This window comes from Paenarthrobacter sp. NPDC089988 (assembly GCF_044748465.1).
Lineage (GTDB): Bacteria > Actinomycetota > Actinomycetes > Actinomycetales > Micrococcaceae > Arthrobacter.
On sequence record NZ_JBIVGD010000001.1, the window covers coordinates 186,653 to 241,994 of the forward strand.

Below are 55,342 nucleotides of genomic sequence, written 5' to 3' on the forward strand. Positions count from 1 at the left end.
CCTACGGCTGGAACGAGAACAAGGGTTACGCCACGGCCGCGCACCGGGAGAGCATCCGCGTACAGGGACCCAGTGCCTACCACAGGACCAGTTGGCACTTGACTGGTCCCGGCGACGCCTGAGGTCGCGTAACTGCGCCAATGCCGGTGAGTGGCACTTCGCGTCCGGCCAATGGTGCAAGATGGAACCATGAGCGCCGAAGACCTTGAGAACTACGAAACCGACATGGAGCTCCAGCTCTACCGCGAGTACCGGGACGTTGTTGGCTTGTTCAGCTACGTTGTCGAAACCGAGCGGCGCTTCTACCTGGCCAACCATGTGGATCTCCAGGCCCGGAGCGCGGACGGGGAAGTGTACTTCGACCTCACGCTGCAGGACGCCTGGGTGTGGGACGTTTACCGCTCGGCACGCTTCGTGAAGAACGTCCGGGTCATCACGTTCAAGGACGTCAACGTCGAGGAACTCCCACGCAATGAGGATCTTGCCCTGCCCAAGGACGGCGACCTGGGAGATCTCGGCAACTAGGCCTACGCCGTTGCACTACTCCTCCACACCACCCGTCTCGGCGGTGTTACCCACATAGCGTGGACTGTGCCTGCCTCCGCCGGAAACCAGCCGTGATGCTGGAAGCGGAGGTGGTGCTCATGCGAGCAAAAGACATTCTTGGCAGGGAAGGCGAGGCGCTGGCCGCCGCGTTCCTCGAGGGCCAGGGCATGCAGGTCCTGGATCGCAATTGGCGGTGCTCCGAGGGTGAAGTGGACATTGTTGCCTTGGACGGGAAAACCCTCGTAGTCGCAGAGGTGAAGACGCGGCGCAGCCTGGCCTACGGACATCCCTTTGAAGCGGTGGGTCCGGAGAAACTCGCGCGGCTGCACCGGCTCGCATCACGGTGGGTGCGCGAGCACGGGCACCCCTCGCTGGGACGCCGGATCGATGTTGTGGGCGTGGTCCACGATGGCACCGGCGAAGCGCAGCTTGAGCATCTGCAAGGTGTCGGCTGATGGCCGTTGGACGCAGCTACGGAGTTGCCTTAGTGGGCCTTAACGGCTACATCGTCGAAGTCGAGGCTGACATCGGCCAGACACTCCCGGCCTTTGTGATCCTCGGCCTGCCGGACGCCTCGCTCAACGAAGCCAAGGAACGGATTCGTTCAGCCGCGCAGAATTCCGGCATTCCCCTTAGCAGGCGGAAGATCACGGCGAACCTGATCCCGGCCTCCTTGCCGAAGCGGGGATCGGGTTTCGACCTCGCCATCACCATGGCCGTCCTTCGGGCAGCTGAGGACATCCGGTCCATCAGCGGCACGGTTTTCATTGCGGAGCTGGGGCTGGACGGACGGTTGCGCCCTGTGCGTGGAATCCTCCCTGCCGTCATGGCTGCCGTTGAGGCAGGGTTTCCGGAGATCGTGGTTGCGGAGGCCAATGTCGCAGAGGCCAGGCTGGTGCCGGGTGCCAGCGTCAGGGGGTACAAGACCTTGGCACGGTTGGCCCTTGACTTTGGGGCGGACCCCAGGAACCTGGCGCTTGACTTTGATCCCGCCGGTGACGACGCCGCGGAAGACGAGGGGTTCCTTGAAGATCCGGTGCCTGACCTCCGCGACGTAGCGGGACAGGCTGAGGCCCGCCGGGCATTGGAGGTTGCTGCAGCGGGCGGACACCACATGCTGCTGACGGGGCCACCCGGTGCGGGAAAGACCATGCTGGCGGAGCGGCTGCCCGGGCTGCTTCCGGACTTGTCTGACACGGCATCCATGGAGGTCACCGCCATCCATTCACTCGCTGCCATCCGATCATCCGCGGTCCGGCTGATCCGCAGGCCTCCTTTCGAGAACCCGCACCACAGTGCGACGCCGGCGGCCATTATTGGCGGAGGCTCCGGCCTTCCCCGGCCAGGAGCGGCTTCCCGTGCCCACCGTGGCGTCCTGTTCCTTGATGAGGCGCCGGAGTTCGACCGCCGTGTCGTGGACGCCCTGCGCCAGCCGCTGGAGAGTGGGGAATTGGTTATCCACCGATCGGCCGGCACGGCTGCGTACCCTGCCCGTTTCCAGCTTGTCCTCGCCGCCAACCCGTGCCCGTGCGGCAAGGCCTCAGGCAAGGGAGTGGAGTGCAGTTGCACGGCGATGATGCGGCGACGCTACTTTGGCCGGCTCTCCGGCCCGTTGTTGGACCGGGTGGATATCCAACTGCAGGTGGAACGCGTATCGCTGGCCGATTTCGGACAGGCCGGGTGTGAGGAAACCACCGCCGTGGTGGCTCGACGCGTGACCGCGGCCAGGAACCGACAAACCTGCCGTCTTGGCCCCCTCGGGTTCGAAACCAATTCCCAGGTTCCAGGCCGTATCCTCCGGGGTGACCTGCGGCTGGGCCCAGCAACAACACGGGTCCTTGATGCCGCCCTGGAACGTGGCCTCCTCACAGCACGGGGGTATGACCGGGTGCTCCGCCTGGCATGGACCCTCGCGGACCTCGACCAAAGCGACGTGCCCCACACAGACCATATCGGACAGGCCCTGGGCCTCCGCCAAACGAATTCAACAAGCTGATGACGCGGAACTCCTGAAAGGAAGCAAACCTTGGGCGTAGTGGGAAACATGGACAGTGAACGGATTGCCAGGGCTGCTTTGTCTCGTCTGATGGAGCCGCAGGATTCGGTGGGTCTGGCACTGGTTCATGCCGTAGGCGCCTTGGATGCGCTGGGCATCGCAACCGGTGAGTTGACTGCGGGCGCTGCTGTTGAGCGTGAGGTCACGGCGCTGCTTTCACAGGACGGGAACCTGGCCTCCTGGCCGGGCTTGGGTGCGAGCCTGCGCCGATGGGCGCCCAGGGTCCCGGACCTTGCACCGGAACGTGACCTGGAGACCATGAAACGGCTCGGCGGGCGTGTGGTTGTTCCAGGAGACGAGCTATGGCCTGGTCAATTGGCGGACCTGGGCTTGCAGGAACCGCTGTGCCTTTGGTGGCGGGGACAGGAAGAGCCCGTCGCTCCAGCACGGCAGAGCATTGCGTTGGTGGGATCGCGGGACAGCACGAGCTATGGTGCATCGGTGACGGGAGACCTCGCCTATGGCTTGGCCCAGCGGGGCTTCACGGTGATATCGGGCGGTGCGTATGGGATTGACGCCCATGCGCACCGGGGGGCCTTGAATGGCGGGGCGGCGGCCATCCCCACCATCGCCGTCATGGCCGGGGGAGTGGACCGCTTCTACCCTGCAGGCAACGAAGACCTCCTGAGGACTGTCGCCAACCGAGGGGCCGTGATGGCCGAGGTGCCACCGGGCTCGGCCCCAACCCGCTACAGGTTCCTGCAACGCAACCGCATCATTGCCGCTTTGGCTTCGGTCACGGTGGTGGTGGAAGCCCGGTGGCGATCAGGAGCACTGAACACCGCCCATCATGCCGAAACCCTCGGGCGAGTGGTGGCCGCAGTCCCGGGCTCCATCCACAGCGCCAATTCGGCAGGTTGCCATCGCCTGCTGCGGGACGGTGGTGCCGTATGCGTGACGGACGTAGGCGAGATCGCCGAACTCTCAGGCCGGAGCGGCGAGGAATTGGCTGGAGACAAGGAAGGGCCTAAGCAGCCACACGATGGCTTGTCGCTCGAGGACCTCATCCTCCTGGACGCCCTGCCGCTGCGTTCCAGCAGTTCGGTGGAGAAGCTTGCGGTTGTTGCCGGGCTCAGTCCCGATGCCGTCAGGGCCGGGTTGGGACGTTTGGGACTCCTGGGCTTGGCGGGTTCCGAGAGAGGCGCTTGGAAACGGACGCGGGGCTCATGAACCGCTGCGGCGGTCGGCGTTGTCCTGCGCCCCAGGCACGGCGTTGTCTGGCAAAGTTGGAGGGTGGACCGAGAAACCTTGCCAGAAGCATTGTCGCAGGCTGCCGGCGGCTTCGAACGGTATTTGCGTGCGGAGCGGGCGCGCTCCGGGCACACCGTCCGCGCGTACCTGTCCGACGTTGACAGCCTGCTGGGGTTCGCGGCCTCGGAAGGGGTGACGGAACTGCCACAACTGGAGCTTGGCACTCTCAGGCGGTGGCTTGGTGCCCAAAGCGAATCCGGAATGGCCCGGTCCACCTTGGCGCGGCGCGCAGCCACGGCGCGGTCCTTCACCAAGTGGGCCCTGCGGGAGGAATTTATCAGCAAGGACCCTGCCTTACGGCTCCAGGCGCCCAAGCGCGCCAAGACACTGCCCGGAGTCCTTCAGGAACAGCAAGTCACCAGGATCGTCAGTGACCTCGGAGAGGCGGCCGCCCAGGGAGGTCCCATGGCAGTCCGCAACCGCGCCATGGTGGAACTCCTCTATGCAACAGGCGTGCGCGTCGGCGAGCTGGTGGGCTTGGACATCGATGATGTCGATCCGGACCGGCGCACGCTCAGGGTCCTGGGCAAGGGAAACAAGGAACGAACGGTTCCCTTCGGCGTCCCGGCGGCCGTGGCACTCGATGACTGGTTGCGCAGAGGCAGGCCTGGGGTGGTGACGTCAGGCAGTGGTCCTGCGCTGTTCCTCGGCGTCAGGGGGAACCGGGTGGATCCCCGCCAGGTCAGGAGCGTGGTGGGCGAGCTCCTGCAGGCACTGGGAGATACCTCGGCCACCGGACCCCACGCACTGCGCCATAGTGCTGCCACACATCTGCTCGACGGTGGCGCGGACCTCCGGGCGGTCCAGGAAATCCTTGGTCACAGCAGCCTGGCCACCACGCAGATCTACACCCACGTCTCCGTGGACAGGCTGCGGAAGAGTTATCAACAGGCGCATCCGCGGGCTTGAATGACGGCAAAATGCCGGCACGGGCGCAGGCGCATTACCTGCACTGGCGGAAAAGGAACGTGTACGGCAAAATGAAAGCACCACGGGGAAACCTTCAATTTATGGTTGAGGGTTGAATCTGTGCCAGAATCGAGCAAATGCGTTCATCAGTTTGGGGAATGGCAGCGGATAAATAAATAGCTTGCACAAAGGTCTTGAGGGTTCATCGCAAGGTCAACAGCAACATCCGGCAGAGGTCGTTGGGGAAGACGTACCTACAGCTATGGAGGATGGAATGTCTGTTGCAACAACCCGCGGTGTCCTGTTCGTGCACTCGGCGCCTACAGCGCTGTGCCCGCACGTCGAGTGGGCCATTGGATCGGTCGTTGACAAGCGAACCGATCTTGAGTGGACCCCGCAACCTGCTGCGCCCGGAATGTTTCGCGCTGAGTTGTCCTGGACCGGCAAGCCCGGCACCGGGGCCCAGTTGGCGTCCGCTCTTCGAGGCTGGGCACACCTTCGCTATGAAGTGACCGAAGAGCCGAGCCAGGGTGTTGATGGGGCCCGTTGGTCACACACTCCCGAACTTGGGATCTTCCATGCAGTCACGGACGTCCACGGAAACGTCATGGTCACGGAGGATCGTATCCGCTACGCCTACGAGTCCGGCGCGGGTGACCCCTCAGCGGTTTACCATGAGCTCTCGCTTGCCCTCGGCGAAGCCTGGGACGAAGAGCTGGAACCGTTCCGCCATGCAGCCGAGGGTGCTCCTGTCCGTTGGTTGCACCAGGTGGGCTAGACAGGACTCCACCGCACCCCCATAGCAGAAAGCAGGGCCCCACCGAAAAAGGTGGGGCCCTGCTTGCGTCGGAAACTCCTAGGCGTTCCGCACGGCTATGACCGCGTTGTGGCCGCCAAAGCCGAACGAGTTGCTGAGGGCAACGATGTCGCCGGAGGGCAGGTCCCGCACGGACGTCACGACGTCGAGCGGGATTTCCGGATCCTGGTTCTCCAGGTTGATGGTTACCGGTGCCTTGCGCTCGTAGACGGCCAGGACCGTCAGCACCGCTTCCACGGCTCCGGAGGCGCCCAAGAGGTGGCCCATCTGGGACTTCGTAGCCGAGACGGCCACATTGTCCACGTGTGTACCAAGGGCCGCCCGCAGCGCCGTGTACTCGGGCTTGTCGCCAACAGGAGTGGACGTTGCGTGCGCGTTGACGTGGACCACGTCTTCAGCTTGGATGCGGCCGTCAAACATGGCGGCCTTCAGGGCGCGTGTGGCCCCCAGGCCTTCGGGGTCGGGAGCGGTGATGTGGTACGCGTCAGCCGTGACGGAGGTTCCGGCAAGCTCGGCATAGATGCGTGCGCCGCGGGCGATCGCGTGCTCTTCGGCTTCCAGCACCAAAGCGCCGGCGCCTTCGCCCATGACGAAGCCATCGCGGTCGATGTCGTAGGGGCGGGAAGCCCGCTCGGGATCGTCGTTCCGGCGGGATAGCGCCTGCATGGAGGAGAACGCGGCTAGCGGCATCGGGTGGATGGCCGCTTCCGCGCCACCGCACATGACCACATCAGCTTTGCCTGAGCGGATCAGGTCCAGGCCGAGATGGAGGGCTTCGGTTCCGGAAGCACACGCCGAAACCGGGGTGTGGGCACCAGCGCGCGCGCCGAGGTCAAGGCTCACGGCAGCGGCTACGCCGTTGGGCATCAACATGGGAACAGTCATGGGCAGCACCCGGCGGGGACCCTTTTCCTTCAGGGTGTCCCAGGCATCCAGGAGGGTCCACACGCCACCGATTCCGGTGGCGAAAGCGACGGCGAGGCGGTCGTGGTCGATGTCGTCGATTCCTGCGTCAGCCCAGGCTTCGCGGGCCGCAATGACGCCGAACTGCGTGGAGGGGTCCATGCGCTTGGCTTCGACGCGGCTGAGGACTTCCAGGGCCGGCGTCGAGCACCTGGCAGCAAAGTGGACCGGGAGGTCGTACTTGGAAACCCACTCGTCCCCGAGCGTGTGGGCACCGGAGACCCCTTTCAGCGCGTTCTGCCACATTGTGGGAACGTCGCCGCCGATGGGAGTGGTGGCCCCCAGACCGGTTATGACTACTTTGCGTGCCATGCGATCACTCTCTGTCGGATGAGCCGACCCGGCTGCAGCTTGGTGCGGGGGCGGCAAAAAATCTTTGGGCGGTAGTGCGGCTGTGCCGGGCGCAGGATCACGTACCCTGGCCCGGCACAGCTGGTATCAGGACTAGGCCTGTGCGTTGGCGATGAAGCTCACGGCGTCGCCGACGGTCTTGAGGTTCTTGACCTCTTCGTCGGGGATGCGGACACCGAACTTTTCTTCGGCGTTGACCACGATGGTCATCATGGAGATGGAGTCGATGTCCAGGTCCTCGGTGAAGGACTTGTCCAGTTCGACGGCTTCGGTAGCGAGGCCGGTCTCTTCGTTGACGATTTCAGCCAGGCCGGCCAGGATTTCTTCGTTGCTAGCCATGATCGGCTCCTTTTCTTGTTTTGCCGGCTGCTGCCGGAAAGGGGGTCAAACCGCGGTTACGGTTTGGGTTTGTAAGTCATATTCAGTTGGTTGGAGGGCATCGGCCGGTCCAGGACTACGGCAGAACGACCACCTGGGCGCCAAAGACCAGTCCGGCGCCGAATCCGATCTGCAAAGCCAGGCCACCGCTGAGTCCAGGGTTTTCCTGAAGCAAACGGTGGGTGGCCAAGGGGATCGACGCGGCGGACGTGTTGCCTGCCTGGGCAATATCGCGTCCGATCATGACAGTCTCCGGAAGCTTAAGCTTCTTGACCATCTCGTCGATGATGCGCATGTTGGCCTGGTGCGGGATGAAGGCGGCGAGGTCGCCTGCCTCGATTCCCGCGGCATCCAGTGCCTGCTGCGCAACTTTGGCCATCTCCCAAACAGCCCAGCGGAAGACCGTTTGGCCGTCCTGGCGGAGTGTCGGCCATACATCCTGGGTGGCCGAGATGATGGCGAGGTCGTCGGTTTCGTCCGAGTGGCGGGCCGATTCGCCCAGCTTCTTGACGTCTTCCAGCGAGTGGGTCATGCCAATGGCGTCCCACTTGCTTCCATCGGAGCCCCATACGGAGGGTCCAATGCCGGGGGTGTCGGAGGGGCCGACCACTACGGCGCCGGCTCCGTCACCCAGGAGGAAGGAGATGGTGCGTTCATGGTTGTCGATCACATCGGAGAGCTTCTCCGCGCCAACCACCAGGACGTAGGTGGCTGCACCCGAGCGGACCAGCGCGTCAGCCTGGGCAACGCCATAGCAGTAACCCGCGCAGGCGGCGGAGATGTCGAAGGCGGGTGCCGGCGTCGCGCCCAAACGGTCGGTGAGCGCAGCGGCCGCCGAAGGTGTGGCGTAGGGGTGGGTGACGGTGGAGACAATGACCGCACCGAGCTGTGACGGTTCAATGCCGGCCTGGGCGAGTGCTTCGCGGGCGGCGCCTTCAGCCATGTCGATGACGCTGACGCCTTCGGCGGCCCGGTGGCGCGTAATGATGCCGGTGCGCTGGCGGATCCATTCGTCCGAGGAATCGATCCATTGGCAGACGTCGTCGTTGGTGACAATGACGTCCGGCCGGTAGGCACCGATGCCCAGGATCCGGGTGTTCTCCTGGACCGGAGCCTGCTTCAGTACGGGCGTGCTCATGCCTCTCCCTCCAATTCAGCGAACAGCGCCAGGGCCGCGGACAGATCTTCGGGGGTCTTGACGGCCACGGTCTTGACACCGGGCATGCCGCGTTTGGCGAGGCCTGCAAGGGTGCCGGCCGGAGCCAACTCGATGACGCCCGTGACGCCGCGTTCAACCAGGTTTTCCATGCAGAGGTCCCACCGGACCGGCCGGGATACCTGGGCGATAAGGCTTTCGACGGCCGCCGAACCTGCCGTTACTTCCTTGCCGTCGTAGTTGGACAGCAGGGGAACCGTGGGGTCCTGCGGGGACAGCGACGGTTTGAGGGCGTCCAGCGCACTGACTGCGGGAGCCATGTGCGAGGTGTGGAAAGCGCCGGCGACCTTCAGGGGAATGACGCGGGCTTTCGGGGGCGGATTTTCCGCGAGGGACTTGAGCTGCTCAAAGGTACCCGCAGCGACGGTCTGGCCTGCGCCGTTGACGTTGGCTGGCGTTGCGCCGGAGGCTTCGATTGCGGCGAGGACCTCCACGGGGTCTCCGCCCACTACGGCGCTCATGCCGGTGGGGGTGACGGCCGCCGCGGCCGCCATGCTGTTGGCACGTTCGCGGACGAAGGTCATGGCTTCCTCGTCGGTGAGGACGCCGGCCAGTGCGGAGGCGGTGATTTCGCCTACGGAGTGGCCGGCGAGCACGACGGGAAGGGTGTTCAGTTCAACATCGAACAGTGATTTCGCCGCAACGAGGCCCGCAGCGACGATCAGCGGCTGGGCAACCGCGGTGTCCTTGATGGTCTCTTCATCGGAGGTGGTTCCGTGGGCCTTGAGGTCGATGCCTGCGATCTCGCTCAGGGCGGCCAACTGGCCTTCAACGGAGGGGAGTTCCAGCCAAGGGGCCAGGAATCCTGGGGTCTGGGAGCCCTGTCCAGGGCAGACGATTGCAAGCACGTATCCAGCTTTCCAAATTGCCACGTGATCCACTGGTGTTTCGGTACACCAAGCTCACTGGGTCAGTTTGTAGGAAGTCTACAACGGTTCAGTTCTGTGAACGCGATGCATGACGCTCGGGTGCAGCCTTCGGCTGGGCCGAAAGCCGGCCAACCACCAGGGCTGTTTGCAGCACGAATGCCTCCCTGGGAAGCAGCGGATCCCAGCCCGTCACGTCGCAGACACGCTTCAAACGGTAGCGCACGGTGTTGGCATGGACGAACAATTCGCGGGCGGTGGCTTCCAGTGAATGGCCCAGTTCCAGGTAGGTCCCCAGAGTTTCAACCAGGCCGTTTGAGGCTGCCAACAAGGGCCGGTAGATATTCTTGATCAGCGAACGGCGGGCAGCGTCGTCACCTGACACAACGCGCTCCGGGAGGAGATCATCCGCAGCCACTGGCCTCGGTGCCGAGGGCCACGCCCGGGCAGCGGTCAGCCCCGCGAAAGCCGCCTGGGCAGAGCTGCTGGCCTCCAGCAACGATCCCGCTTCCGGGCCGTAGACCACCGCTCCGGGGGCAAACAATTCACTCAGTTTGACGTAGGCGCTGTCACGGTCCTGGACCCCGCCGAGGATCAGGATCAGGCGGTCGCCTTGGATACCCACCAACGCGTCTTCCGCGAAGCGTCCGGCCGTGCGGCGGAGCTCGCTGACGTAGCTGGCGCTGGGTTCCGACGGGGAATTGCCCACCATAACCGTGAACCGCTCCTGTGCCTTCCAGCCCAGGGCGGCGATCCTGGACCTCAGGGCGTCGGTGTTTTCGCCCCTCAGGATGGCGTCAACGATCAGGGCTTCCAGGCGGGTGTCCCAGGATCCACGGGATTCCGCGGCGCGGGCGTAGACGTCGGCGGCGGCGAACGCGACTTCGCGCGAGTAGCGCAGCACTGCTTCGCGAAGGGAAGGCTGGTCCGGTTCCGGTGCGATGACGGGCACCTGGTCCTCCACGACTTCCACCACGATGCGGATCAACTGCAGGGCCTTTTGAAGGCTGATGGACCGCGTCAGTTCGGTGGGCGCGTTGCCAAAAACGTCAGTGAGGATCCAGGACGGCGAACTGGGCCGCTCGTACCAGGTCACGAATGCGGCGATGCCGTTCTGGGCCACGAGGCCAAGGGCTGAACGCTCATCCGAGCTCAAGCGGCTGTACCACGGGAGCGATTTCTCGAGCTGCCGCATGGTGGTGGTGGACAATTGCCCCACATTGGCGCGGAGTTGCCGCAGCGTTTCGGCCTTTTCCGGCGACATAGCCGCTGCTGCTGCCTTGCGCTTGGTTGTGGTCTTGGTGGGCTCTGCCATGGAATGAGCATACGGTGCATCCCGGGCAAGCTCCATTTGTGCGAAGGCTACAACTTGCAGTGGTCGCGGGGGCGGTGTAGCACTGCTGTGTTAAAGCCCGACGGCGGCCCTCACCTTTCGGTGAAAGCCGCCGTGCGGTTGGTGCTTGGTGACTTGTGGCCCAGCTTGTGGCTAGGCGTCGCCGCCTGCCCCGCCGGTAGTGCCGGCGTTGACATCCAGGAGCCGGTACTTCCCGATGGCCGTTTCCACTGCGTCAGCTGCGACTTCGCCCTTTGCCGCGAGGAGTTGCAGGGTTTTGGTGACGATGGAGTGGGTGTCGTTTTTGAAGTAGCGGCGTGCGGCTTGGCGGGTGTCGGAGAAGCCGAAGCCGTCTGCTCCGAGGGAGGCGAAGTCGTTGGGGATGTATTGGCGGATTTGGTCGGGGATGGCTTTCATGTAGTCGGAGACGGCGATGACGGGTCCGTGGTGGCCGTTGAGTTGTTCGGTGATGAAGGGGGTGGGAGCGGGTTGGCCGGGGTTGAGGAAGGCGTGTTCGTCGGCGGCGAGTCCGTCGCGTCGGAGTTCGTTCCAGGAGGTGACGGACCAGACGGTCGCGGCGACGCCCCAGTCTTCGGCGAGGATGCGGGCGGCGTCCAGTGCCCAGGGGACGGAGACGCCGGAGGCGAGGATTTGGGCGGTGGGCCGGTTCTGGTCCCCGTTGGTGGCCTGGGGGGCGTCTGCGAGTTTGTAGATGCCTTTGAGGAGCCCGGTGGTGTCGAGGTTGTCGGGTTCGGCGGGTTGGGTGATGGGTTCGTTGTAGACGGTGAGGTAGTACATCACGTTTTTGTCCGTGCTGTTTTCGCCGTACATGGTTTCGAGGCCGTGGCGGATGATGTGGCCGATTTCGTAGCCGTAGGCGGGGTCGTAGGTGCGCACGGCGGGGTTGGTCGCGGCGAGCAGGGGTGAGTGTCCGTCGGCGTGTTGGAGTCCTTCGCCGGTGAGGGTGGTTCGTCCTGCGGTGGCGCCGATGATGAAGCCGCGGGTCATTTGGTCCGCGGCGGCCCAGAAGGAATCGCCGGTGCGTTGGAAGCCGAACATGGAGTAGAACACGTAGATCGGGACCAGGGGTTCGCCGTGGGTGGCGTAGGAGGTTCCGGCGGCGGTGAACGCGGCGACGGCTCCGGCTTCGTTGATGCCGGGGTGGATGAGTTGGCCGGCGGGGGATTCTTTGTAGGCCAGGACGAGGTCGCGGTCTACGGAGAGGTAGTTCTGGCCTTTGGGGTTGTAGATTTTCGCGGTGGGGAAGAACGCGTCCATGCCGAAGGTGCGGGATTCGTCCGGGACGACCGGGACGAGGCGGTTGCCGAAGTTTTTGTCCCGCATGAGGTCTTTGAGGAGCCGGACGAAGGCCATGGTGGTCGCGGCTTGTTGTTTGCCGGAGCCGCGTTTGGCGATCTCGTAGGACTTGGTTTCGGGCAGGGTCACGGGGGTGTGGGAGGGGCGGCGTTCGGGCAGGAACCCGCCGAGGGCCTTGCGGCGTTCCATGAGGTACTGGATTTCGGGGGCGTCCATGCCGGGGTGGTAGTACGGGGGCCGGTAGAGGTCCGCGTCAAGTTGTTCGTCGGTGATGGGGATGCGCAGGTGGTCGCGGAAGGCCTTGAGGTCTTCCATGGTCAGTTTCTTCATTTGGTGGGTCGCGTTGCGGCCCTCGAAGTGCGGTCCCAGGCCGTAGCCCTTGACGGTTTTGGCGAGGATGACGGTGGGTTTGCCCTTGAACTCCGTTGCTGCCTTGTACGCGGCGTAGACCTTGCGGTAGTCGTGGCCGCCGCGTTTGAGGTTCCAGATCTGCTCGTCGGTGAGGTCCGCGACCATGTCCTTGGTTTGCGGGGTGCGGCCGAAGAAGTGTTCGCGGACGAACCCGCCGGATTCGGCTTTGTAGGTTTGGTAGTCACCATCGGCGGTTTCGTTCATGAGCTTGACCAGGGCGCCGTCGGTGTCGTTCTCCAGGAGGGTGTCCCATTCGCGACCCCAGACGACCTTGATCACGTTCCAGCCCGCGCCGCGGAAGAACGCCTCGAGCTCCTGCATGATCTTGCCGTTGCCGCGGACGGGTCCGTCGAGGCGTTGGAGGTTGCAGTTGATGACGAAGTTCAGGTTGTCCAGGTTCTCGTTCGCGGCGAGCTGGAGCAGGCCACGGGATTCGGGTTCGTCCATTTCCCCGTCACCGAGGAACGCCCAGACCTGCTGGTCGGTGGTGTCCTTGATCCCGCGGTTGTGCAGGTACCGGTTGGACTGGGCCTGGTAGATCGCGTTCATCGGGCCGATACCCATCGACACGGTCGGGAACTCCCAGAACTGGGGCATCAGGCGCGGGTGCGGGTAGGAGGACAGGGCATGGCCTTCCTTGGACTTCTCCTGCCGGAACCCGTCCAGATCCTCCTCGCTCAACCGGCCTTCCATGAACGCCCTGGCGTACATGCCCGGAGATGCGTGGCCCTGGAAGAACACCTGGTCCCCGCCCGAGGGGTGGTCCTTGCCGCGGAAGAAGTGGTTGAACCCCACCTCATACAACGTCGCGGCCCCGGCGTAGGTGGAGATATGCCCGCCCACACCAATATCGGCCCGCTGCGCCCGGTGCACCATCACGGCCGCGTTCCACCGCATGTACGCCCGGTACCGGCGCTCGAACTCCTCGTTGCCCGGGAACACCGCTTCCTGGTCCACCGGGATCGTGTTCACGTAATCAGTGGTCGTCACCATCGGAACACCCACGCTCCGGGCACCAGCACGCTGCAACAACGAACGCATAATGTACTGCGCCCGCTCCGTACCCTGCTCCGCGATCAACGCATCAAGGGACTCAATCCACTCCGCGGTCTCTTCCGGATCACGATCAGGCAACTGGGCAGTCAACCCACTAAGGATGTGTGAGGTCTCTTCTCCTGCAGCCACGTCCAACCTTCCTTTAGGCGCATCCATCGGCGCCTCAGGTCCGGCAGGGTAACTGCCCGTCGTGAACGCGTCGTGTGCGACATCTCGGTTTCAAACAGCCCGGTCCGATGCGCCGGGCAGGTCTTGTGAGCGCGTGGCTGCCCGATGGAATCCCTCGGGGCGATCGCCCTGCAGCCAATGCACTCATGGCCACTCTAGCTTTGACGGCGCTGGTATGCGTAGCCGCGGGCCCGGACGGGCGTTGTATGTCACACCCCGGCGCGTTCCGTGACGGATGCCACGCGATTGTCACGGCTTCGAAACACGCCGGGTGGTGCGGAATATGGTGGATCGCAGGGACAATGGCTTGAAGCACGCGCCCAAAGGGTGTTGGCTGTTAGTAATGGAAGTCACTTCAAAAGGAGGAAACGTGAGCGAGGCCGACGCCGCCACATCGGTAAATGTGGCGGAAAGATTGGGTTTCAAAGATGGGGATCTGATTCAGGAACGCGGCTACGACGACGACGTCGATTTCGACTTGCGTGACGACATTGAAGATGTCACGGGTTCAGAGCTGCTGGATGAAGACGACCACGATGTCGTCGACGCTGTGATTTATTGGTGGCGCGACGGCGACGGAGACCTGGTTGATGCGCTGATGGATTCGCTCACCACCCTCAAGGAAGGCGGCGTGGTGTGGGTGCTGACACCGAAGTCAGGCCGCGAGAACTACGTTTCACCTGCTGACATCCAGGATGCCGCCCCTACGTCCGGTTTGCACTTGACCACGTCGGCCGGGGTTTCCAAGGACTGGAGCGCCACCCGCCTGGTGGCAAAGAAGAACAAGTGACGGAAGTCCAGGAATCTTCCGCCCTCTCGGTAGTCCCCGAGGTTGGCCTGCCGGCCCCGGACTTCGAGTTGTCCAACCAGTACGGTGAGCCGATCCGGCTTTCGGATTTCAGGGGCCGCAACGTAGTAGTGGTGTTTTACCCATTCGCTTTTTCCGGCATATGCACAGGCGAGCTCTGCGAAATCCGCGACAACATTGGGTCCTTCGAGGATTCCGATGCGACGGTGCTGGCTGTTTCCGTAGACAGCAAATTCGCGTTGCGGGCCTACGCCGAGAAGGAAGGCTACGGATTCGATCTGCTGGCAGACTTCTGGCCTCACGGCGCCGTTGCCCGGCAGTACGGGGTTTTCGATGCGCAGAGCGGAATGGCGCTGAGGGGCACGTTCATCATCGATACCGAGGGCATCGTGCGCTACGTGGTGGTTAATCCGCGTGGCCAGGCGCGGGATCTCGCGGAATACCGCGCAGCCCTGTCGGCGCTTTCGAGGACATAGCGTGGCCAGCGCACGGCCGGGGGTGGGCATGACGGGCTTTGCCAGCATGCCGCCGGTATCCGCCGATGCTCTGGCCCCGGACGAGGTGGCTGCCCTGAAGGATGCCTCCGCTGTCCTTGCCGGCAAGCGGCTGGCCATGCTCACCGGTGCCGGACTCAGTACCGACTCCGGCATTCCGGATTACCGTGGTCCGGGCTCGGCTCCGAGGAAGCCCATGACCTACCAGGAGTTCATTGCCAGTGTGGAGAACCGCCGCCGGTACTGGGCCAGGAACCATCTTGGATGGTCGCATCTGCGGCACGCGGATCCGAACGCTGGCCATGCCGCAGTCGCCTTGATGGAGCAACGCGGTCTTTTGACCGGCCTCATTACCCAGAACGTTGACAGGCTCCATGAGGACGCAGGAAGCGTCAATGTAGTGGACCTCCATGGGCGGTTCGACCAAGTCATCTGCCTCGACCACGGACATACGTTTTCCCGGAAGCTGCTGGCGGCCATCCTCGAGGAACTCAATCCTGGTTTCGTGGAGGCCGCCCTGGAGGCCGGTGTAGTCGAAATGGCCCCCGACGCCGACGCAACCATCGAGGATCCGGCCTTGATCACGTCCTTCGTGGTGGCAGTGTGTCCCGTATGCGGCGGAACCCTGAAGCCCGATTTCGTCTACTTCGGCGAGAACGTCCCCAAGGACAGGGTGGATCGGGCCTACGCCATGGTGGACAGCGCGGACGCCTTGCTCGTGGCCGGGTCGTCGTTGACCGTGATGAGCGGACTGAGGTTCGTCCGGCATGCGTCCCAAGCGGGCAAGCCGGTGGTGATCATCAACAGGGGAACCACCCGTGGAGACGGGTTGGCAACGCTCAAGCTTGATCTCGGCGTCAGCGGTGCCCTGGAGTATTTGTCCCGTGATTTGCCTGATCTGCCGGACCCTGGGAGCACGATTGGTGTTTCCACCGGATGATCAGGTAAAGTCGTTGTTCGTTGGCTGGAGCGGCAAGGAAAGAAAGCCGCCGAAACCAAGGTAAGGGTCTTTAGCTCAGCTGGTAGAGCGCCACGTTTACACCGTGGATGTCATCGGTTCGATCCCGGTAGGACCCACCAAGCAACCCCGTCATTTCACACTGATAAGTGGAAATGGCGGGGTTCTTTCGTTTTCGTCCGTCTTTGCCGCCCGGTGCTGGTGAGGAAGCCCGTCCACTAAAAATGTCAGGGCCTCCGCTTAGCGTTCCGTTCATGGAGCACGTCTTTATTCGTAACAACCCCGACGGCACTCCGGCTGCGGTCGTCAGGGGTGCCAGGGAATGGCAGATAGCGGTTGACCCTGTGAGGTGGTTTGAGAGGGTTCCGTGGTGGGAGAGCGCTCGTCGGATGCCAAGGGGGCAAGGGCGCGTGGACGTCGAAGTGTGGCAGGTACAGGTTCGGCTGGGAAGCAACGCCAAGTCGATGCTCGCCACTTGGGAGCTGGTGAGGGACGGCGCAGGCGGGGGATGGTGCCTGAGGGGCGGGGAACTGGCCGTCGCCTGATCTTCCCGGGAAATGGATGAGCTCTCCACCGCGACTATTGGGGATGCCGCGGTGGAGAGCTCGAAGATGAATATACATTGAACTTTTGGGTTTGGAAAGTTGCGCAGTGGCAGCTCCGTCCCTGTGTCGGGAGCTGCCGGCCACCGCCAGGATGGACTCCCCCTCTTGCCACTATGATGGGAATTGTTCAGCAGACTGGACAGCCGGTTGAGATCGACAAAGGAGAATCATGGCCGATTCCCGTACCACCCGCCCGGATGGGCTGGGTTCCTCTTCGCCGGCGCCGGCGGTAACCCGCGCTGCAGCAGTACTGGAGGCCCTGGCGGAGTCGCCGTCGGGGCGCCTGACGCTCAGTGACTTGTCCCGGGAGCTTGGCATTCCCAAGTCGTCCACGTCCAACCTTCTGCTTGCGCTGGAGGAGGCCCGGCTGATCACCCGCCAAGGTGCCGATTTCGCACTGGGACGCAAGCTGGTGGAATTGGGCGCCGCCTATCTCAGCCGCCTCGACGAGGTGCAGGAGTTCTACAAGTACTGTGAGCAGGCACCAACCCTTTCGGGCGAAACGGTCCGGGTTGCCATGCTTGATGGCGACCACGTTATTTACCTGGCACGTTACGAAGGCCATCCCGCCGTTCGATTGACCTCGAACATCGGCGACAAGATGCCGGTTTCACTGTGCGGAGTTGGCAAAGCGCTCATCGCCCAGCTGCACGATCACGACATCGAGGCCATGTTCCCCGATGGCTCGGAGCTTCCGGTCATGACGGCGAACTCGCTGCGGACGGCCGAAGAACTCAAGGCCCAGATTTCCACCATCCGTAAACAGGGCTTCGCCTTCGAGGATGAAGAGTCCACCGTGGGAGTCGTCTGCCTGGCCGTACCCGTTCCCACCCATGGCGCGCACGGTCCAAGCCTCGGCCTTTCCGTCACGGCGCTGAAGGCGACCTATTCGGATGAGCAAGGTGCGCTCATGGTCAAGGAACTGAAGGAACTGGCGCGGTCACTGGGTAATCCCATGGGCTAGCCCGCGAATAGCTTTCATTAAATCTGATTACAACCTTGGCATGTGATTCAACTCGCTGTACGCTGTTCAACATAGTGACCTTGGCGGTTGATGCCATCACTATCTCGCCGGGCCAACGGGGGCCTGGCGCGATGTTGAGGGAGTGCTTGTGATTACTCGAACCAATGCAAAGCTCGCAGCAGAAGCTGACGACGCTGTTGTTGAACCGGAGCAGCTGCGCAGGGCGACGCTGGCCAGTTCCGTAGGCTCCGCTCTGGAGTACTACGACTTCTACATTTACGGCCTGGCTTCTGCTTTGATCTTTGGGCCATTGTTCTTCAAGCCTTTGGGCGACAGCGGCGCATTGATCGCGTCGTTCGCCACGTATGGCGTCGGGTTTGCGGCGCGGCCCTTTGGTGGCATTTTCTTCGGTTTCATCGGCGATCGTTTTGGCCGCAAAATGGTGCTGCTCCTGACCATCGGCATGATGGGCCTTGCTAGCTTCGCCATCGGCCTCCTGCCTACCTTTGAGCAGGCGGGTATGCTCGGTGCCGTTTTGCTCGTTGTCCTGCGCATCATCCAGGGACTGGGCGCGGGTGCTGAACAGGCGGGTGCCACCACGCTCATCTCGGAAGTCGCACCGCGCCGCCGTCGTGGTTTCTTTGCTTCCCTGCCGTTCGTCGGGATCCAGCTGGGTACCCTGCTCGGCGCCGGAACGTTTGCCCTCATTGCCATGGCAGACAAGTCGGTGCTGCAAGGATGGTTGTGGCGCGTACCGTTCCTTGCCAGCTTCATCCTCATTGCCGTTGCGGTCTTCATCCGTCTGAAGTTGAAGGAGACGCCTGCTTTCCAGGAACTCGAGAAGCACAAGAATGTGGTCAAGAATCCCATCGGGGCCCTGTGGAAGCACTCGAAGAAGAACGTCCTGGTGGGCATCGGGCTGCGGATGGGCGAGAACGGAAACTCTTCGATCTACTCTGCATTGCTTGTCTCGTTCATGAGCATGCCGGCGGGCGTCTTCGCCGGCAACAACTCCATCGGGCCTGTTGGCCTGCTCATTGCGGCGGGTTTCGCGGCGATCCTGGTGGTAACTTTCGGTGCCTTGTCGGACCGCTTCGGCCGGGTCCCGGTTTACCGCTACGGAGCCCTGTTCCAGGCCATCATTGCCGTTCCTGCCTTTTACCTCGTCACCCTTGGCAACGTCACCTTGGTGTGGGTGGTCATGGCGGTCGGAATTGCCATCGGCGTCCAGTCGATGCTCGGTCCCCAGTGCCCGCTGCTTCCCGAACTGTTCGGATCCCAGTACCGCTTCACGGGTGTTGCCATGAGCCGCGAGATCTCGGCTGTTATTGCCGGTGGTGTGGCCCCACTGCTGGGCGCCGTCCTCCTTGCGGCAACCAATCATTCCTGGCTGGTCCTCGCTGTGTATTCGTTGGTCCTTGCACTGATTTCCTTTGTCACCACGTTCTTCACGCCGGAAACGGTTGGCCGTGACCTGGTCAGCACGGAAGACGCCAAGTAGCAGCCGAAGCAGCGCAAAAGGCCCCCGCTCCTGTGAGGGAGCGGGGGCCCTTTTGGCTGCCGTGCTGGCTTAGTAAAAGTGCACCGGGTCCACGAGGTGCGGCAGTTCGCCACCGTCGATGAACGTGCGCAGGTTGCTGCAGAAGCGCTCGGCGATGAGCCGGTTTTCCGCGGTGCTGAGCGCCGAGGTGTGCGGGGAGACGAGGACCTTCGGGTGGTTCCAGAGCGGGCTGTCCTGGGGGAGCGGTTCAACGGCGAAAACGTCCAGGCACGCGTAGGAGACCTGCCCGTTGTTGAGGGCTTCGAGGAGCGCGTCCTCGTCCACCACGGTGCCGCGGCCGACGTTGACGAAGACGGCTCCAGGCTTCATGGCCGAGAAAATCTCCGTGCTGAACAGCTTTTCCGTGTAGGGGGTGCCGGGCAGCGTGTTCACCACGGCATCGGCGTCGGCCACCAGGCCGGCAAGGCCGTCGTTGGTGGTCACTTGGTCGATGCCCTCAATGGCCTCGACGTTGCGCTTGGTGCCGCTGACCCTCATGCCCAGGGCCCGGGAGATACGGGCTGTTTCCATGCCGATCTCGCCGAGGCCCGCGATGACCACCTTGGAACCGTTGGCAAGCTTGGTGGGCGTGCGCAGGGCCGGCCAGACCTTGGCTGCCTGGTCCTGTGCCATCTCGGCGCTGCGCTTGAAGCCGTTGAGGATACCGAAGGCGGAGAACTCTGCGAGGGGCAGCGCGTGCACGCCGGCGGAGGTGGTGACGTGGAACTTGCGGAGCGTTTCAGTGTCGAGTCCCGAGGCTTTGACGGCTCCACCGGCGCCTGCTGCCATGGCATGGATCCACTGCAGGTGCGGGTTGCTTTGGGCAATCCGCGCCAGGCCGGCAGGGCTTTCGTTGGGGAAGCCGTAGAGGACTTGTGCTTTGTTGAGCATGGCCCAGTAGCGTTCCTCCTGCTCAGGGGTGCGCTTGAAGTCCGGGTCGCCGGCGTGGTCGGCGGGAAAACGTTCCGGCGGCAGCAGGTCCGGCTCGTACAGAACCGTCACGGAAGGGTCTATGGCGCGGATTTGCTCTACGTACTCAGCCTCGAGGGGTACAGCGATCGCGATGGTAAGTTCATCAGTCGTCATGGTGTTCATCATACTGAATGGAGGCTAGGATATTGAACAGAGTTCCATCATTTGGGCACATTAGCTGAGGCACCAGTGCCTGTTGCACGAGGAAGTGAGGATCGGCTCCATGACGAGTAAGAGCGTGGGATTTGTAGGTCTGGGTCTCATGGGTGGCCCCATGGCGGCCAGCATCGCCGCGGCCGGCTGGGACGTGACCGCATGGAACCGCTCGAGCGCAGCGTTCAACGATCTGGATGTCGCACGCGCAGCAAGCGTCGCCGATCTGCGGGACCAGCCCACCGTGATCTTCATGCTCCCCGACTTGCCCTTCATCGAGGCTGCCGCCTCCGGCCTGCTCGACTCCTGGCGGGCGGCGCCACCCAAGCCGGGGACCGCCGTCGTCGTCATGAGCAGCGTCTCCCCAACAGAAGTACAGCGCTTTGGCGAAACCGTGGAGGTGGCCAGCGGCGGCAATGCCGTGGTGGTCGACGCCCCCGTCAGCGGTGGCACGGTGGGCGCCCGCGATGGAACCCTCGCCATCATGGTGGGCGCCTCGGAGGCTGATTTCCAACGGCTCGAACCGCTCTTCTCCACCATGGGCACCACCGTTCGACGAATGGGTCCCCTGGGGTCGGGCTCGCTCGCCAAGGCGTGCAACCAGCTGATCGTCGGAAGCACGACGGCGGCACTTGCCGAGGCGGCGGAACTCGCCGAACGTTCGGGCATGGATGTGGCAGCCCTCTATGACGTGTTGTCCGGAGGCCTGGCGGGCAGCCGTGTCCTGGAGGTCGTGGGACCCCGGCTCGCGGCCAAGGACTACACGCCCACCGGCCCGGCCAAGTTCATGCACAAGGACCTCGGATTCCTGCTGGACAGTGCCAGGGCAGCAGGCTCCGCGGTTCCCATGGCCACGGCGGCGATTGAACTCTATGCCGAACTGAAGCGGCAGGGCCTGGGGGACCAGGACCTCGCCGTCGTGCGGCAGGCAATAGCCAACCTGGGCGCGGCATCTCCCGCGTCGCAGGTCTCCAATTAAACCGGCACCAACCAAGAAGGAAAACAAAGAACCATGAGTGGACTATTCGACCTGACCGGGCGCATTGCGTTGGTCACGGGCTCGAGCCGCGGGATCGGCAACGCGCTGGCCCGTGGCCTGGCAGATGCCGGTGCGACGGTGGTGCTCAACGGCATCAGCACCGAGCGGCTGGAATCCGCGCACCAGGCCATGGCCGCTGAGTACCCGGAAGGACGCGTACACAGCCGTGCGTTCGACGTCACCGATGCCGCGTCCGCCGCTGAAGGCGTGGAGTGGATCGAAAAGAACGTCGGCCCCCTGGACATCCTGGTGAACAACGCCGGAATCCAGCACCGCGTCCCCATGCTGGACCTGGACGTCAAGGACTGGGATCGGGTCATCACCACGGACCTCACCAGCGCCTTCCTGGTGGGCCGCGAGGCTGCCCGCCACATGATTCCCCGTGGCCAGGGCAAGATCATCAACATCTGCTCCGTCCAGACGGACCTGGCCCGTCCCACCATTGCACCGTACGTCGCTGCCAAGGGTGGCTTGCGTAACCTCACCCGTGCCATGACGGCCGAATGGGCGGCTTCCGGTCTCCAGATCAACGGCATCGCCCCGGGGTACATCCACACGGAAATGACGCAGAACCTGGTTGACGATTCCGACTTCAACTCCTGGATCCTCGGCCGCACGCCGGCCAACCGCTGGGGTACCGTTGCCGACCTGGCAGGCCCCACGGTATGGCTCGCCTCGCAGGCTTCGAACTTCGTCAACGGCCAAACCATCTTCGTCGACGGTGGAATGACGGTGGTGGTCTGATGGGCATCGCACTTCCTTCCTCCGGACCCGCAGTGGTTGCCCACGGCAAAGGCGACCTCCGCATCGAAGACATCCCGCTGGCGACGCCGGCAGCCGACGAGTCGATCGTGGAGATCGCCTACGGCGGCATCTGCGGATCCGACCTCCACTACTGGTTGCACGGGGCAGCCGGTGAGTCCATCCTCAAGGCACCCATGGTGCTCGGACACGAAATCGTTGGCGTGGTAGTGCAGCAGGCAGCAGACGGAAGCGGTCCGGGCGTCGGCACGCCCGTGGCTGTCCACCCTGCCACTCCAGCGCCGGGCGAGGCCAGGTACCCCGAGGACCGGCCCAACCTCTCCCCGGGATGCACCTACCTGGGCAGTGCAGCGCGTTACCCCCACACTGACGGTGCCTTCAGCCGCTACGCCAACCTTCCCTCCCGCATGCTGCGCGAACTGCCCGCGTCCCTGGACCTGCGGACAGCCGCCCTGGTGGAGCCGGCGAGCGTCGCCTGGCACGCCGTAGCCCGCGCCGGTGATGTAGCTGGCAAGAGCGCCCTGGTGATCGGCAGCGGCCCAATCGGTGCCTTGACGGTCGCCGTCCTGAAGCGGGCCGGAGCGTCCCGGATTGTCGCCGTCGACATGCATGACAAGCCACTGGAAATCGCCCGGGCCGTGGGCGCCGATGCCGTCCTGAAGGGTGACGACGCCGAGGCGATCGCCGCAGTGGACGCGGACATCGTCATTGAGTCCTCGGGCAGCCACTTCGGCCTCGCGTCAGCCATCAAGGGTGCCACCCGCGGCGGCAAGGTGGTGATGGTGGGTCTTCTGCCGTCCGGCCCGCAGCCCGTGTTCATTTCGCTGGCCATCACCCGCGAGCTGGAATTGCTGGGCTCGTTCCGCTTCAACGACGAAATCGACCAGGTCATCGCCGCGTTGGCTGACGGTTCGTTGTCAGTGGATCCGGTAGTCACGCACGAATTCGACCTCGCGCACGGACTGGAAGCCTTCGAAGTCGCCAGGAACTCCGCCGAATCCGGCAAGGTCCTCCTGAACTTCCAGGACTAATTCCGGGCCACCGGCACAAAAACGCGGGGCTGGCCGTCCCAGCTGGGGGCCAGCTCCGCGATGGTCTGCTTCATGATCCTGCCGGAGGCTTCGCGGGCGCGGGGGCCGTCGCCGTCGTGGATCGCATGGGCGACGTCGATGTGCCACTGCAGCGCTTGCTGCTGTGGGTGCTCCGGCATCAAACCGTGCACTGTCCGGCCCGTCAAGGTCTCCGTTACCTGGCCGATCAGGTTGGCGAACATCTCGTTGCCGGATCCGGAAAGGACCAAGGCGTGGAACCGGATATCCAGATCCAGGAACGTAGCCATGTCTCCGGCATCGCCGGACTTCTTCATGGCCAGGGAGATGTCCACGAGCTCCTGCCTGAGGGTTGCCGGTGCGTTGTCGGCGGCAAGTTCCGCGGCCACAGGCTCGACGGCGGAACGCAACTCTGCGAGCGACCTCAACTGCGCGCCGCGTCCTTCGCCGGCAAGGCGCCAGCGGATCACCAACGGGTCGAAGGGGTTCCAGCGGTGGGCTGGCAGGACCCGGATGCCCACCCGCTTGATGGTCTCGACGAGGCCGAGGGACTGAAGCACGCGAACGGCCTCGCGCACCACCGAGCGCGAGACGTTCAATTCGTCTTCCAAATGCTCCGCCAGCATGACATGCCCTGTTGGCAGGGTGCCGCCGACGATCCGGGTACCCAGGTGCTCGACGGCGCGGTGGTGGAGGCTGGTTGACATAGAGGTAAGCATAGTGGCGGGCGAAGGTCCTTCGCGCGCAGCGTGCGTGGGTGCGACCGGGATCCGATGCCGGACGGAACGGCCGCAACCGGGATCCGATGCCGGACGGAACGGCCGCAACCTAGACTGTTTATGACGCGGCAGTGTCCCACAACGTGGGCCATGCTTCCGGCCCACGGCTTAAATACGTATGGTTTATTACAGCCCCTGTTTATCAAAATCGTTTCCTGCATGCCCGCAGGACTGAATGCACACGATCGAATTGGAGTTTTGATGTCAGCACACATCGGTGTCACCGGCCTAGCGGTGATGGGCGCCAACCTGGCCCGTAACCTTGCCCGCAACGGCTTCACTGTGGCACTTCACAACCGCTCCGTGGAAAAGACCGACGCCCTGCTGGAGAAGCACGGCTCCGAAGGCGACTTCATCCGCACGGAAACGCTGCAGGAACTCGTTGACTCGCTGGAAAAGCCGCGCCGCGTCCTGATCATGGTCAAGGCCGGTGCTCCGGTGGACAACGTGATCGAGCAGCTTGAGCCTTTGCTTGAGGCAGGGGACATCATCATCGATGCCGGTAACTCGCACTACGAGGACACCCGCCGCCGCGAAGCTGCCCTGGCCAAGAAGGACCTGCACTTTGTGGGCGTTGGCGTCTCCGGTGGTGAGGAGGGCGCGCTGAACGGCCCGTCCATCATGCCTGGTGGTTCCCGCGAGTCCTACGACGCACTCGGCCCGCTGCTGGAGAAGATCTCCGCCAAGGTGGACGGCGAACCCTGCTGCGCCTGGGTTGGTACCGACGGTGCCGGACACTTCGTGAAGATGGTCCACAACGGCATCGAGTACGCCGACATGCAGGTCATCGGCGAAGCCTTCGACCTCCTCCGCTCCGGTGCGGGCATTGAGCCGGCCGAGCAGTCCAAGATCTTCGCTGAGTGGAACAAGGGCGATCTGTCCTCCTTCCTGATCGAAATCTCCGCCGAGGTCCTGGGCCACGTCGATGCCAAGACCGGCAAGCCGTTCGTTGACGTCGTGGTGGACGCTGCCGGCCAGAAGGGCACGGGCCGCTGGACGGTCATTTCCGCCCTGGAACTCGGTTCGCCGGTTTCGGGCATTGCGGAGTCCGTGTTCGCGCGTGCCCTGTCTTCCCAGGCAGAACAGCGCAAGCTGGGCCAGGAACTGCTCGCCGGTGAGGAAGCCGCCGTCGAAATCCCCGAGACGTTCGTTGAGGACGTCCGCCAGGCGCTGTACGCCTCCAAGCTGGTTTCCTACGCCCAGGGCCTGGACATGCTGACTTCGGCCGCGAAGGAATACGGCTGGGACCTCAAGCTGGACGAGATCGCCTCCCTGTGGCGTGCAGGCTGCATCATCCGGGCGGAACTGCTCAAGGACATCACCAAGGCCTACGCCGCCGAAGAGAAGCCGGCCAACCTGCTCTTCGCTCCGGCGTTCACCAAGGCGATCGCCGAGGTTCTTCCGGCCTGGCGCCGCGTGGTGGCCACCGCCGTCCAGTTGGGCATTCCGGTACCGGTGTTCTCCTCCTCGCTCGCGTACTACGACGGCCTGCGCCGCAAGCGCGTTGCCGCTGCCCTGATCCAGGGCCAGCGCGACCTTTTCGGTGCACACACCTACGGCCGCGTTGACGCCGAAGGCACGTTCCACACCCTGTGGGGCGAAGACAAGTCCGAAGTTTCGGCAGTCGACACCCACTAGTTTCGCCCATGGAAAGGCCGGTCCCTCCCAGTAGTCTGGGAGGGACCGGCCTTTTCCTGTTGTACCCGCAGTGCCGAAGGCCCGGAGATCCACCAACCCGAGGAGCCAATCCATGAACAAGCGTGCTGCCTTGGTGACCGGTGCCTCGTCAGGCATTGGGTTCGAGGTGGCACGGGACCTGGCTGCCAAGGGTTTCGCCGTCTACGCCGGTGCCCGCCGCGTCGAACGAATGGAGCCCTTGAAGAGGCTCGGAATCACGGTCCTGGCCTTGGACGTGACCGACGACCAATCCATGGCCGCTGCGGTAGCGGCAGTGGAGGCGGACCACGGCCAGGTGGACGTCCTGGTCAACAACGCAGGCTACGGCTCCTACGGCTCGGTGGAAGAGGTTCCGTTGGCCGAGGGCCGGCGGCAATTCGAGGTCAACGTCATGGGCCTGGCACGGATGTGCCAGCTCGTCATCCCGGGTATGCGGCGAACGGGCGCGGGCCGGATCATCAACATCTCATCCATTGGCGGGAAGATGTACGAGCCGCTCGGTGCCTGGTACCACGGAACCAAGTTCGCAGTGGAGGGCATGAGCGATTCCCTGCGGCTTGAGCTAAAACCGCACGGGATCGACGTGGTGATCATCGAGCCCGCAGGCACGGAATCTGAATGGGGAACCATCGCGGGGGAGGCGTTGCTGTACCGCTCGGGAGACGGCCCCTATGGCCCGCAAGCGCACGTCGTGGCCAACGCCCTGGCGTCAACGTCGGGGCATGTGCTGGCTACGCCATCGCGGGTTGTTTCCCAGGCTGTTGTCCGGGCAGCAACTGCAAAACGCCCCAGGACCCGATACCCGGTGGGCAGGGGGGCCTGGAGCGTTCTGGCGCTGCGGAGGATACTTCCGGACCGGATTTTCGACCGGGTCCTTGGAAGCCTTTACCAGCGGTTGGGCAGCTAGATCCGGTACTCGATGTAGTACTCGGCCGGGTCGACGGCAGGCTTGGTTTCGGACTTGGCGTCGCGGTGCCGCCACGTGGCTGGAACGCCGGTGATGATGGACTCCGGGGGAGCGTTCTTGACCACCACTGCGTTGGCGCCCACGGCGCTGTCCGCGCCGATGGTGATGGGTCCCAGGACTTTCGCTCCGGCGCCGATGGTCACGCGGTCGCCGATGGTGGGGTGGCGTTTGACCTTGGCCAGGGACCGTCCCCCAAGGGTCACCCCGTGGTAGATCATCACGTCGTCGCCGATTTCGGAGGTCTCGCCGATCACCACTCCCATGCCGTGGTCAATGAAGAAGCGGCGGCCGATGGTGGCTCCAGGGTGGATCTCGATACCGGTGAGGAAGCGTGCAAGCTGCGAAATCAGGCGGGCCGGGAAGCGGAGTGCCGGGTTCTGCCACAGCTTGTGGGTCAAGCGGTGTGCCCAGATGGCATGGAGGCCGGAATAGGCAAAAAAGTTCTCAAAAGAGCCTCGAGCCGCCGGGTCGTGTGACCGGGCGGCGTCGAGGTCTTCCTTAAGCCTTGCGAAGAAACTCACAAAGACCTTTCTACAGGAATGATTATTCGCGGATGAAGAATCAGCCGCGGATATCGTCAAACAGGACCGTGGAGATGTAACGTTCGCCGAAGTCGCAGACCACGGCAACGATCAGCTTGCCCGCGTTTTCCGGTCGCTTGGCCAGTTCCAAGGCGCCCCAGACGATGGCGCCGGAGGAGATGCCGCCAAGGATGCCTTCGCGGGCACCGAGTTCGCGTGCAACGCGGACAGAGTCTTCCAGGGTGGCGTCGAGCACTTCGTCGTAGACGTTGGTGTCCAGGATCTCGGGAACGAAGTTCGCTCCGAGGCCCTGGATCTTGTGCGGACCGGGTGCGCCACCGTTGAGGATGGGGGAGTCCTTGGGCTCCACGGCCACGATCTGGACGCCAGGCTTGCGCTCCTTGAGGACCTGTCCGACGCCGGTAATGGTTCCGCCGGTGCCCACGCCGGAGACGAAGATGTCCACTTCGCCGTCGGTGTCGGCCCAGACTTCTTCGGCAGTGGTTTCGCGGTGGACCTGCGGGTTGGCCTCGTTGGCGAACTGGCGTGCCCAAATGGAGTTCTCGGTGTTGGCCACAATTTCCTGGGCCTTTTCCACGGCGCCACGCATGCCTTCGGAACCCGGTGTCAGCACGATCTCGGCGCCGTAGGCGCGGAGCATGACACGGCGCTCGGTGGACATGGTCTCCGGCATGGTCAGGATGACCTTGTAACCGCGGGCGGCACCAACAAGGGCCAAAGCGATGCCGGTGTTGCCGGACGTACCTTCGACGATCGTTCCGCCAGGCTTCAGGGCGCCGGACTTTTCGGCGGCGTCGATGATGGCTACGCCAATGCGGTCCTTGACGCTGTTGGCCGGGTTGTAGAACTCAAGCTTGACTGCAACAGTTGCGCCAAGTCCTTCGGTAAGGCGGTTCAAGCGGACAAGCGGGGTGCGTCCAACCAGCTGGGTGACGTCGTCGTAGATCCTTGCCATGAAAATGTATGCCTATCTCTGAAGAGGGAATGCTGAGGTCAGCCTAACCAGCAGCGCCGAAACCCTGCTAAGCAATTAGCCATGCAGAGTAATATTTCCGGGCTTTTGCCAGCTTCGGGTTAATAATCACCTGGCAATAGCCTTGGTTTGGGAACTTTGCGTAGTAGTTCTGGTGGATATCCTCGGCTTCGTAGAAGTCGCCCAGGCGGCTGACCTCCGTCACGATCGGATGCTGCCACAGGGACTGCGCCCTTTCGATTGCTTCCTCGAAAAGGATCTTCTCCTCGGTGGTGGTGTAGAACATGGACGAGCGGTACTGGGTGCCGACGTCGTATCCCTGGCGGTTCAGTGTGGTGGGGTCGTGCAGGGCGAAGAACATGTCCAGGATGACTTCGGCGGGCACCACGGATTCGTCGAAGGTCACTGCCACCACCTCTGCGTGGCCGGTGGTCCCGGAACAGACCTCGTAATAGTCGGGGTTGCGGAGATGGCCTCCGGTGTAACCGGAAACGACAGACTGAACGCCGCGGGTCTTCTGGTAGACGGCATCGAGGCACCAGAAGCAGCCGCCGCCAAGTACGAAAGTTTTCATGATCTCTTCAATGGATGGGACGGACTGATGATTCCCGCAACACCTTACGGGACGGTGACGGAGATCGACAGGATGCTGGGCTTGGTGGCAGGTCACACCCTGACCGATCCGTTGCAGTAGGTAAGAATAAGAGTATGGAAGCAGTAGACACCGCCCATTCCGATGCGGACTCCAGCGACGATGCCGGAACAGTTGAAGACAACGGTGAACCGACCCTGGGCCAGGTGCTCCTGGCTGTGGAGGAACTCTGGCCGGAGTCCCTGGCCGAAGACTGGGATGAGGTTGGCCTTGTCGTGGGGCGGCCTGACTCCCCGGTGACCAAGGTCCTTTTCGCTGTGGATCCGACGCTTGAAGTGATCGACGAGGCCATTGGTTGGGGTGCCGAACTCCTGATTACCCACCATCCCTTGCTGCTCAGGGGCGTGAACTCGGTAGCGGCCACCACTGCGAAAGGCCTGGCCGTCCATCGCCTGATCGAGGCCGGAACCGGGTTGCTGACAGTCCACACCAATGGCGACTCAGCCGTTGGGGGAGTCTCCGATGTCCTGGCGGACGCCTTTGGCCTGGCCGACGTCAGCCCGCTGACCACGGCCGCAAACGGCCTTCCCGAGGAAGGAATCGGCAGGGTTGGCGATCTGCCCGAACTCATGACCCTCGGAGATTTCGCCGCCAAGGTCTTCGGCGTGCTGCCGGCCGTTGCAGGGGGCGTGCGCGTGGCGGGCGACAAGGACGGATTGGTACGGCGCGTTGCAGTGTGCGGCGGCGCCGGTGACAGCCTCTTCGATGCCGTTCGGGCCAACCAGGCCGACGTTTACGTGACTGCCGACATGCGGCACCACCCGGCCTCGGAAGCCCGCGAAGCGGCTGTCAACGACCGGCCATACCTTCTTGACGTTTCGCACTTCGCCAGCGAATGGCTCTGGTTGCCTGTGGCCGCCGAAGCGTTGTCGAACGTACTTAAGGATCAAGGGCACGATGTAGAGATCCGTGTCAGCAGCACCAACAGCGATCCCTGGGACTTCATCCTGACTCCCGGCGGGGACTAGCATCAACAAGACAGCGGCCGGCACTGACCAGCGGTGCCGGCAACAAACAGGTGGAGGTAAGCGTGGCGAAGGCAGCACCGGCAGAACAACTCAAATTGCTTGAACTGCAGGGCCTTGATGCCAAGCTGAAGTCGCTGGCGGGCCAGCGGAAGGTACTGGAGAACGATCCCCGCATCACCGACCTGCAGGACGCCCTGAATGTGGCGAACGGCGAACTGGGCGCGGCGAAGCTTGCGGTCCACGATTCCGAGGCGGAGTTGCGGCGTTCGGAAGCGGATGTGGAGCAGGTGGTCACCCGCATCGAGCGTGATGAAGCCCGGCTCAACAGCGGCACCGGACTGTCCAAGGACCTGGTTGCGCTCCAGAACGACATCGCGTCCCTTAACAAGCGCCGCTCGGACCTGGAAGATGTGGAGTTGGAGATCCTCGAGCGCCTGGACGGGCTCCGCGAACGCCAAGCTGCCCAGCAGGCGATCGTGGACGACATCCAAGGTTCGTTTGGGAGCATCCGGGCCGAGCTGGACCAGGAGATTGCCCGCATCGCGTCGGAGGAAACAATTCTCCGTGGCGAACGGGCTGCCTTCGCGGAGGCCCTGGACCAGGGCATGGTGGCCATTTATGAGAAGACCATTGCCAAGCGTGGCGTGGGTGCTGCCCGTCTGTTCCATGGAAAGTCGGAAGGCTCGGGAATGACGCTCAGCCCCGGCGACCTCGCCGAAGTCAAGGCGGCGGCCGAGGACGACATCGTGTTCTGCCCCGACTCCGGCTGCATCCTTGTCCGCTCGGCGGAGTGGAACTAAGCGGCCAGGATGATGTTGAGGGCGTGCGGTTTGCGGGCCGTGCCCTCGACGAGCTCGCTGGTCCACACCTCGCTGGCTGCCTTCAGGAGCTGAGTGGGGGTGGCGGGAGCCTTTCCGCGCCTGGTCAGCAGGTGCCGGGCCAGTTCACCGCGGGTGTGCTTGGCGAAGTGGCTCACCACCGTGCGCTTGCCCTTGGCTTCAGTGAACACGTTGACCGTCACCGTTTGTTCTGCCGGCGGCGCCCAAGCGGCCGCATAGGTACTGGACCGGCAATCAACCAGCAGCTCACCTTCGGAGCGATTGGCGAGGGCGGCGGCCAGTTGCGGCTTCCAGTAGGAGGCGAGGCGTCCGACGTCGGGCAGTGCGGTTCCCATGGACAGCCGGTAGGCGGGCACATGGTCGCCAAAGCCGATGGCACCCCACAGGGCGGAAACCACCAGGATTGATTCGGCAGCCTTGCGGCGCTGCGTAGAGGTCAGGCTGTTGTAGCCCAAGGCGTCGTACAGGACGCCGGAGTAGACCTGGTGGGCCGGCGCGGCAGGTTCCGAGTGGAGCCTGGTGTTGCGTTCGACGTCGTCACGCAGCGAGGCGCCGACGCCCAGCAACGCGAGGGCGTCTTCATGCGCGCTGACGGTACCCAGCGCCTCCAGGACCTTCGCCCGGGAGGTGTTCAAGTCCGGGAAGCTCAGCGCTTCCCAGTCGATGGAAGGTCCTTTGGCAGCGGGAGTCTTGCCTTCGGAAGGCGGCAGGAGAATCAGCACCAGTCGATATTACCGGTGTCAGGGCATGGCTCTGGACGCCGGTAGACTGTACGGCGGATGGGTTGACCAGGCGGTCGCGCGCCACGAAAGTGGCTCGAGGAACGTCCGGGCTCCACAGGGCAGGGTGGTGGGTAACGCCCACTCGGGGTAACCCGCAGGCAAGTGCCACAGAAAACAGACCGCCTGCGCCGATCGGTGCCTGCACCGGTTGGTTGGCAGGTAAGGGTGAAACGGCGGTGTAAGAGACCACCAGCTCCCTGGGTGACCGGGGAGGCTAGGTAAACCCCACCCGGAGCAAGGCCAGACAGGACACGTTCGAGGGCTGCCCGCCCGAGTGTCCGGGTAGGCTGCTGGAGGGCGTCGGCAACGGCGTTCGTAGATGGATGGCCGCCACTCCCATGCCGGTAACGGCTCGGGATGACAGAACCCGGCGTATCGGTCAACCCATCCACATCCCGCCTGTCAATGGTGGTCGTGCCAGCCGCTGAGTTCTTCGAAGATGGGGACATCCTCCGCAGTCAGGTTCCAGTACTCCTCGCTCCTGGCAACGGACGCGGCATCCGGCTTGTACGGGGGACTGGTGAAGGAAAGGTGCGGCCTTTCCCATGCCACGTCGCGCCGGACCACGCGGGCAGGTGAACCCACGGCGATGACGTTGTTGGGAACAGTCCCGGTCACCACGCTGCGGAACCCGATCACCGAGCCGTCGCCCACGTGTGCGCCGCCGAGGGCCACAGCCTGGCCCCCAAACCAGACGTGGTTGCCAATGACGACGTCCCTGGCAGGATTGACGCGGCGGCCGGTGGCGACATCGAAGATGGGGTGCCCGTCGTCGGTCCGGAACTGGGTGCTGCTGGCGATCATGACGTCGTCGCCGAACGTGACGGCGGCTCCCTCCACGGCGCTGACCACGGCGACGCTGGTGGTGGTCAGGTCTGCACCTGTGCGTACCGTTGAATCCTGGCCGATCCGCACGTTCATGCTGAACGGCGACTTGCTGCTGGGGCCGATGATGAGCGTGCCGTTGTCGCAGTCAAAGACGGCCTGCAGCTTGGCAATACGGGCGCCCTCCGCGACGATAATGCGGTTGTTCCCGCCTCGAAAGGTCACCGCGATGCCGGTTTCAATGGCCCTTGAACACTCGATGCTGTTCCCGGACCCATCGCTGTGGTCAGCCAGTACTGAGAGTTTGTTCACCTTCGCAGCGTAACGGGAGCATTATGTGGCCCCGTACGCAGTGTTGCCTAGACCGGGACGAGCCTGACGTCCCGGCTGGCCGCATTGATCGCGATATCCAAGGACTTCACATCAAGGGGGACGGTTGCCAGATGGCGCAGGTACAAGGTGCCCCCAACCGGGACCACATGGTGGCGTGTCGATTCACCGATCACCGATGCTACGGCTGTCCCTGCGGGTGCTGAGACTGTAGCCGTCAGCTCACGGGTTGAGCCGGGAATGTTCTGCCGGTACTGCGGATAAGGGATGGATTCCGCGAAGGGGTTGCCCGAATCCGTGACCAGGATGTTGTCCCGATGCGTGCTTGAGGCGTCGGCCGCGGCCAGCCCTGATACCGTCAAAACCAACAGCGAACCCTGGTCCCTTTGTTCTACGAGATAGTCCAGAGTGGCCGTGAACGCCTCCATGGACTGCCGGTCCTTGACGCCAAGGTTGTTGGCGTGCCACATCATGACGACGCCGGCCCTCCACTCCCGGGCACGGTCCACCAAAGCTGTTGCCCGAGCTGCCTCCGTGTACAGGTCCAGGCTGTAGTGGTTCTGCCCGTCCCGCAGCACGCCATCCAGCGGCCTGTAATAGCTGTCCGGGAAATACCCGGAGGCCAGGGCGTGGAAGTCGTTGATCAGCCTGCCTGCAAAGGTTCCAGCCCAGGCTGCCACCGTCCGGGAAGGCATATGGCCGTCATAACGGATGCTGGAACCGCCCGGGGGAGCGAAGCAGTCGATCGGTATGCGGGGCAGGAAACTGCGGAGATCCTGCAGTGCCCCCACGATTTCCTGGTGCAAGGCGTCGTCCCCGGACGCGTCCTTGTGGGTGGCGCCATGGTTCCACACCTCGCCGCCGTGCTGGAGGCAGTAGTGCTGGATGTTTTGCCAGGTATCGCTCTCGGTGGGCACGGTGCCGATCCGTTGCGTGGTGGTGACCCGGGTGAACGGCAGGTTGCGCTCAACCAGGAGCGGAAGCACCTTGTCCCTGAAGTCGCGTGCGCCGTCGTCGAAACGCAGGGCCACGGCACCCCGGCCGCCGGTGCCGATGCGGCCGCCCTTTCGGGCCAGGAGCGCTTGGCGGAGCAGCTCGCGCCGCACTGGATGATTCACACCGGGAGTCTACGGGACACCCGTGTGAGTGATTTCACGCATCCGGGCGGCCACTGCGCCGTGATCCCGCCCTAGAATAGTTACTGAACGTAGAAGTTCTGCCGCCGGGTCTGCGTTCGCAGCCGGCGGATTTTCTTTGCTCTCGTTCAAGGCGCCGTGGGTGGACCGAAGCCCGCAGCGCATGTGCCGCAGGACTACTCCGGGCGGCCGACGCCATCTGCATACGAAGACGTATGTGGTTGACCCAAGGAAGGTAGTTCTGTGAGCCAGACGTCAGATTCTTGTCTTGATAAGTGGATGGGCCGGGAGGCCCTCGCCGAGGCCATGATTCCGGTGATCGGCCGGCTGTACCGGGAAAACAACGTGGTCACCAGCATCCACGGCCGAAGCCTGATCAACAAGTCCACCATGAACATCCTGAAGGCCCACCGCTTCGCCCGCCGGATGAGCAATACAGAGCTGCTGCTCGAAGAGACCGCGCCCCTGCTGAACGCCTTGGCTGAGCTGGAGCTCGGCGCTGCGGCGATCGACATCGCGCGCCTGACCGAAAAGTACCGTGCAGAGAACGGCTCTGTTTCCCTGGACGAGTTCCTTCGCGCGGAGTTGGCTGACGTTGTGGGCAAGCGCGGTGCGGACGACCGCACCAGCACCGACGTCGTCCTCTATGGCTTTGGCCGCATCGGCCGTCTCCTCGCCCGCCTCCTGATCGAAAAGGCAGGCGGCGGGCACGGGCTGCGCCTCCGTGCGATCGTTGTGCGCAAGGGTGCCGAGAACGACCTCGTCAAGCGCGCCAGCTTGCTGCGCCGCGACTCCGTCCACGGTTCCTTCGAAGGCACCATCCGGGTGGACGAGGAAGCCAACACCATCACGGCCAACGGCGTGCAGATCCAGGTGATCTACTCTGACAACCCCGCCACGGTGGACTACACCGCATTCGGCATCAAGGACGCACTGGTGGTGGACAACACCGGACGCTGGCGTGACGCCGATGGCCTCTCCCAGCACCTGCAGAGCAAGGGTGTTGCCCGCGTCCTCCTGACCGCTCCCGGCAAGGGCGACCTCAAGAACATCGTGCACGGCATCAACCAGTCCGACATCACCGACGAAGACAAGATCGTCACTGCCGCCTCCTGCACCACCAACGCCATCACCCCTGTGCTGAAGGCACTGAACGACAAGTTCGGGATTATCCACGGGCACGTCGAGACCGTTCACTCGTTCACGAACGACCAGAACCTGATCGACAACTTCCATAAGGGCGACCGCCGCGGACGCTCCGCTGCCCTGAACATGGTGATCACGGAGACCGGCGCAGCCAAGGCCGTAGCCAAAGCCCTCCCCGAGTTGCAGGGGAAGCTCACCGGCAACGCCATCCGCGTTCCTACGCCGGATGTGTCCATGGCCATCCTCAACCTCAACCTCGCCAACGGCACCACGCGCGACGAAGTGAACGACTACCTCCGCGAGATGTCCCTGCACTCGCAGCTGCGCAAGCAGATCGACTACATCGATTCGCCGGATGTGGTTTCCACGGACTTCGTAGGGTCCCGCCGGGCCGGCATCGTGGACGGGCTCGCCACGATTTCCAACGACAAGAACCTGGTTGTGTACGTCTGGTACGACAACGAGTTCGGCTACTCCTGCCAGGTTGTCCGCGTGATGGAGGAGATGGCAGGGGTCAACCCGCCGTCGTTCCCCGCCCGCGACATCGTGGCCCCTATCGCGGTGCTTGAGGCAGCCAACGCCTAAGCCAAAGTGTTACCTGGGTTTCCCGGCTGGGTTACTGGAATCAGCCGGGAAACCTGCTCACAATGGGGTCATGGAAAATGAATCTACGTTGGAGCACGAAACCACGCTGGAACACGCCTTGGACGTGGCCAAGGCCAACCACAAGCAGGCACAAAAACTGCTGGACCAGGCCGTCGCGGCCAATGCTGCCGGCGATGTCACGGATGAGCGCGTTGAGCAATTGCGGGGTCTCCTGGCAGTGGCAGCCGAAGACCTGCAGCGCGTGATGCGCGAGCAATAAGCCAGCCATCCTCCATCCACAGTGTGACTCTCCCTGCACACTGTGGACAGCGGCTTCGTTGTCGGTGCCTTGTCCTACGCTCGAAGGGCAACGTACACCCCGACTGAACGGAGCCCCTTGAGTATCACGTGGTCTGCCTACAAGCGTGCCCGCCGTCGGTCCCGGCAGGCCTGGACCATCCTGGGACTGCTGGCCGCCACCGTCGTAGGTGGACTTTCCTGGTTTTTCACCGCCGGGCAGTTCGACGCTGTGGGCCCATGGGTCGCCGGCCCTACGGAGGCGCCCGTCTTTGATGCCGCCTGGATGAAGCCGCTCCCGGGGGCAGTCCGCGTCCCGGCCCGGAAAGCGTCGGAGGCCCTTGACCAGCTCGAAGTGAAGGGCAGGTCGTCGAAGAGTGACTATGACCGCACCGCGTTCGGCCCGGCCTGGCAGGATGTCGACCGCAACGGATGCGACACCAGGAACGATATCCTCCGCCGCGATCTCGCGGGCGTCGAGTTCACCACTGGATCCACCTGCAAAATCGCCGCGGGGGAAATCCAAGAGCCGTACACTGGCGCCTCTGTTTCGTTCCGGAGGGGCCAGGACACCAGTTCACTCCTCCAGATCGACCATGTGGTGGCATTGGCCGACGCCTGGCAGAAGGGGGCCAAGCAATTGTCTGCCCAGCAACGCCAGATGCTGGCCAACGATCCGCTGAACCTGATTGCCGCTGACGGACCCGCGAACGTCAAGAAGGGCGCAGGAGATGCCGCAACGTGGCTGCCGCCCAACAAGAACTTCCGTTGCCACTATGTGGCCCGGCAAATCTCGGTGAAAACGGCTTACAAGTTGTGGGTCACACAGGCCGAGAAGGACGCGATGAAGCGGGTCCTGGCCGCTTGTCCGGAGCAGCAGACCATTTACAAGGAAAGGTGACCATGCCCCAGTTGCCAGGTGCCGCCGTCGTCGATCCGCTCCAGAACCACGCGCTGCAGTGAGGTTTCGCGTGGCAGGGCGTCCAGGCCCTCAAGCCCTCGGTGCCGGAACGTGAAGTAGACGGCATCCGTGGGCGCGTCGGTGCAGCGGTCAAGGGTGAAACGCTTGGCGAAGGACGCGATGTTGCTCTCCGGAAGGTGGTTCACCAGGTACGGATCAAGCATCCATGACTCGCAGGTGGCTGCAACAGCAGGCTTGTCGGGGAAATGGCCGGCGAAGAACAGTTTCGCGTCCCTGAAACTGGCGTCAACGGCAGGTGGCGAGAGAGCCCCGGCTTCGGGAATGTGGACGCCCAGGACCCATGGACGTTCCTGCCCGTCGTTGGCTCCCCGTGACTCGTGGCGGACCAGGTGGAACTGCAGCCTGCCCAGCCGGAAGAGGTTGCCGGCCATGTGCAGGGTCAGCCAGCCCCAGGTGTCCAGGCCGAACCGGCCGTGGACGCGCCTGTTAATGCGCATTTGGAGTCCGAGGTCTGCCAGGGACGCCGCCGAGATGTCCGGGCTGATGCCCAAATCGAGATGATAGGAGTGGACCACCGGCGCGAACCGGAGCAACGCTGCAATCCATTCGGATTCCGTGGGTCCGTTGGAGGCGATGCTGTCCGAGGGGAAGGTCCCCAGCCTGGCCTGCAGCGCCTCGAGAGCCTGCTGGACGCCGGGGCCGGGAGTGGTCGCGAGCAGGTCCGCGCATTCCCGTGCATCCTCGCCTGTGATGTCGAGGAGTTGGAACAGTTGCGCGCGGTCTGCGGCGGTCATGGGTTAGTGCCCGAACGGATCGGGGTCGACGCCGGGCATCCAGGTCAGCCCCGGGACTCCCCAGCCGCTCTTCTTCGCCTGCTTCATGGCTTTCTTGGCATAGCGGTCCACGAGGCGGTTGACGTACAGCTTGCCGTCCAGATGGTCGAACTCGTGTTGCATGACGCGGGCGAACCAGCCGGTTGCCTCGAACTCGACCGGATTTCCGTCGCCATCGAAGCCCTGGACGCGGGCCCATTCGGCCCTCTGGAGAGGGTAGTGCTCACCTGGGAAGGACAGGCACCCTTCAACATGCTCCTCTGGATCCGGAAGGGCGCCTGACACCTTGGAAAGGGTCAGGACAGGGTTGACCAGGACGCCTTGGTCCGGCGCGTCGTCATCATTGGCGTACTTGTAGACGAAGATCCGCTTGCCCACGCCGACCTGGGGTGCCGCGAGGCCGACTCCGTTCGCGGCATCATTGGTTTCGAACATGTCCGAGATCAGCTGGCGGAGTTCGTCGTCAAAGACTTCCACTTCGCTGGCGCGGCGGTGGAGGACAGGTTCGCCCCAGATGGTGATTGGCAGGACCGTCATGTCTGTACTTCCTTACTCAGTGGCTGCGGCCCGTGGTGACTCCGGCAGGAGCCACGAGTGGACCAACAAACAAAGGCCGCACCGGAATCCGGTGCGGCCTTTGGGAAACCGGCTTTCCAGCCTGTCCCGGTGGGGTGAGCGACGGGGGTTGAACCCGCGACCTCCTGGACCACAACCAGGCGCTCTGCCAACTGAGCTACGCCCACCATGCGCCTACTGGTCCGACCGTTTGACCGGCTTTCCGTGAAGGCAACGACAAATAGCTTACCTGCTGTTTGGGGGTTCAAAGTCCACTTTTGCCGGTTTCACCGAAAAAACCCCAAAAAATGACGCAGATCACACTTCGTCGACGGCCTTGAGGGTCTCCGCCGAGGCTGTGGTCTCTTTGGAAATGCGCTGCGCGGTTGCGGTGTCCGGTCCGGGGGCAGGCACAAAGACAGCCTCGCGGTAGTAGCGGAGTTCGTCGATGGAGTCCTTGATGTCGCCGAGCGCCCGGTGGCCACCGTGCTTCGCCGGTGCTTGGAAGTACGCGCGGGGGAACCAGCGGCGGGAGAGCTCCTTGATGGTGCTGACATCGATCACGCGGTAATGCAGGTGTTCAATCACGTTGGGCATGTCGCGGGCCAGGAACATGCGGTCGGTGCCCACGGAATTGCCGCCAAGGGGCGCCTTGCGGGGATCCGGAACCCATTTCTCGATGTACTCCAACACGAGGGCTTCGGCCTCGGCCATCGTTTTGCCATGGGGGAGTTCGTCGAGGAGCTTGGAGCGTGTATGCATGTCGCGGACGAAGTCGTTCATCTGCTCCAGCGCTGCCTCGTCAGGTTTGATGACGACGTCCACGCCATCGCCAAGAATGTTGAGCTCGGAGTCGGTCACGAGCGCCGCCACTTCGATCAAGGCGTCGTTGACGAGGTCCAGGCCGGTCATTTCGCAGTCGATCCAGACGATGCGTTCATTAGTAATAGGCACGCGCCCAGCCTATCGGTCAGGTTCCTGCAAGTGCTCCGATGGTACGATTTTTGGGCACGGCAGTGTCATTTTTCCTGCTGTGACCCACCTCCGGAGATTCGTAATTCCGTCCCGAAACATCAACGGGCAAACGATTGGATGAAACCACATGACGGTGCCCGTACCCGCCGCCCAGAAGGCCGGGAGAGCTGCGGCGCCCGTGGCCGCCGCAGCTGCCGAGGTGGACAACGCCCGTTCCCCGCTCATAGCCGGTTTCATCGGATCCATGTTCCTCGTCTTCGGTTCCTTGGGAGTCGGTTGGCTCGCGCCGGTATCGGAATTGAGGCGGCTGCCGCTGTTCATTTGGATGCGGACCGAAGGCCTTGGTGTTGGGCTGTCAATCGTCCTTCTGGCCATCGGCGGAATGTTGTTGGTCAGGGCATGGTTGAGGCTCGGCCAGCGTGTGAGGGTGTGGGGGCTGGAAGCCCGCAAGGCTACCTTGAAGGCCGTGGTGGCCTGGGGCCTGCCCATGATGTTCACGGTTCCCCTCTTCAGCAGGGATGTGTACGCCTACATTGGCCAAGGCCGCCTCATGGTCGAGGGAATCAACCCCTACGAGAATGGCATCTCGGCCCTGCCCAACTACTTCCAACTGGGCGCCGACAAAATGTGGACCGAGGCGCCCGTTCCGTACGGGCAGTTGTTCCTGTGGATAGAACAATTCGTTGTCTGGGTGACGAACGTCCAACCTGAAGCCTGCATTATGCTGTTCCGGCTCGTTGCGGTGGCAGGCGTCATTCTCTGCATCATCTACGTCCCCAAGCTGGCTGAGCTCCACGGAGTGAACCCGCACCGCGCACTGTGGCTGACTGCGGCAAACCCCCTGTTCCTGACCAACTTCATTGCGAGCGTCCACAACGATGCCCTGATGATCGGCTTGGCGCTTGCCGGGTTGTATTACTGTGCAACCCGCAGGGTGGTCCTCGGTATCGCCTTGGTGGCCTTCTCCATCTCGGTTAAGCCCATCACGGTAGTATTCCTGCCCTTCATTGGATTGTTGTGGGCGGGCAAGGGCGCATCCTGGCCCCGGAAAATCCTGTTCTGGTTCCTGACGGCAGCCCTGACCCTGGGCATCCTTTACGCCATGGGACTCGTCAACGGCTATGGGTTCGGGTGGATCAAGGGCCTCTCCGCGCCAGGCAGCGTGTGGATCTGGTATGCCCCTGTCGGCTTGATCGGACTGATAGTGGCTTCCATCTTCAACGTCTTCGGACTTGATGGCTGGGGCATGGCCAAATACGTTTACGACGCCGGAAAGCTCCTGATGCTTGTCGCTGTGGGGTGGCTGGTGTTCCGCGGAGATTACGACCGGCTGATGCGTCGTCTCACTTTGGCCTTCGCGGCGATAGTGCTGCTGGCACCCATGATCCAGTCCTGGTATGTCGTGTGGCTGATACCGCTGTTTGCCGTGACCGGGATCCGCAACGACTGGCAGGTCAAGGCCGTGTACTTTGTGGTTTCCTTCTTCATGGTCTACGCCATCTCCGACCAATTGGACGTCTTCCCGTACCTGCAAAGCGAGGATCTCGGCTTGGCGTTGACCCTGGCCCGGAATGCCGCAGCCATCATCGCGTTGCTCTTCGCCGTCTACTTGATCTTCGTGGACCCAAAGACCAAGAGCCTGTTCCGCAAGCGTGACGAGCCGGGACTCCGCCCTATCATTTGACGCCGCCTTGCCCTCCTGGCCGTGCGGACAGCAACCGCAGTGCTTCCCGGGTGGAGAGGGGACTGAGCGCGGGAGCGTTTTCGGCCGCGAAAGCCCTCACCCAGGCGGGGTCCGTTTTGCTGAACTCCCGCAGCGCCCAACCGATGGCCTTGCGGATAAAGAATTCCTTATCCGCAAGGTTGGCCTTGATGACCACGGACAGCAACGCGGTGTCAGTCTTCGCTTTGGCACCAAGTTGCGCCGTGATGGAAGAGCGTCGAATCCACATGTCCTGGTCCGCGGACCACTTAACCAGCAGCGGCCTCATGATCTCCGGATGCGCCAACAGCAGGGCTCCAAGGCGGTGGGCAACGCCGTCCACCAGGTCCCACCAAGCCCCGGTCCTGATGATTTCCTCATACAGGGGCAACATGCCGAGGTCTTCCTTCACCAGCGGAAGACCCGTCAGGTCGATGGCGGCGTATCGCTCCTCCCGGGCCTCCGCGTTGCGCCACAAATCCAGCACTGCCCGGCGGACATCTTCCGGCGACACGAGCGGAAACTGCCTGGCGGCTTCCTTCGTGATCCGGCGGACTTCGGGGACCCTCACCCCCAACGATGGCATCTCCGACTTCATGTACGCCTGGGCGCCCCGTCCACGATCGGCGTCCGCCGCCGACCGGAGGGTTGAACGGATCGCCTCAAGGAGTTCGGTGTTGTGCATGCCTCAACTTTAGGACCGGATCCCACCTATGCCCCTTGGACGTAGCCCGGCCTGGCATCAAGCTACGGCGTCCGCCAGCTCACCGGTCTCCGTGTTCACCAGCAGCCTGTCCGGATCCTCGGATCCTTCCGTGCCACTGGCGTCTTCGCTGTCTGCAGGCGGAGTGGACCCGTCCATGGCGGTTTCCCAGTCCTCGCTGGAGCCATCCGGCCGAGGGGCCGTTGTCCCGGCTGCCAGGTCCAGGCGGGTATCCGTTGGGGCCACCTCCGGTGCCGGGGAGGTTGCGCTCATCCGCGTGAAGTTCGCCGAGCCCCACATGAGGTCGTGCCCCACGGCCTCGGCATCCACCTCGGCCACGTGGTAGATCTTGCCCTCGTGCTCCCATTGCCTGAGCCGCAGCCGGCCCACCACAATGACGCGCTGGCCCTTCTTGAGGCTGCAGCCCACGTGCCCAGCCAAGTAGCGGAACGACTGTACCGTGTACCAATTGGTGTTCCCATCCACCCAGGTGTTGTTCGCCCGGTCGTAGCGCCGCTCGGTCGTCCCCAGCCGGAACGAAGCGGTGGATGTGCCGCGGATTGTGGTGGAACTCTTGACTTCCGAAGCTACAAAGCCGCGGAGGGTGATGACGTCGTTCATTGCGGTCCTTTCCGAAGTGGAGATTGCCTTTCCGGCTCCTTCAGCTTCGGCCAGCCGCAAGAGTAGAGGCACTCCCTCGGGCGCCTATGTGAATAACCGGGCCCAAACCAGCGCCTGTGGAGGGCCAGTGCCGGCTGGGGCGCGCGTTTGGCCGCCGGGGCAGGGAATGCACTGTAAACTCTATGTGGCGCCAAGCAGCCAAAGCTGTCCGGCGATCCCGTACGCCCCAGTAGCTCAGGGGATAGAGCAGCGGCCTTCTAATCCGCCGGTCGGGGGTTCGATTCCCTCCTGGGGCGCAAGCATCCCCCGGAACTCACCACGAGTTCCGGGGGATCGTTGCTTACTGGCCCGGCTTTCCGGCTTCAAGAAGCTCTTTGAGGTTCTGCAGGACCATGCCCCATGTGGCGGTGGACTGCTGCACTTCCTCTGTGCTCTTGTTGTTTCCCTGCACAATGGTTACGGACGTTCCCTGCCCCGCGTCTGCCAGCCGATACTCAACGGTGTGGTAGTTTTCCGGAGCATCCGGCAGTCCCGTTGAAGGGCTGAAGTGTGTGGTCTTCACTCGTTCCATGGGCTCGAACTCCAGGACGGCGCCTTTTGTCCTCGTAGGAGTTGCCGTTGTACTCACCCGAGTACGTAATGGGATCGCCCACCTTCCAGGTGGTCTCCACGTTGGTGCCGAGGAAGTACTTCCTGATGATGGAGGGGTCGGTCAGGGCCTTCCACACGTCGCCGCGCTCCGCAGCGACCGTCACTCTGGCTTCCGCATCCGGAATCTGTGCGTTCACGGTGCGCCTCCCTCGTCCTTAGATGCATCCGATTGGTCCAAAACCCCTGGGTCAGGGCAACGCTACGCCCGAAGGGATGCCCGTGGAATGGCAGAATGGCCATGTGATGAATGGGGGAGCGCAGTGATCCGGCAAAACGGTAGGTCCAAACGGCTGGGCGGAGTCCTGCTGTCCTGGCTGGTGTTCGCGGCGGCACTGGCTTCCTGCGCACCAGCGCAGCCGTCCACAAACCCTGCGCAGCCGGCCAGCAGCCCTGCGCAGCCGGCCAGCAACCCAGCGCAGCAGACCACAGCCCAGGCCGTAGCGCCAGCCGTCCCGCCGGCATCAACAGCCGCGGCAACAACTGCAGATCCTGCTGTGACGGCGACGGCGCAAGCCGTGGAAATTACCCTCAGGAACCTCGTGTCCACCACCCCCAAGCCCAGCCAGGAAGCGGTACGTGCCGCCTTGGTGGCGGCGGGCATCCCAAAGGACAACGTTGAGGTGTCCGCCGGCCGGACCCCCACTGGCCTTGACGTGGACGCCATGGAAGCGGCGGCGCTTACCGGGAGCAGTTGCGTGATGGGACAGATCCGTGATGGTGCCGTGGTGGTGACGGTACTTCCTGTCCTGGCCACTGGAAAATGCTTCATCGGAGACGCGAGATAGCTTCGCCCGCTTCGTCCGAATGTGAGTTCTGCCCGCCAAGCCACTAGATTTAACGGCATGGCGGAATTCATTTACACGATGACCAAGGCCCGCAAGGCCGTTGGCGACAAACTTATTCTGGACGATGTCAGCATGTCGTTCTTCCCCGGTGCCAAGATCGGCGTCGTTGGCCCGAACGGTGCTGGTAAGTCCACCATTCTCAAGATCATGGCCGGACTGGACACTCCGTCCAACGGTGAGGCCCGCCTGAGCCCCGGTTACACCGTGGGCATCCTCTTGCAGGAACCGCCGCTGAACGAGGAAAAGACGGTCCTGGGCAACGTCCAGGAGGGCGTAGGCGAAATCTACGGCAAGATCCAGCGCTTCAACGAGATCTCCGAGGAAATGGCCAACCCGGACGCCGATTACGACACCCTCCTTGAGGAAATGGGCAAACTCCAGGAAGCCATTGACGCCGCCGACGCCTGGGATATCGATTCCCAGCTCGAGCAGGCCATGGACGCACTGCGCTGCCCGCCGGCCGACTCGGACGTAACCGTGCTCTCCGGTGGTGAGCGTCGTCGCGTGGCGCTCTGCAAGCTCCTCCTCCAGAAGCCGGACCTGCTGCTCCTGGACGAACCCACCAACCACCTCGACGCCGAAAGCGTGCTGTGGCTGGAACAGCACCTGTCCAAGTACCCCGGGGCCGTCCTGGCCGTCACCCACGACCGCTACTTCCTTGACCACGTGGCTGAGTGGATCGCCGAAGTCGACCGCGGCCATCTGTACCCCTATGAGGGCAACTACTCCACCTACCTGGAGAAGAAGAAGGCCCGCCTCGAGGTCCAGGGCAAGAAGGACGCCAAGCTTGCCAAGCGACTCACCGAGGAACTGGAATGGGTCCGCTCCAACGCCAAGGGCCGCCAGACCAAGTCCAAGGCCCGTCTTGCCCGCTACGAGGAGATGGCAGCCGAGGCAGAGCGCACCCGCAAGCTCGACTTCGAAGAGATCCAGATCCCGCCGGGACCCCGCCTGGGCAACCTGGTGATCGAAGCCAAGGACCTGAAGAAGGGCTTCGACGACCGCGTCCTGATCGAGGACCTGTCCTTCTCCCTGCCCCGGAACGGCATCGTGGGCGTCATCGGTCCCAACGGTGTGGGCAAGTCCACGCTGTTCAAGACCATCGTGGGCATGGAACCGCTCGACGGCGGCGACCTCAAGATCGGCGACTCGGTCAAGATTTCCTACGTTGACCAGTCCCGTGGCGGTATCGACCCCAACAAGACCCTGTGGGAGGTTGTCTCCGATGGCCTGGACCACATTCAGGTGGGCCAGGTGGAAATGCCTTCGCGTGCCTACGTTTCAGCCTTTGGGTTCAAGGGTCCGGACCAGCAGAAGAAGGCCGGTGTCCTCTCCGGTGGTGAGCGCAACCGCCTCAACCTGGCCTTGACGTTGAAGCAGGGCGGAAACCTCCTGCTCCTTGACGAACCCACCAACGACCTCGACGTCGAGACGCTGAGCAGCCTCGAGAATGCCCTGCTCGACTTCCCGGGCTGTGCAGTGGTGGTCTCCCACGACCGGTGGTTCCTCGACAGGGTGGCGACGCACATCCTGGCCTACGAAGGCGACGACGAGAACCCCTCCAAGTGGTACTGGTTCGAGGGCAACTTCGAGTCCTACGAGGAGAACAAGGTTGAGCGCCTCGGTCCCGACGCCGCGAAGCCGCACCGTGTGACCCACCGTCGCCTGACCCGCGACTAGAACGCCGGTAACAAAAACGGCCGTCCCGGAAGGGGCGGCCGTTTTGTTGTTCCGGGGAAGACGGAAATCAGGGAATCCGGACCATGCCTTCCTGCGCCACGGTGGCCACGTGCACGCCGTCGCGGTTGAAGATCCGGCCCGTGGAAAGTCCACGGGCTCCCTGGGCGCTGGGGGACTCCTGGACGTAGAGCATCCATTCATCCACCCGGACCGGGCGGTGCCACCACATGGCGTGGTCCAGGCTGGCCACGCTCATGCCCGGCGTCATCCACGCCAGGCCGTGCTTCCGCAGGATCGGTTCCAACAGGGTGTAATCGCTCGCATAGGCCAACGCAGCAACGTGCAGCTGTGGATCATCCGGCAGGGGTCCCATGGTCTTCATCCACACAGCGTTGGTGGCCACGTGCTCCGTGGGCGGTGAGACGTACAGGGCGGGGTCGATGTGCCGTACATCGAAGGGGCGTTCGGAGGACATGTGGCGGGCCAGGGGATGGTCGTAGCGGGAGAGCAACTCAGCGGTGCTCGGAAGCGATTCGGGATCCGGGATCCCTTCCGGCATAACGGCTTGGTGGTCCAGGCCGTCGTCCTGGACCTGGAAGGAAGCGATCATCGAGAGAATCGGCACACCATCCTGGTAGGCATGCACCCGGCGGGCGGAGAAGGACCGGCCATCCCTAAGCCGCTCGACCCCAAAGGTGATGGGTTTATTGGCGTCTCCGGGGCGCAGGAAATAGCCGTGCATGGAGTGGGCAACGCGACCGGGGTCCACCGTCCGCATGCCGGCCATCATGGACTGGGCCAGCACCTGTCCACCAAAGACACGGTGCCGCGGTTGCTTCTGGGACGGGCCCAGGAAGATGTCCTCGGTGGTGCGGGCTCCGTCGAAGTCGCCCAAATCCAGCAGGTCGATCAGCACTTCCATGGGATCTCCGGAGGGGGCCTCAGCTTCAAGGCCCGCGTTCGTCTCAGTCATGGTTCGACTCTAGACGGCACCCCAACCCCTCTCAACCGCGGACATGCCGGTAGAGTCGTTGATGTGACAGACGTCTTGACCCAGTCCTTCCGCTTTGCCGACCCCCGCGATCTCACCGATCTGCGCACCTACGTGACGCGTGCCAAGAGCGTCGAAGACGGTGCCATCCGGCTGCAGGCAGCAGGCCAGGTGCTGGCCGCCTATGTTTGCGTCCTTCGGCCCCGGATCCTTGGCGAGTCGACTCCTACCATCCTTGGCCTGCGCACCATGGCTTTGGCCGATGAGGCAGAGGCCGACGTCACTGTTTCGATCGCTTCGATCCTGGACCGGCTTGCCCGTTCCAGCGCCGACGACGTGGAGCTGCCCATCCCGCCGTCCACCGTTTCCGAGTCGTGGGCAGGCGTTGGTGCCCCAAGGAGCGGCTGGGAGGCCCAAGGCCCGGTTTCCGATGCGGAACTGAAGGCCGCTGCCGAGGCCGGAATCGCGGAAGTGGCCGGTGTGGTGCCCGCCATGGCGGGTGCCGCCGTCGTCAATTCTGCGCGTGCGGCGGTTTGGAGCCGCGGCCTGCAGGGCCGGGAAGATATCCCTGCCGGCGCTGCCTTCGCGGCTCTTGCCCTCGGATTCCTGGGCGACGGCGAACAGCAGCTGTTCCGCAACGGCCGGTGGTTCCGCCTCAGCGGGCCGCGCGGACACGTGCTGGTCCGCACCGGCGCAGGCCTGGGTTTCCAGAACCAGGGCTAGACGGCTGACGGACTGTTCACCATGGTGAGCGCTGCCCGCTCCATGTAGTCCCACAACGTGCCCTCGTGCAGGGGGGACAAGCCGAGCGAATCCACAGCCGCGCGCATATGGAACAGCCAGCGGTCCTTTGCTTCCGGCGTGACCCGGAACGGCATGTGCCGCATGCGCAGGCGGGGGTGGCCGCGCTCCTCGCTGTAGGTGGTTGGCCCGCCCCAGTACTGCTCAAGGAACATGAGGAAACGCCGCTTCGCAGGTTCCAGGTCCTCCTCGGGATACATGGGCCGCAGCAAGGGATCCCCGGCCACGCCATCGTAAAAGACATCGATGAGCTTCACGAACGTCTGGTGCCCGCCCACGGCGGCATAGAAACTGTCCGTGTAGGCAGGCTGGCTGAAGGGATCGTTCCGCATCAGCTGGGGGCGTTGCCCGGCTTCCGGCGATGCGGGCAGCGGGGACGGTTCGCGTCCGGCGGTCATGTCATTCACTGGCCTTCTCCTCAGGCTTCTGGGCGGAACCCGTTGCTGCACCGGCAGTTACTTTAGCGTCTTGGTTATCATCGTCGGGCGTGGGCGCATCCAAAGGGACGTAGTCGCCCTGGGACCGGTTGCCTACCCGCAGGATTTCGCCGTTGCGCAGGTACCAGATGGCTCCGTCTTCGGCCCGGACACGGGTGATGCGCAGCCCCACTGACTCGACGGTGCCGATCACCTCGCTGGTCACGATCACGTCGCCGATCCCGTACTGGTCCTCAATGGTGATGAAGATGCCCGCGAGGAAGTCACGGATCAATTGCTGGGCGCCGAAACCGATGGCGACACCCAGAATACCCACGCTGGTCAGCAGTGGGGCAACGTCCACGTTCATGTATTTGAGGACGTAGATGATCACTATGACCACCACGATGACGCTCACCAGGCTGGTCAGCAGCGAACCAATGGTTTGCGCACGTTGGGACCGCCGTTCGTGGTCAAGCGCCCGGATAGCGGGCTGCACCCACTTGAAATGCGGCTTCTTGAAGAACGAGCTGCCAGCGGCAACCCTTCGGGTGATCCGCAGGATGATGAAGCGCGCCACGGTCCACACCAGCAGGCCAACGCCCACTGTGATGAGGATCGAGACATAGTCGATCTTTTCCGGCTCGATGGTGAGGGTTTCCATGGGGGGAATGAAGGTCAAGGTCCAATAGCTCCTTGTGGTCGGCCTGTGTTCGCCTGGCGCAGAACACTCTGTCCACTACCAACACTAGCGTCGTAGCGTGGCCGCATGCGCATCCTGGTTCTGGGCGGTACCGCCTTCCTCTCTGCCGAAATCGCCCGTCAGGCCGCGGCCTCCGGTGACCAGGTCACCTGCCTGGCGCGGGGCACGTCAGAAGCAGCGCCCGACGGCGTCACCTGGGTGCGTGCCGATCGCTCCAACGGTGCGGCAGCCTTTGTGGACGTATCCGGGCCGTGGGACGCGGTGGTTGAGGTTTCGCGTGACCCTGTCCAGGCGAAGACGGCGCTGGAGGTCCTGGGGTCGGAGGCCGGCCACTGGACCTTCGTTTCCAGTTGTTCGGTGTATGCGGACCATTCGGTCCCAGGGGCGGCCGAGGACGCCCCTGTGCTGGAACCGTTGCCGGATGGAGTGGCTGGTACGCCGGAGACGTATGGTGAGTCCAAATCAGCGATCGAGCGCCTCACGGTGGAATCGGTGGGCGGGAAGGCTCACATAGTCCGTGCGGGCTTGATCGGCGGTCCAGGGGATCCCTCGGACAGATACGGTTACTGGCCGGCGAGGTTGGCAGCAAACACCCACTCCGTCCTGGTTCCTGACATCCCAGCCGCCGCAACACAGATCATCGATGTGCGGGACCTGGCGGCCTGGATCCTGCACGCGGCAGGACGCGGGTTGGCCGGAACGTACAACGCCATGGGTGGTGTGGTGCCATTCGGTCACTACTTCACGGAATCACAGCGTGCGGCCGGCAATCCGGCGGAATTGGAAACAGTGCCGGAGCAGTGGCTCGTGGACCACGGCGTAGCCTATTGGGCCGGCCCCGACTCACTTCCACTCTGGCTTCCGCCTGGCCATGAAGGATTCCAAACACGGAGCAACGCGGCGGCCATCGCCCAGGGAATGGTGCTCCGGCCGTGGCAGGAGACGCTCCGGGACACACTGTCGGATGAACGTACCAGGGGCCTGGACCGCGACCGCAGGGCCGGACTCAAGCCGGACACCGAACGCAGGCTCGTGGCACTCCGGCGGGCCGAAGCCCCTTAGTCCGCTGCCGGCGTCGTGGTTGGCTGGTGCAGCACTGGGAAGTTGACGCTGCGGGCGATGAAGCAGACCTGGTTGGCCTCATGGTGCAGCTGCGGCATCAGCTCTTCCTGGGCCGGATCGGCAAGAGTGACCCGCGGCTTCAGCGTCACGTTTTCGAATTGGCCGCTGCCATCCCGGTTGAGTTTCATGAGCCCTTCGGCGTTGTCCTCGTAGGCGGTGACCACCACGCCGTGTTTGACGGCCACGTGCAGGAAGGACAACATGTGGCACTGCGAAAGCGCGGCCAGGAGAAGTTGTTCAGGGTTGTAGCGCGTCCGGTCTCCGTGGAAGGTGGGGTCCGACGAGCCTTGGAGCGTGGGCAAGCCAGGGATCTCCACATCATGGTCCCGCGAGTAGCCGCGGTAGGTGGACGTGCCGTCCCCGAGGTTACCGGTCCACCGGACGGTGAGCGCGTAGTGGTGTTCATTGAGGGCCATGCGGACAGTCTAGCCAGCGGCCGGAGACGGTCCGCACGGACCTTTGGGGAACCTCAGCCGACGTCGGCGGCCCGGGCACGCAGTGCCCGCGCCACGGCGTCGCGGTTCTCCAGCATCATGCGGCGCAAGGCGGCGCTGTCCTTAGGGAGTCCGGCAAGAAACGCGTCCGTCCGGTCAACCGTGGCCTGGGTGGTCAATTGGGCTGGGTAGAGGCCAACGACGATCTGCTGTGCCAGGGCGTGTGTACGTTCCTTGACGATTCCAGGGACCGCCTCGAAGTACTTCTCCGCGAAGGGCTCCAGGAGTGCCGTGTCAGGTACCCGCATGAAGCCGGCCACCGCCGAAGCCTGCAGGGCGTTGGAGAGCTCTCCCTTGACCACGATCGACTCCCAGGCGGCTTCCTTGGCCTCCGGGGTGGGAATGGCTGCCTTGGCCTGCGCCGCGGCGTTCTGGCCGTTGGACGTGTTGTCCCGCGTCAGCTCTTCGTCGATGCGTTCCTGTCCCTGGCGGCCACCGGCAACCAAGGCCGTCAGCAGTTCCCACCGCATGTCCTGGTCGATGGTGAGTCCGGCCAGGGTTTCCGTTCCCTCGAGGAGGGCCTGGATGCGGTCCAACTGGGCGTCGCTGCGGGAGATCTGCGCAAAGGATTTGGCGAACTGCAGTTGCGCGTCGGAGCCCGGTTCCACCACCGACGCGAGCTCCCAGAGCTTGTCTGCCGCGGCAATGGCCGTTTCCTGCTTGTGCCCGGCGGCCACGAAGTACGTCAGCGTCGTGGCGAGCTGGCGGAGCTGGACCAGGATCACGGAGGAGTCCGTTTCGTGGGCGATGTTGGCCAGGATGAGGTCCACGTAGCCACGGGCAGGAGTTTCGCCGTCCCGGGCAGCGTCCCAGGCCGAACCCCACACGAGCGTCCGCGGCAGGCTCGAGGAGAAGTCCTTGAGGTGTGCCTTGGCCGTTGCGAGGGAGTCGGGATCCAGGCGGACCTTTGCGTAAGCGAGGTCGTCGTCGTTGAGGAGCACCAGGTCCGGGCGGGCGCGTCCTGCCAAGCCGAGAACTTCGGTGCGTGCACCGTCGACGTCGAGTTCTTCGCGGTGGATCCGCTCCAGCTTACCGTCCACGAGGTTGTAGAAACCCACGGCCAGGCGGTGCGGACGCAGCGTTGGCTGCTCGGTGATGGCTGTTTGCAGGATGGCAAAGCCCGTGATGTTTCCGGTCGCATCGACAGTGAGCTCTGGCGCCAAGGTGTTGACGCCTGCCGTCTCCAGCCACAACCGGCCCCACTGATCCAGGTCCCTGCCGCTCGCGGCCTCGAGTTCCACCATGAGGTCCTTGAGTTCCGTGTTGGACCAGGCGTGCTTGGCAAAGTAGGTCCGCACGCCTGCCATGAACTGCTCAGGTCCCACCCATGCCACCAGTTGGCGGAGCACGGAAGCGCCCTTTGCGTAGGTGATGCCGTCGAAGTTGACCTCCACGTCCTGGAGGCTGTTGATCTCGGCGAAGATCGGGTGCGTGGTGGGAAGCTGGTCCTGCCGGTAGGCCCAGGACTTCTCCACCGAGGCGAAGGTGGTCCAGGCACGGTCGAACTCGGTGTTTTCCACGGCGGCCAGGTGGGACATGTATTCGGCAAACGACTCATTCAGCCAGAGGTCGTTCCACCAGCGCATGGTCACCAGGTCGCCGAACCACATGTGCGCCAGTTCGTGCAGCACCGTGATGGCGCGCCGCTCAACCTGTGCCTCGGTGACTTTGCCGCGGAAGACGTAGCCCTCCAGGATGGTCACGGCGCCGGCGTTTTCCATGGCGCCGGCGTTGAATTCGGGGACGAAGAGCTGATCGTACTTTTCGAACGGGTAAGGGCAGCCGAACTGGGCCTCGAAGAATTCGAACCCTTGCCGGGTCAGCTCGAAGATGTTCTCCGCGTCCAGGTATTGCATGAGTGACTTGCGGGCAAAGACGCCTAGCGGCACAACGCGGCCGTCAGAACTTGTCACTTGGGAACGGACGGACTGGTAGGGTCCGGCGATCAACGCGGTGACGTAGGAGGACAACCGTGGCGTTGGGGCGAATTCCCACACCGATCGGGCCGCGCCGTCCTCACCCGCTGTTGCCTGCATGGGCGTAGGAGTGGGGGAGTTGGACACCACGTCCCAGTGGGATGGCGCCGTGATGGTGAACGTGAAGCTTGCCTTGAGGTCCGGCTGTTCGAAGACGGCAAACATCCGCCGGGAGTCGGGGACCTCGAATTGCGTATAGAGGTAGACCTCACCGTCAACCGGGTCAACGAACCTGTGGAGGCCCTCGCCCGTATTCATATACGGTGCGTCGGCAACGATGGTGAGTTCATTCTCTTCGCTGAGGTTGGGGAGCTGGATGCGCACGCCGTCCGAGACTTCGGATGGTTCCAGTTCGGTTCCGTTCAGCGTCACGCTGTGGACTGCGTCCGTAATGGCGTCGATGAACGTTGATGATCCAGCCTGCGCGGAAAAGCGCACCACGGTGGTGGATCCGAAGACTTCTGCGCCCTTGGTCAGGTCCAAGGTGACGTCGTAGGACTCGACGGTGAGCAGTTCCGCGCGCTTCGCGGCTTCGTCGCGGGTCAGGTTAAGGCCTGGCAAGTGTGCCTCCAGAAGATTGGGGTGGCCGGCCGGGATCATGATCCGGTCGCTGGTGTGAAGCCATTCTTTCACTCTGTCGCTTGTTGGCAAGGAGGAGTCCGCACAGTGTCGCCACCACGGAGTAGCGTTTAAGCATGGCAACGTTCCGGGATTCGCTCGACACCCGCGCACTTCGGTTCGCGCTGGCTTTTCCGCTGCTGCTCGCCGTGGGATTCGTGGTGTGCGCCCAAATGCTGCGGAACAGCCTTCCGGATCCCGTCGCCGTGATGTGGAACGCCGACGGCGGCAGTTCGTTTGCGCCGTTCGGAGCCTATGTGGCCGGCGGCGCAGGACTCATCGTCTTTTTCGGTTGGGTCGCCTTCCTCCAATCCGTTCCCATCTCGCGGCCTGTTGTCATGCGCCGCGTCATGATGGGACTGGGGCTGATGGTCAGCCTGTTCATCACCACGGTCCTGGCAGCGGGCCTTGTGGGGCAGTCCGGAGTCGGCGACGCGAGGTTGTCACATGTGGACCCGATCGTCCTGGCGATGGGCAGTGGCGCCGCGCTGGCGCTGGGCGTGGTGATGATGTTTGCCTTCAAGCCGGATCCCCGGTGGACGCAGGAGGATGACCACGCGCTCGAAGCCGAACGCCTGCGTGCCGCCGATCCCGATCTTGCCCGTGACACGCTCCGGATGTGGGTTCACGCCCGGAGTTCGGTCTTCATCATGATCATCATCTCCGCGCTCTTCCCGGCCGCTTTGATCGCAGTAGCCCTTCCATGGCTCGGGGCCTTGCTGGCCGCGGCGGGACTGGTAGGCGCGGGCTTCCTGTTCGCACGCGTCCGTGCGGACAGGGGAGGGCTGCAGGTGTTTGCCGGTGGCCTGGTCCCCGTACTGAACGTTCCCGCCGTCGATATTGCCGCGGCGGCTCCCACCGACGTTAAGGCCGCCGACTACGGCGGTTGGGGCTGGCGGCACCACGAAGGCGCCACCGCCATGCTGGTCAGCAGCGGGCCTGCCGTCGTCGTTCGAAGGCTCAATGGTGGACGGGTGGCACTGAGTGCCGGTACTACCGTTGCTGCGGATAAACTCGCCGGCATCCTCAACCGCGCTGCCGAACGGGCGCACCAGGACGGGCAGCCCCACCAACCGGGCTCGCGGTAACCTAGGTAACGCATCCCTCCCCGCCGCGGCCCGGCCAATGCTGAGCAGTTGCCCAGTGCTGTGCCGCCTGCGCCACAAAGAACGGACTTCCTGTGACTACACCCCGCGTCCACATCGCCACGGACCACGCCGGCATGGAACTCAGCGCCCACCTGGTCAGCCACCTCACCGCCAAGGGCTATGAAGTCGTGGACCACGGACCCAAGGAATACGACGCCCTGGATGACTACCCCTCGTTCTGCATCAACGCAGGCGTTGCCGTGGTGGCGGACCAGGAATCCGGAGTCCACGCGCTGGGGATCGTGCTGGGTGGCTCCGGAAACGGTGAGCAGATCGCGGCCAACAAGGTCAAAGGCGTCCGCGCCGCGCTCGCATGGAACCTCTCCACGGCCAAGCTCGCCCGCGAGCACAACGATGCCAACGTGATCGCAGTCGGCGGCCGCCAGCACACTGTTGAGGAAGCCACCGAACTGATTGAGGCCTTCCTTCAGGAGCCCTTCAGCAACGACGAACGCCACGTCCGCCGCATCGGCAAGATCGCAGTGTACGAGACCACCGGCGAGATCGTCGAATAGTGCCTGAAGGGCATTCCATCCACAGGCTGGCACGCCAGTTCCAGGATGTCTTCGGTAGCCGGCGCCTTCGCGTGAGCAGCCCGCAAGGGCGGTTCGCCGAGGGCGCTGCGCTGCTGGATGGACACGTCATGGTGGACGCTCTTGCCCACGGCAAGCAGCTGTTCCTGAAGTTCGACCATGAACTTTTCCTTCATGTGCACCTTGGCCTCTACGGGGCGTGGAACTTCGGGGGAGACAGTTCCTTCGCGGGTGCGTCCAGCATTGGTGCGCCACGCCGGATCGGTGAGCGCGAATCCGGTCCGGCCGGAGCTGACACGGACTATTCCGGACCGCCGGAGCCGGTGGGGGCCGTCCGCGTCCGCCTTGTCTCCGACCACGGCTGGGCGGACCTTCGAGGTGCCACCACATGTGCCGCCATTACGTCCGATGACGCCGCCAAGGTGCTGGGCCGGCTGGGTCCGGACCCTTTACGGAATGGGCCTGGCGACCGTGACGAGTTCATCCGGCGGCTTCGGAAACGGAAGACCGCCGTCGCGCTCCTGATGATGGACCAGTCGGTCCTGGCGGGGGTGGGCAATATATACCGTGCCGAGGTGCTCTTCAGGCAGGCGGTGGATCCGTGGAAGCCCGGCAGCGCCGTGGATACGGGCACCGCCGGCCGCCTGTGGGACGACGCCGTCGCCACCATGTCCGACGGCGTCCGCGACGGTCGGATTGTCACCACGCCGCCGGCCCTATGGACGGATGGAGCGGAAACGGCGCCCGACGCCGATGCCCACTTTGTCTACAAGCGCGAAGGGCTGCCCTGCCGCGCCTGCGGGACGGTAGTGGGCATGGCCGAAATCGGTGCCCGCAAACTGTACTGGTGCCCTGGCTGCCAGGTTTGAACTCCGGAAGTACCAAAAGAGCCCCGATCCTGGTGGATCGGGGCTCTTTTGGTACTTCCCTTGAGGGGATATTCCCTGGAGGGGACGACGGGAATCGAACCCGCGTAATCAGTTTGGAAGACTGAGGCTTTACCATTAAGCTACGTCCCCGAAAGGATCTCCTGTTCAGGACATCTTCCCGGTGGCTGTTCAAGCCGGGTACAACTAAACCTAATTCCGGCGGCGCTGTCAAATGTGCATTCCCGGCCCGCTTGCCCGTAGACTGTCCTGTGCGTTCGGGGTGTAGCTCAGCTTGGCTAGAGCGCCTGCTTTGGGAGCAGGAAGTCGCAGGTTCAAATCCTGTCACCCCGACTCTGTGTTTCGTGTCCATTTCTTGGAACGCGACAGAACCCCATACCCATCAATCCAGGAGTACTTAGACTGTGAAGAGCGCTGTCGAGAACCTCACCGCCACGCGGGTCAAGCTCAATGTTGAGGTTCCCTTTGAGGAACTGAAGCCGAGCATCGATGCCGCGTACAAGACCGTTGCTTCGCAGATCCAGGTTCCCGGATTCCGCAAGGGCAAGGTTCCCTCCAAGCTCATCGACCAGCGCGTCGGTCGTGGCTACGTCCTGGAGACTGCCATCAACGATGGCCTCAACGGCTGGTACCAGGCCGCTGTGCAGGAAACCGGCGTTCGTCCGCTGAGCCGCCCCGAGGTTGAG

The 55,342-nt window shown here is 63.7% G+C and carries 56 protein-coding genes, 5 tRNA genes, 1 other RNA gene and 1 pseudogene (2 of these 63 cut by a window edge); 36 read left to right on the plus strand and 27 right to left on the minus strand.

All coding sequences use genetic code 11. From position 1 onward, the window contains the following. The 7 genes from ACIPV6_RS00865 to ACIPV6_RS00895 form a co-directional block, all read left to right on the plus strand. Nucleotides 1-122: the end of a ribonuclease HII gene (locus ACIPV6_RS00865; RefSeq protein ID WP_400269110.1), read on the plus strand. 643 nt of this gene lie to the left of the window's left edge; 122 of the gene's 765 nt are visible here — the last part of the coding sequence; its start codon lies beyond the left edge, outside the window; the stop codon is at nt 120-122. Between the two features lie 67 nt (nt 123-189). Further along, the gene (locus ACIPV6_RS00870; protein WP_021470793.1) at nt 190-525 is read left to right on the plus strand and encodes a DUF2469 domain-containing protein; all 336 of its coding nucleotides are present in this window, start codon (nt 190-192) and stop codon (nt 523-525) included. A 110-nt stretch (nt 526-635) separates the two neighbouring features. Beyond that, entirely contained in the window at nt 636-1,001 is a 366-nt protein-coding gene (locus ACIPV6_RS00875; RefSeq protein WP_400269504.1) for a YraN family protein, read from the plus strand. Further along, entirely contained in the window at nt 1,001-2,542 is a 1,542-nt protein-coding gene (locus ACIPV6_RS00880; protein WP_400269111.1) for a YifB family Mg chelatase-like AAA ATPase, read from the plus strand. The genes ACIPV6_RS00875 and ACIPV6_RS00880 overlap by 1 nt, the downstream gene beginning before the upstream one ends. A 48-nt stretch (nt 2,543-2,590) precedes the next feature. Beyond that, the gene (dprA, locus tag ACIPV6_RS00885; protein WP_400269505.1) at nt 2,591-3,772 is read left to right on the plus strand and encodes a DNA-processing protein DprA; all 1,182 of its coding nucleotides are present in this window, start codon (nt 2,591-2,593) and stop codon (nt 3,770-3,772) included. A 63-nt stretch (nt 3,773-3,835) separates the two neighbouring features. Beyond that, on the plus strand, nt 3,836-4,762 hold the full coding sequence (locus ACIPV6_RS00890) for a tyrosine recombinase XerC (RefSeq protein WP_400269112.1): 927 nt from the start codon (nt 3,836-3,838) through the stop codon (nt 4,760-4,762). 274 nt (nt 4,763-5,036) lie between these two features. After that, nucleotides 5,037-5,540: a DUF3145 domain-containing protein gene (locus tag ACIPV6_RS00895; protein ID WP_397325874.1), complete on the plus strand. Its 504-nt coding sequence runs from the start codon at nt 5,037-5,039 to the stop codon at nt 5,538-5,540. Between the two features lie 78 nt (nt 5,541-5,618). Here ACIPV6_RS00895 and ACIPV6_RS00900 read toward each other — a convergent pair whose 3' ends face one another. The 6 genes from ACIPV6_RS00900 to aceE form a co-directional block, all read right to left on the minus strand. Further along, nucleotides 5,619-6,854 (minus strand): beta-ketoacyl-[acyl-carrier-protein] synthase family protein, encoded by a 1,236-nt coding sequence (locus ACIPV6_RS00900; protein ID WP_400269113.1) that lies wholly within the window; start codon nt 6,852-6,854, stop codon nt 5,619-5,621. A gap of 132 nt (nt 6,855-6,986) precedes the next feature. Next, the gene (locus tag ACIPV6_RS00905; RefSeq protein ID WP_011692310.1) at nt 6,987-7,232 is read right to left on the minus strand and encodes an acyl carrier protein; all 246 of its coding nucleotides are present in this window, start codon (nt 7,230-7,232) and stop codon (nt 6,987-6,989) included. A gap of 115 nt (nt 7,233-7,347) precedes the next feature. Then, entirely contained in the window at nt 7,348-8,409 is a 1,062-nt protein-coding gene (locus tag ACIPV6_RS00910) for a beta-ketoacyl-ACP synthase III (protein WP_400269114.1), read from the minus strand. Next, complete coding sequence (locus ACIPV6_RS00915) at nt 8,406-9,335, minus strand: ACP S-malonyltransferase (RefSeq protein ID WP_400269115.1); 930 nt, start codon at nt 9,333-9,335, stop codon at nt 8,406-8,408. Before ACIPV6_RS00915 ends, ACIPV6_RS00910 begins: the two co-directional genes overlap by 4 nt. Before the next feature lie 88 nt (nt 9,336-9,423). Beyond that, nucleotides 9,424-10,668, minus strand: coding sequence for a PucR family transcriptional regulator (locus ACIPV6_RS00920; RefSeq protein ID WP_400269116.1), 1,245 nt, complete (start codon nt 10,666-10,668; stop codon nt 9,424-9,426). Between the two features lie 171 nt (nt 10,669-10,839). Continuing rightward, nucleotides 10,840-13,626 (minus strand): pyruvate dehydrogenase (acetyl-transferring), homodimeric type, encoded by a 2,787-nt coding sequence (gene aceE, locus ACIPV6_RS00925; protein WP_400269117.1) that lies wholly within the window; start codon nt 13,624-13,626, stop codon nt 10,840-10,842. 382 nt (nt 13,627-14,008) lie between these two features. On the opposite strand from aceE, the gene ACIPV6_RS00930 reads away from it, so the two are divergent. The 7 genes from ACIPV6_RS00930 to ACIPV6_RS00960 all read left to right on the plus strand — a co-directional run bounded on the left by ACIPV6_RS00930 (nt 14,009) and on the right by ACIPV6_RS00960 (nt 18,968). Beyond that, a complete protein-coding gene (locus tag ACIPV6_RS00930) occupies nt 14,009-14,428 on the plus strand; it encodes a DUF3052 domain-containing protein (protein ID WP_397321510.1) in 420 nt (139 codons plus the stop codon). Then, complete coding sequence (locus ACIPV6_RS00935; protein WP_400269118.1) at nt 14,425-14,922, plus strand: peroxiredoxin; 498 nt, start codon at nt 14,425-14,427, stop codon at nt 14,920-14,922. Before ACIPV6_RS00930 ends, ACIPV6_RS00935 begins: the two co-directional genes overlap by 4 nt. A gap of 1 nt (nt 14,923) precedes the next feature. Continuing rightward, nucleotides 14,924-15,880 (plus strand): NAD-dependent protein deacetylase, encoded by a 957-nt coding sequence (locus tag ACIPV6_RS00940; RefSeq protein ID WP_400269119.1) that lies wholly within the window; start codon nt 14,924-14,926, stop codon nt 15,878-15,880. 64 nt (nt 15,881-15,944) lie between these two features. After that, nucleotides 15,945-16,020, plus strand: a tRNA-Val gene (locus tag ACIPV6_RS00945). A 132-nt stretch (nt 16,021-16,152) separates the two neighbouring features. Continuing rightward, on the plus strand, nt 16,153-16,443 hold the full coding sequence (locus tag ACIPV6_RS00950; RefSeq protein WP_400269120.1) for a hypothetical protein: 291 nt from the start codon (nt 16,153-16,155) through the stop codon (nt 16,441-16,443). A 229-nt stretch (nt 16,444-16,672) separates the two neighbouring features. Beyond that, the gene (locus ACIPV6_RS00955) at nt 16,673-17,467 is read left to right on the plus strand and encodes an IclR family transcriptional regulator (protein WP_400269121.1); all 795 of its coding nucleotides are present in this window, start codon (nt 16,673-16,675) and stop codon (nt 17,465-17,467) included. Between the two features lie 142 nt (nt 17,468-17,609). Beyond that, nucleotides 17,610-18,968, plus strand: a complete 1,359-nt coding sequence (locus ACIPV6_RS00960; protein ID WP_400269122.1) for an MFS transporter — start codon at nt 17,610-17,612, stop codon at nt 18,966-18,968. 69 nt (nt 18,969-19,037) lie between these two features. Here the strand turns inward: ACIPV6_RS00960 and ACIPV6_RS00965 are convergent, their stop codons facing one another. Then, entirely contained in the window at nt 19,038-20,105 is a 1,068-nt protein-coding gene (locus ACIPV6_RS00965) for a D-2-hydroxyacid dehydrogenase (protein ID WP_400269123.1), read from the minus strand. Between the two features lie 97 nt (nt 20,106-20,202). Between ACIPV6_RS00965 and ACIPV6_RS00970 the strand changes: the two genes are divergently transcribed. The 3 genes from ACIPV6_RS00970 to ACIPV6_RS00980 are packed head-to-tail and all read left to right on the plus strand — an operon-like array spanning nt 20,203 to nt 22,964. Next, the gene (locus ACIPV6_RS00970) at nt 20,203-21,111 is read left to right on the plus strand and encodes an NAD(P)-dependent oxidoreductase (protein ID WP_400269124.1); all 909 of its coding nucleotides are present in this window, start codon (nt 20,203-20,205) and stop codon (nt 21,109-21,111) included. Nucleotides 21,112-21,144: 33 nt separating this feature from the next. Beyond that, nucleotides 21,145-21,915 carry an SDR family oxidoreductase gene (locus ACIPV6_RS00975; RefSeq protein WP_400269125.1) on the plus strand — a complete coding sequence of 257 codons (771 nt, stop codon included), beginning with the start codon at nt 21,145-21,147 and terminating at the stop codon, nt 21,913-21,915. Continuing rightward, nucleotides 21,915-22,964 carry an L-idonate 5-dehydrogenase gene (locus ACIPV6_RS00980; RefSeq protein WP_400269126.1) on the plus strand — a complete coding sequence of 350 codons (1,050 nt, stop codon included), beginning with the start codon at nt 21,915-21,917 and terminating at the stop codon, nt 22,962-22,964. The genes ACIPV6_RS00975 and ACIPV6_RS00980 overlap by 1 nt, the downstream gene beginning before the upstream one ends. On the opposite strand, the gene ACIPV6_RS00985 is transcribed toward ACIPV6_RS00980, so the two are convergent. Further along, complete coding sequence (locus tag ACIPV6_RS00985; RefSeq protein WP_400269127.1) at nt 22,961-23,689, minus strand: FadR/GntR family transcriptional regulator; 729 nt, start codon at nt 23,687-23,689, stop codon at nt 22,961-22,963. The two genes, ACIPV6_RS00980 and ACIPV6_RS00985, sit on opposite strands and share 4 nt — an antisense overlap. A 273-nt stretch (nt 23,690-23,962) precedes the next feature. Between ACIPV6_RS00985 and gndA the strand changes: the two genes are divergently transcribed. After that, nucleotides 23,963-25,399 (plus strand): NADP-dependent phosphogluconate dehydrogenase, encoded by a 1,437-nt coding sequence (gene gndA, locus ACIPV6_RS00990; RefSeq protein WP_400269128.1) that lies wholly within the window; start codon nt 23,963-23,965, stop codon nt 25,397-25,399. Between the two features lie 112 nt (nt 25,400-25,511). Then, nucleotides 25,512-26,345 carry an oxidoreductase gene (locus ACIPV6_RS00995; protein WP_400269129.1) on the plus strand — a complete coding sequence of 278 codons (834 nt, stop codon included), beginning with the start codon at nt 25,512-25,514 and terminating at the stop codon, nt 26,343-26,345. On the opposite strand, the gene epsC is transcribed toward ACIPV6_RS00995, so the two are convergent. The 3 genes from epsC to msrA all read right to left on the minus strand — a co-directional run bounded on the left by epsC (nt 26,342) and on the right by msrA (nt 28,494). Beyond that, on the minus strand, nt 26,342-26,926 hold the full coding sequence (gene epsC, locus ACIPV6_RS01000) for a serine O-acetyltransferase EpsC (protein WP_397321523.1): 585 nt from the start codon (nt 26,924-26,926) through the stop codon (nt 26,342-26,344). The genes ACIPV6_RS00995 and epsC overlap by 4 nt on opposite strands. A gap of 40 nt (nt 26,927-26,966) precedes the next feature. Then, nucleotides 26,967-27,902 (minus strand): cysteine synthase A, encoded by a 936-nt coding sequence (gene cysK / locus ACIPV6_RS01005; RefSeq protein ID WP_397321524.1) that lies wholly within the window; start codon nt 27,900-27,902, stop codon nt 26,967-26,969. A 67-nt stretch (nt 27,903-27,969) separates the two neighbouring features. Next, complete coding sequence (gene msrA / locus ACIPV6_RS01010) at nt 27,970-28,494, minus strand: peptide-methionine (S)-S-oxide reductase MsrA (protein WP_397321525.1); 525 nt, start codon at nt 28,492-28,494, stop codon at nt 27,970-27,972. A 134-nt stretch (nt 28,495-28,628) separates the two neighbouring features. On the opposite strand from msrA, the gene ACIPV6_RS01015 reads away from it, so the two are divergent. Together ACIPV6_RS01015 and ACIPV6_RS01020 are read left to right on the plus strand one after the other, a co-directional pair. Beyond that, nucleotides 28,629-29,540 (plus strand): Nif3-like dinuclear metal center hexameric protein, encoded by a 912-nt coding sequence (locus ACIPV6_RS01015; protein ID WP_400269130.1) that lies wholly within the window; start codon nt 28,629-28,631, stop codon nt 29,538-29,540. Between the two features lie 62 nt (nt 29,541-29,602). Continuing rightward, on the plus strand, nt 29,603-30,340 hold the full coding sequence (locus tag ACIPV6_RS01020; RefSeq protein ID WP_400269131.1) for a zinc ribbon domain-containing protein: 738 nt from the start codon (nt 29,603-29,605) through the stop codon (nt 30,338-30,340). Here the strand turns inward: ACIPV6_RS01020 and ACIPV6_RS01025 are convergent. Beyond that, complete coding sequence (locus tag ACIPV6_RS01025; RefSeq protein WP_400269132.1) at nt 30,337-31,101, minus strand: YaaA family protein; 765 nt, start codon at nt 31,099-31,101, stop codon at nt 30,337-30,339. The genes ACIPV6_RS01020 and ACIPV6_RS01025 overlap by 4 nt on opposite strands. Before the next feature lie 58 nt (nt 31,102-31,159). Here ACIPV6_RS01025 and rnpB point away from each other — a divergent pair. Continuing rightward, nucleotides 31,160-31,552: RNase P RNA component class A (rnpB, locus tag ACIPV6_RS01030), an RNA gene on the plus strand. Nucleotides 31,553-31,563: 11 nt separating this feature from the next. Here the strand turns inward: rnpB and ACIPV6_RS01035 are convergent. Both ACIPV6_RS01035 and ACIPV6_RS01040 read right to left on the minus strand, forming a co-directional pair. Then, nucleotides 31,564-32,298, minus strand: a complete 735-nt coding sequence (locus ACIPV6_RS01035; RefSeq protein WP_400269133.1) for an acyltransferase — start codon at nt 32,296-32,298, stop codon at nt 31,564-31,566. Between the two features lie 47 nt (nt 32,299-32,345). After that, a complete protein-coding gene (locus ACIPV6_RS01040; protein ID WP_400269134.1) occupies nt 32,346-33,434 on the minus strand; it encodes a polysaccharide deacetylase family protein in 1,089 nt (362 codons plus the stop codon). A 261-nt stretch (nt 33,435-33,695) separates the two neighbouring features. Here ACIPV6_RS01040 and ACIPV6_RS01045 point away from each other — a divergent pair, with 261 nt between their 5' ends. The 3 genes from ACIPV6_RS01045 (at nt 33,696) to ACIPV6_RS01055 (ending at nt 36,381) form a co-directional block, all read left to right on the plus strand. After that, nucleotides 33,696-35,183: a glyceraldehyde-3-phosphate dehydrogenase gene (locus ACIPV6_RS01045; protein ID WP_400269135.1), complete on the plus strand. Its 1,488-nt coding sequence runs from the start codon at nt 33,696-33,698 to the stop codon at nt 35,181-35,183. A gap of 70 nt (nt 35,184-35,253) precedes the next feature. Further along, complete coding sequence (locus ACIPV6_RS01050; RefSeq protein ID WP_387437088.1) at nt 35,254-35,463, plus strand: hypothetical protein; 210 nt, start codon at nt 35,254-35,256, stop codon at nt 35,461-35,463. 117 nt (nt 35,464-35,580) lie between these two features. Next, nucleotides 35,581-36,381 carry an HNH endonuclease family protein gene (locus tag ACIPV6_RS01055; protein WP_400269136.1) on the plus strand — a complete coding sequence of 267 codons (801 nt, stop codon included), beginning with the start codon at nt 35,581-35,583 and terminating at the stop codon, nt 36,379-36,381. Here ACIPV6_RS01055 and ACIPV6_RS01060 read toward each other — a convergent pair. The 4 genes from ACIPV6_RS01060 to orn all read right to left on the minus strand — a co-directional run bounded on the left by ACIPV6_RS01060 (nt 36,366) and on the right by orn (nt 38,744). Further along, on the minus strand, nt 36,366-37,196 hold the full coding sequence (locus ACIPV6_RS01060; protein ID WP_400269137.1) for an acyltransferase domain-containing protein: 831 nt from the start codon (nt 37,194-37,196) through the stop codon (nt 36,366-36,368). The genes ACIPV6_RS01055 and ACIPV6_RS01060 overlap by 16 nt on opposite strands. Nucleotides 37,197-37,199: 3 nt before the next feature. After that, the gene (gene def / locus ACIPV6_RS01065) at nt 37,200-37,772 is read right to left on the minus strand and encodes a peptide deformylase (RefSeq protein ID WP_397321534.1); all 573 of its coding nucleotides are present in this window, start codon (nt 37,770-37,772) and stop codon (nt 37,200-37,202) included. A 130-nt stretch (nt 37,773-37,902) separates the two neighbouring features. Beyond that, nucleotides 37,903-37,978 (minus strand) — tRNA-His (locus tag ACIPV6_RS01070). Nucleotides 37,979-38,108: 130 nt separating this feature from the next. Next, nucleotides 38,109-38,744, minus strand: a complete 636-nt coding sequence (orn, locus tag ACIPV6_RS01075; protein WP_400269138.1) for an oligoribonuclease — start codon at nt 38,742-38,744, stop codon at nt 38,109-38,111. Between the two features lie 148 nt (nt 38,745-38,892). Here orn and mptB point away from each other — a divergent pair, with 148 nt between their 5' ends. Next, nucleotides 38,893-40,449 carry a polyprenol phosphomannose-dependent alpha 1,6 mannosyltransferase MptB gene (mptB, locus tag ACIPV6_RS01080; protein ID WP_400269139.1) on the plus strand — a complete coding sequence of 519 codons (1,557 nt, stop codon included), beginning with the start codon at nt 38,893-38,895 and terminating at the stop codon, nt 40,447-40,449. Here the strand turns inward: mptB and ACIPV6_RS01085 are convergent. Next, a complete protein-coding gene (locus tag ACIPV6_RS01085) occupies nt 40,442-41,152 on the minus strand; it encodes a DNA alkylation repair protein (protein WP_400269140.1) in 711 nt (236 codons plus the stop codon). The genes mptB and ACIPV6_RS01085 overlap by 8 nt on opposite strands. 57 nt (nt 41,153-41,209) lie before the next feature. After that, nucleotides 41,210-41,791, minus strand: a complete 582-nt coding sequence (locus ACIPV6_RS01090) for a single-stranded DNA-binding protein (RefSeq protein ID WP_400269141.1) — start codon at nt 41,789-41,791, stop codon at nt 41,210-41,212. A gap of 223 nt (nt 41,792-42,014) precedes the next feature. Between ACIPV6_RS01090 and ACIPV6_RS01095 the strand changes: the two genes are divergently transcribed. Next, nucleotides 42,015-42,087: transfer RNA gene (locus ACIPV6_RS01095), tRNA-Arg, on the plus strand. Between the two features lie 44 nt (nt 42,088-42,131). Here the strand turns inward: ACIPV6_RS01095 and ACIPV6_RS01100 are convergent. After that, a pseudogene (locus ACIPV6_RS01100) lies at nt 42,132-42,579 on the minus strand (SRPBCC domain-containing protein). An 87-nt stretch (nt 42,580-42,666) separates the two neighbouring features. On the opposite strand from ACIPV6_RS01100, the gene ACIPV6_RS01105 reads away from it, so the two are divergent. Together ACIPV6_RS01105 and ettA are read left to right on the plus strand one after the other, a co-directional pair. Further along, a complete protein-coding gene (locus ACIPV6_RS01105) occupies nt 42,667-43,227 on the plus strand; it encodes a DUF6993 domain-containing protein (protein WP_400269142.1) in 561 nt (186 codons plus the stop codon). 57 nt (nt 43,228-43,284) lie between these two features. After that, nucleotides 43,285-44,967, plus strand: coding sequence for an energy-dependent translational throttle protein EttA (ettA, locus tag ACIPV6_RS01110; protein WP_400269143.1), 1,683 nt, complete (start codon nt 43,285-43,287; stop codon nt 44,965-44,967). Between the two features lie 67 nt (nt 44,968-45,034). Here ettA and ACIPV6_RS01115 read toward each other — a convergent pair whose 3' ends face one another. After that, entirely contained in the window at nt 45,035-45,940 is a 906-nt protein-coding gene (locus ACIPV6_RS01115) for an acyl-CoA thioesterase (RefSeq protein WP_400269144.1), read from the minus strand. 63 nt (nt 45,941-46,003) lie between these two features. Between ACIPV6_RS01115 and ACIPV6_RS01120 the strand changes: the two genes are divergently transcribed. Further along, nucleotides 46,004-46,681, plus strand: coding sequence for a hypothetical protein (locus ACIPV6_RS01120; RefSeq protein ID WP_400269145.1), 678 nt, complete (start codon nt 46,004-46,006; stop codon nt 46,679-46,681). Here the strand turns inward: ACIPV6_RS01120 and ACIPV6_RS01125 are convergent. Further along, complete coding sequence (locus ACIPV6_RS01125) at nt 46,678-47,157, minus strand: globin (RefSeq protein WP_400269506.1); 480 nt, start codon at nt 47,155-47,157, stop codon at nt 46,678-46,680. The two genes, ACIPV6_RS01120 and ACIPV6_RS01125, sit on opposite strands and share 4 nt — an antisense overlap. 1 nt (nt 47,158) lies before the next feature. Next, nucleotides 47,159-47,857, minus strand: coding sequence for a mechanosensitive ion channel family protein (locus tag ACIPV6_RS01130; RefSeq protein WP_400269146.1), 699 nt, complete (start codon nt 47,855-47,857; stop codon nt 47,159-47,161). An 87-nt stretch (nt 47,858-47,944) separates the two neighbouring features. Between ACIPV6_RS01130 and ACIPV6_RS01135 the strand changes: the two genes are divergently transcribed. Continuing rightward, nucleotides 47,945-48,940 carry an epimerase gene (locus tag ACIPV6_RS01135; RefSeq protein ID WP_400269147.1) on the plus strand — a complete coding sequence of 332 codons (996 nt, stop codon included), beginning with the start codon at nt 47,945-47,947 and terminating at the stop codon, nt 48,938-48,940. Here ACIPV6_RS01135 and ACIPV6_RS01140 read toward each other — a convergent pair. Both ACIPV6_RS01140 and pepN read right to left on the minus strand, forming a co-directional pair. Further along, nucleotides 48,937-49,416, minus strand: coding sequence for an OsmC family protein (locus ACIPV6_RS01140; protein WP_400269148.1), 480 nt, complete (start codon nt 49,414-49,416; stop codon nt 48,937-48,939). The two genes, ACIPV6_RS01135 and ACIPV6_RS01140, sit on opposite strands and share 4 nt — an antisense overlap. Before the next feature lie 53 nt (nt 49,417-49,469). Continuing rightward, nucleotides 49,470-52,070: an aminopeptidase N gene (gene pepN / locus ACIPV6_RS01145; RefSeq protein ID WP_400269507.1), complete on the minus strand. Its 2,601-nt coding sequence runs from the start codon at nt 52,068-52,070 to the stop codon at nt 49,470-49,472. A 95-nt stretch (nt 52,071-52,165) separates the two neighbouring features. Here pepN and ACIPV6_RS01150 point away from each other — a divergent pair, with 95 nt between their 5' ends. The 3 genes from ACIPV6_RS01150 to ACIPV6_RS01160 all read left to right on the plus strand — a co-directional run bounded on the left by ACIPV6_RS01150 (nt 52,166) and on the right by ACIPV6_RS01160 (nt 54,638). Next, nucleotides 52,166-53,176, plus strand: a complete 1,011-nt coding sequence (locus ACIPV6_RS01150) for a hypothetical protein (RefSeq protein ID WP_400269149.1) — start codon at nt 52,166-52,168, stop codon at nt 53,174-53,176. A 92-nt stretch (nt 53,177-53,268) separates the two neighbouring features. After that, on the plus strand, nt 53,269-53,751 hold the full coding sequence (locus ACIPV6_RS01155) for a ribose-5-phosphate isomerase (protein WP_400269150.1): 483 nt from the start codon (nt 53,269-53,271) through the stop codon (nt 53,749-53,751). Next, a complete protein-coding gene (locus ACIPV6_RS01160) occupies nt 53,751-54,638 on the plus strand; it encodes an Fpg/Nei family DNA glycosylase (protein WP_400269151.1) in 888 nt (295 codons plus the stop codon). Before ACIPV6_RS01155 ends, ACIPV6_RS01160 begins: the two co-directional genes overlap by 1 nt. Before the next feature lie 76 nt (nt 54,639-54,714). On the opposite strand, the gene ACIPV6_RS01165 is transcribed toward ACIPV6_RS01160, so the two are convergent. Next, nucleotides 54,715-54,788, minus strand: a tRNA-Gly gene (locus tag ACIPV6_RS01165). A 126-nt stretch (nt 54,789-54,914) separates the two neighbouring features. Between ACIPV6_RS01165 and ACIPV6_RS01170 the strand changes: the two genes are divergently transcribed. Continuing rightward, nucleotides 54,915-54,989, plus strand: a tRNA-Pro gene (locus tag ACIPV6_RS01170). Between the two features lie 71 nt (nt 54,990-55,060). Then, on the plus strand, nt 55,061-55,342 hold the beginning of the coding sequence (gene tig / locus ACIPV6_RS01175; protein WP_400269152.1) for a trigger factor. It continues 1,098 nt past the right edge of the window; the window shows 282 of its 1,380 coding nt (coding positions 1-282); it begins with the start codon at nt 55,061-55,063; the stop codon falls past the right edge of the window.

Excerpts from the sequence above, each read along its gene's own strand:
- ACIPV6_RS00870 (WP_021470793.1), top strand. The coding sequence starts at position 190 with ATGAGCGCCGAAGACCTTGAGAACTACGAAACCGACATGGAGCTCCAG.
- ACIPV6_RS00880 (WP_400269111.1), top strand. The coding sequence starts at position 1,001 with ATGGCCGTTGGACGCAGCTACGGAGTTGCCTTAGTGGGCCTTAACGGC.
- dprA (WP_400269505.1), top strand. The coding sequence starts at position 2,591 with ATGGACAGTGAACGGATTGCCAGGGCTGCTTTGTCTCGTCTGATGGAG.
- ACIPV6_RS00895 (WP_397325874.1), top strand. The coding sequence starts at position 5,037 with ATGTCTGTTGCAACAACCCGCGGTGTCCTGTTCGTGCACTCGGCGCCT.
- ACIPV6_RS00900 (WP_400269113.1), bottom strand. The coding sequence starts at position 6,854 with ATGGCACGCAAAGTAGTCATAACCGGTCTGGGGGCCACCACTCCCATC.
- ACIPV6_RS00905 (WP_011692310.1), bottom strand. The coding sequence starts at position 7,232 with ATGGCTAGCAACGAAGAAATCCTGGCCGGCCTGGCTGAAATCGTCAAC.
- ACIPV6_RS00910 (WP_400269114.1), bottom strand. The coding sequence starts at position 8,409 with ATGAGCACGCCCGTACTGAAGCAGGCTCCGGTCCAGGAGAACACCCGG.
- ACIPV6_RS00920 (WP_400269116.1), bottom strand. The coding sequence starts at position 10,668 with ATGGCAGAGCCCACCAAGACCACAACCAAGCGCAAGGCAGCAGCAGCG.
- aceE (WP_400269117.1), bottom strand. The coding sequence starts at position 13,626 with ATGGATGCGCCTAAAGGAAGGTTGGACGTGGCTGCAGGAGAAGAGACC.
- ACIPV6_RS00950 (WP_400269120.1), top strand. The coding sequence starts at position 16,153 with ATGGAGCACGTCTTTATTCGTAACAACCCCGACGGCACTCCGGCTGCG.
- ACIPV6_RS00955 (WP_400269121.1), top strand. The coding sequence starts at position 16,673 with ATGGCCGATTCCCGTACCACCCGCCCGGATGGGCTGGGTTCCTCTTCG.
- ACIPV6_RS00965 (WP_400269123.1), bottom strand. The coding sequence starts at position 20,105 with ATGATGAACACCATGACGACTGATGAACTTACCATCGCGATCGCTGTA.
- ACIPV6_RS00970 (WP_400269124.1), top strand. The coding sequence starts at position 20,203 with ATGACGAGTAAGAGCGTGGGATTTGTAGGTCTGGGTCTCATGGGTGGC.
- ACIPV6_RS00975 (WP_400269125.1), top strand. The coding sequence starts at position 21,145 with ATGAGTGGACTATTCGACCTGACCGGGCGCATTGCGTTGGTCACGGGC.
- ACIPV6_RS00980 (WP_400269126.1), top strand. The coding sequence starts at position 21,915 with ATGGGCATCGCACTTCCTTCCTCCGGACCCGCAGTGGTTGCCCACGGC.
- ACIPV6_RS00985 (WP_400269127.1), bottom strand. The coding sequence starts at position 23,689 with ATGTCAACCAGCCTCCACCACCGCGCCGTCGAGCACCTGGGTACCCGG.
- gndA (WP_400269128.1), top strand. The coding sequence starts at position 23,963 with ATGTCAGCACACATCGGTGTCACCGGCCTAGCGGTGATGGGCGCCAAC.
- ACIPV6_RS00995 (WP_400269129.1), top strand. The coding sequence starts at position 25,512 with ATGAACAAGCGTGCTGCCTTGGTGACCGGTGCCTCGTCAGGCATTGGG.
- cysK (WP_397321524.1), bottom strand. The coding sequence starts at position 27,902 with ATGGCAAGGATCTACGACGACGTCACCCAGCTGGTTGGACGCACCCCG.
- msrA (WP_397321525.1), bottom strand. The coding sequence starts at position 28,494 with ATGAAAACTTTCGTACTTGGCGGCGGCTGCTTCTGGTGCCTCGATGCC.
- ACIPV6_RS01015 (WP_400269130.1), top strand. The coding sequence starts at position 28,629 with ATGGAAGCAGTAGACACCGCCCATTCCGATGCGGACTCCAGCGACGAT.
- ACIPV6_RS01050 (WP_387437088.1), top strand. The coding sequence starts at position 35,254 with ATGGAAAATGAATCTACGTTGGAGCACGAAACCACGCTGGAACACGCC.
- ACIPV6_RS01060 (WP_400269137.1), bottom strand. The coding sequence starts at position 37,196 with ATGACCGCCGCAGACCGCGCGCAACTGTTCCAACTCCTCGACATCACA.
- def (WP_397321534.1), bottom strand. The coding sequence starts at position 37,772 with ATGACGGTCCTGCCAATCACCATCTGGGGCGAACCTGTCCTCCACCGC.
- mptB (WP_400269139.1), top strand. The coding sequence starts at position 38,893 with ATGACGGTGCCCGTACCCGCCGCCCAGAAGGCCGGGAGAGCTGCGGCG.
- ACIPV6_RS01085 (WP_400269140.1), bottom strand. The coding sequence starts at position 41,152 with ATGCACAACACCGAACTCCTTGAGGCGATCCGTTCAACCCTCCGGTCG.
- ACIPV6_RS01090 (WP_400269141.1), bottom strand. The coding sequence starts at position 41,791 with ATGAACGACGTCATCACCCTCCGCGGCTTTGTAGCTTCGGAAGTCAAG.
- ACIPV6_RS01105 (WP_400269142.1), top strand. The coding sequence starts at position 42,667 with ATGGCAGAATGGCCATGTGATGAATGGGGGAGCGCAGTGATCCGGCAA.
- ettA (WP_400269143.1), top strand. The coding sequence starts at position 43,285 with ATGGCGGAATTCATTTACACGATGACCAAGGCCCGCAAGGCCGTTGGC.
- ACIPV6_RS01115 (WP_400269144.1), bottom strand. The coding sequence starts at position 45,940 with ATGACTGAGACGAACGCGGGCCTTGAAGCTGAGGCCCCCTCCGGAGAT.
- ACIPV6_RS01125 (WP_400269506.1), bottom strand. The coding sequence starts at position 47,157 with ATGACCGCCGGACGCGAACCGTCCCCGCTGCCCGCATCGCCGGAAGCC.
- ACIPV6_RS01135 (WP_400269147.1), top strand. The coding sequence starts at position 47,945 with ATGCGCATCCTGGTTCTGGGCGGTACCGCCTTCCTCTCTGCCGAAATC.
- ACIPV6_RS01140 (WP_400269148.1), bottom strand. The coding sequence starts at position 49,416 with ATGGCCCTCAATGAACACCACTACGCGCTCACCGTCCGGTGGACCGGT.
- pepN (WP_400269507.1), bottom strand. The coding sequence starts at position 52,070 with ATGATCCCGGCCGGCCACCCCAATCTTCTGGAGGCACACTTGCCAGGC.
- ACIPV6_RS01150 (WP_400269149.1), top strand. The coding sequence starts at position 52,166 with ATGGCAACGTTCCGGGATTCGCTCGACACCCGCGCACTTCGGTTCGCG.